The organism is Chitinophaga deserti, assembly GCF_003149455.1.
Classification (GTDB): domain Bacteria; phylum Bacteroidota; class Bacteroidia; order Chitinophagales; family Chitinophagaceae; genus Chitinophaga; species Chitinophaga deserti.
In genome coordinates this window covers 57,672-115,342 of the sequence record NZ_QFFK01000009.1, presented here as the reverse complement: position 1 = coordinate 115,342, position 57,671 = coordinate 57,672, and the positions used below count along the sequence as shown (strand labels likewise).

General features: G+C 50.4%; 56 protein-coding genes (2 of these 56 cut by a window edge). 21 read left to right on the top strand and 35 right to left on the bottom strand.

Annotation, left to right across the window (positions count from 1 at the left end; all coding sequences use genetic code 11):
- Positions 1-431, top strand: the 3' portion of a protein-coding gene (locus DEV76_RS20290) for an endonuclease/exonuclease/phosphatase family protein (RefSeq protein ID WP_198652148.1). The gene continues 421 nt to the left of window position 1, outside the view; 431 of the gene's 852 nt are visible here — the last part of the coding sequence; its start codon lies off the left edge, out of view; it ends in the stop codon at positions 429-431.
- 75 nt (positions 432-506) lie between these two features.
- Here DEV76_RS20290 and DEV76_RS20285 read toward each other — a convergent pair whose 3' ends face one another.
- Positions 507-1,475 (bottom strand): M20/M25/M40 family metallo-hydrolase, encoded by a 969-nt coding sequence (locus tag DEV76_RS20285; RefSeq protein ID WP_109699763.1) that lies wholly within the window; start codon positions 1,473-1,475, stop codon positions 507-509.
- 87 nt (positions 1,476-1,562) lie between these two features.
- Between DEV76_RS20285 and ruvB the strand changes: the two genes are divergently transcribed.
- Positions 1,563-2,591 carry a Holliday junction branch migration DNA helicase RuvB gene (gene ruvB / locus DEV76_RS20280; RefSeq protein WP_109699900.1) on the top strand — a complete coding sequence of 343 codons (1,029 nt, stop codon included), beginning with the start codon at positions 1,563-1,565 and terminating at the stop codon, positions 2,589-2,591.
- An 80-nt stretch (positions 2,592-2,671) separates the two neighbouring features.
- Here ruvB and DEV76_RS20275 read toward each other — a convergent pair whose 3' ends face one another.
- The 3 genes from DEV76_RS20275 to DEV76_RS20265 are packed head-to-tail and all read right to left on the bottom strand — an operon-like array spanning position 2,672 to position 5,201.
- Entirely contained in the window at positions 2,672-3,373 is a 702-nt protein-coding gene (locus DEV76_RS20275) for a response regulator transcription factor (protein ID WP_109699762.1), read from the bottom strand.
- Positions 3,374-3,433: 60 nt separating this feature from the next.
- Entirely contained in the window at positions 3,434-4,225 is a 792-nt protein-coding gene (locus DEV76_RS20270; protein ID WP_109699761.1) for a DUF3108 domain-containing protein, read from the bottom strand.
- A gap of 10 nt (positions 4,226-4,235) precedes the next feature.
- Entirely contained in the window at positions 4,236-5,201 is a 966-nt protein-coding gene (locus tag DEV76_RS20265) for a lysylphosphatidylglycerol synthase transmembrane domain-containing protein (protein ID WP_262509833.1), read from the bottom strand.
- Between the two features lie 53 nt (positions 5,202-5,254).
- Here DEV76_RS20265 and ruvC point away from each other — a divergent pair, with 53 nt between their 5' ends.
- Positions 5,255-5,824: a crossover junction endodeoxyribonuclease RuvC gene (gene ruvC / locus DEV76_RS20260; protein WP_109699759.1), complete on the top strand. Its 570-nt coding sequence runs from the start codon at positions 5,255-5,257 to the stop codon at positions 5,822-5,824.
- A 160-nt stretch (positions 5,825-5,984) separates the two neighbouring features.
- Positions 5,985-6,686, top strand: coding sequence for a response regulator transcription factor (locus tag DEV76_RS20255; protein ID WP_109699758.1), 702 nt, complete (start codon positions 5,985-5,987; stop codon positions 6,684-6,686).
- On the opposite strand, the gene DEV76_RS20250 is transcribed toward DEV76_RS20255, so the two are convergent.
- The 4 genes from DEV76_RS20250 to rsmA all read right to left on the bottom strand — a co-directional run bounded on the left by DEV76_RS20250 (position 6,683) and on the right by rsmA (position 9,483).
- Positions 6,683-7,084, bottom strand: a complete 402-nt coding sequence (locus DEV76_RS20250) for an HIT family protein (RefSeq protein ID WP_109699757.1) — start codon at positions 7,082-7,084, stop codon at positions 6,683-6,685. The genes DEV76_RS20255 and DEV76_RS20250 overlap by 4 nt on opposite strands.
- Before the next feature lie 94 nt (positions 7,085-7,178).
- A complete protein-coding gene (gene greA, locus DEV76_RS20245) occupies positions 7,179-7,652 on the bottom strand; it encodes a transcription elongation factor GreA (RefSeq protein WP_109699756.1) in 474 nt (157 codons plus the stop codon).
- Between the two features lie 155 nt (positions 7,653-7,807).
- Positions 7,808-8,734: an NAD(P)-dependent oxidoreductase gene (locus DEV76_RS20240; RefSeq protein ID WP_109699755.1), complete on the bottom strand. Its 927-nt coding sequence runs from the start codon at positions 8,732-8,734 to the stop codon at positions 7,808-7,810.
- The gene (gene rsmA, locus DEV76_RS20235; RefSeq protein WP_109699754.1) at positions 8,731-9,483 is read right to left on the bottom strand and encodes a 16S rRNA (adenine(1518)-N(6)/adenine(1519)-N(6))-dimethyltransferase RsmA; all 753 of its coding nucleotides are present in this window, start codon (positions 9,481-9,483) and stop codon (positions 8,731-8,733) included. Before rsmA ends, DEV76_RS20240 begins: the two co-directional genes overlap by 4 nt.
- 103 nt (positions 9,484-9,586) lie before the next feature.
- On the opposite strand from rsmA, the gene pdxA reads away from it, so the two are divergent.
- Positions 9,587-10,666, top strand: coding sequence for a 4-hydroxythreonine-4-phosphate dehydrogenase PdxA (gene pdxA, locus DEV76_RS20230; protein WP_109699753.1), 1,080 nt, complete (start codon positions 9,587-9,589; stop codon positions 10,664-10,666).
- 2 nt (positions 10,667-10,668) lie between these two features.
- On the opposite strand, the gene DEV76_RS20225 is transcribed toward pdxA, so the two are convergent.
- The 11 genes from DEV76_RS20225 to DEV76_RS20175 form a co-directional block, all read right to left on the bottom strand.
- The gene (locus tag DEV76_RS20225) at positions 10,669-11,520 is read right to left on the bottom strand and encodes a class I SAM-dependent methyltransferase (RefSeq protein ID WP_157963011.1); all 852 of its coding nucleotides are present in this window, start codon (positions 11,518-11,520) and stop codon (positions 10,669-10,671) included.
- 96 nt (positions 11,521-11,616) lie between these two features.
- Positions 11,617-11,916, bottom strand: a complete 300-nt coding sequence (locus DEV76_RS20220; protein WP_197737232.1) for a winged helix-turn-helix domain-containing protein — start codon at positions 11,914-11,916, stop codon at positions 11,617-11,619.
- A 67-nt stretch (positions 11,917-11,983) separates the two neighbouring features.
- Entirely contained in the window at positions 11,984-12,628 is a 645-nt protein-coding gene (locus DEV76_RS20215; RefSeq protein WP_109699751.1) for a tetratricopeptide repeat protein, read from the bottom strand.
- Between the two features lie 34 nt (positions 12,629-12,662).
- Complete coding sequence (locus tag DEV76_RS20210) at positions 12,663-14,819, bottom strand: TonB-dependent receptor (protein WP_232827001.1); 2,157 nt, start codon at positions 14,817-14,819, stop codon at positions 12,663-12,665.
- 391 nt (positions 14,820-15,210) lie between these two features.
- Positions 15,211-16,788 (bottom strand): F0F1 ATP synthase subunit alpha, encoded by a 1,578-nt coding sequence (gene atpA, locus DEV76_RS20205; RefSeq protein ID WP_109699750.1) that lies wholly within the window; start codon positions 16,786-16,788, stop codon positions 15,211-15,213.
- A gap of 91 nt (positions 16,789-16,879) precedes the next feature.
- On the bottom strand, positions 16,880-17,440 hold the full coding sequence (gene atpH, locus DEV76_RS20200; RefSeq protein WP_109699749.1) for an ATP synthase F1 subunit delta: 561 nt from the start codon (positions 17,438-17,440) through the stop codon (positions 16,880-16,882).
- 23 nt (positions 17,441-17,463) lie between these two features.
- Positions 17,464-17,958, bottom strand: a complete 495-nt coding sequence (gene atpF, locus DEV76_RS20195) for a F0F1 ATP synthase subunit B (RefSeq protein WP_109699748.1) — start codon at positions 17,956-17,958, stop codon at positions 17,464-17,466.
- Between the two features lie 92 nt (positions 17,959-18,050).
- Positions 18,051-18,311, bottom strand: coding sequence for an ATP synthase F0 subunit C (atpE, locus tag DEV76_RS20190; RefSeq protein ID WP_198652147.1), 261 nt, complete (start codon positions 18,309-18,311; stop codon positions 18,051-18,053).
- 38 nt (positions 18,312-18,349) lie between these two features.
- Positions 18,350-19,468, bottom strand: a complete 1,119-nt coding sequence (atpB, locus tag DEV76_RS20185) for a F0F1 ATP synthase subunit A (protein WP_394336956.1) — start codon at positions 19,466-19,468, stop codon at positions 18,350-18,352.
- 266 nt (positions 19,469-19,734) lie between these two features.
- Complete coding sequence (locus tag DEV76_RS20180) at positions 19,735-21,501, bottom strand: ABC transporter ATP-binding protein (RefSeq protein WP_109699746.1); 1,767 nt, start codon at positions 21,499-21,501, stop codon at positions 19,735-19,737.
- Positions 21,502-21,883: 382 nt separating this feature from the next.
- Positions 21,884-24,070 (bottom strand): hypothetical protein, encoded by a 2,187-nt coding sequence (locus DEV76_RS20175; protein ID WP_109699745.1) that lies wholly within the window; start codon positions 24,068-24,070, stop codon positions 21,884-21,886.
- A 350-nt stretch (positions 24,071-24,420) separates the two neighbouring features.
- On the opposite strand from DEV76_RS20175, the gene DEV76_RS20170 reads away from it, so the two are divergent.
- The 5 genes from DEV76_RS20170 (at position 24,421) to DEV76_RS20150 (ending at position 27,648) form a co-directional block, all read left to right on the top strand.
- Complete coding sequence (locus tag DEV76_RS20170; RefSeq protein ID WP_109699744.1) at positions 24,421-25,110, top strand: response regulator transcription factor; 690 nt, start codon at positions 24,421-24,423, stop codon at positions 25,108-25,110.
- 132 nt (positions 25,111-25,242) lie between these two features.
- A complete protein-coding gene (locus tag DEV76_RS20165) occupies positions 25,243-26,295 on the top strand; it encodes a sensor histidine kinase (RefSeq protein WP_109699743.1) in 1,053 nt (350 codons plus the stop codon).
- Between the two features lie 59 nt (positions 26,296-26,354).
- Positions 26,355-26,759, top strand: coding sequence for a hypothetical protein (locus DEV76_RS20160; RefSeq protein WP_109699742.1), 405 nt, complete (start codon positions 26,355-26,357; stop codon positions 26,757-26,759).
- A 68-nt stretch (positions 26,760-26,827) separates the two neighbouring features.
- Positions 26,828-27,226, top strand: coding sequence for a hypothetical protein (locus tag DEV76_RS20155; RefSeq protein ID WP_109699741.1), 399 nt, complete (start codon positions 26,828-26,830; stop codon positions 27,224-27,226).
- A 26-nt stretch (positions 27,227-27,252) separates the two neighbouring features.
- Complete coding sequence (locus DEV76_RS20150; RefSeq protein WP_109699740.1) at positions 27,253-27,648, top strand: hypothetical protein; 396 nt, start codon at positions 27,253-27,255, stop codon at positions 27,646-27,648.
- A gap of 17 nt (positions 27,649-27,665) precedes the next feature.
- Here the strand turns inward: DEV76_RS20150 and DEV76_RS20145 are convergent, their stop codons facing one another.
- The 5 genes from DEV76_RS20145 to DEV76_RS20125 form a co-directional block, all read right to left on the bottom strand.
- A complete protein-coding gene (locus tag DEV76_RS20145; RefSeq protein ID WP_232826999.1) occupies positions 27,666-29,003 on the bottom strand; it encodes a porin in 1,338 nt (445 codons plus the stop codon).
- 91 nt (positions 29,004-29,094) lie between these two features.
- A complete protein-coding gene (locus DEV76_RS20140; RefSeq protein ID WP_109699739.1) occupies positions 29,095-30,498 on the bottom strand; it encodes a hypothetical protein in 1,404 nt (467 codons plus the stop codon).
- A 98-nt stretch (positions 30,499-30,596) separates the two neighbouring features.
- Positions 30,597-33,419, bottom strand: coding sequence for a TonB-dependent receptor (locus DEV76_RS20135; RefSeq protein WP_109699738.1), 2,823 nt, complete (start codon positions 33,417-33,419; stop codon positions 30,597-30,599).
- Positions 33,420-33,577: 158 nt separating this feature from the next.
- Positions 33,578-33,961 carry a hypothetical protein gene (locus DEV76_RS20130; protein WP_198652146.1) on the bottom strand — a complete coding sequence of 128 codons (384 nt, stop codon included), beginning with the start codon at positions 33,959-33,961 and terminating at the stop codon, positions 33,578-33,580.
- 78 nt (positions 33,962-34,039) lie between these two features.
- Positions 34,040-34,867: a UDP-2,3-diacylglucosamine diphosphatase gene (locus DEV76_RS20125; protein WP_109699895.1), complete on the bottom strand. Its 828-nt coding sequence runs from the start codon at positions 34,865-34,867 to the stop codon at positions 34,040-34,042.
- A 249-nt stretch (positions 34,868-35,116) separates the two neighbouring features.
- Between DEV76_RS20125 and DEV76_RS20120 the strand changes: the two genes are divergently transcribed.
- The 8 genes from DEV76_RS20120 (at position 35,117) to DEV76_RS20085 (ending at position 41,882) form a co-directional block, all read left to right on the top strand.
- Positions 35,117-35,734, top strand: coding sequence for a DUF47 domain-containing protein (locus DEV76_RS20120; RefSeq protein WP_232826998.1), 618 nt, complete (start codon positions 35,117-35,119; stop codon positions 35,732-35,734).
- Positions 35,735-35,752: 18 nt separating this feature from the next.
- Complete coding sequence (locus DEV76_RS20115) at positions 35,753-36,760, top strand: inorganic phosphate transporter (RefSeq protein ID WP_109699735.1); 1,008 nt, start codon at positions 35,753-35,755, stop codon at positions 36,758-36,760.
- Between the two features lie 344 nt (positions 36,761-37,104).
- Complete coding sequence (rfbA, locus tag DEV76_RS20110; RefSeq protein WP_109699734.1) at positions 37,105-37,965, top strand: glucose-1-phosphate thymidylyltransferase RfbA; 861 nt, start codon at positions 37,105-37,107, stop codon at positions 37,963-37,965.
- Between the two features lie 9 nt (positions 37,966-37,974).
- The gene (gene galE, locus DEV76_RS20105; RefSeq protein WP_109699733.1) at positions 37,975-39,006 is read left to right on the top strand and encodes a UDP-glucose 4-epimerase GalE; all 1,032 of its coding nucleotides are present in this window, start codon (positions 37,975-37,977) and stop codon (positions 39,004-39,006) included.
- A 42-nt stretch (positions 39,007-39,048) separates the two neighbouring features.
- Complete coding sequence (locus DEV76_RS20100; RefSeq protein ID WP_172621706.1) at positions 39,049-40,011, top strand: transketolase family protein; 963 nt, start codon at positions 39,049-39,051, stop codon at positions 40,009-40,011.
- 157 nt (positions 40,012-40,168) lie between these two features.
- A complete protein-coding gene (locus DEV76_RS20095; RefSeq protein ID WP_109699731.1) occupies positions 40,169-40,720 on the top strand; it encodes an RNA polymerase sigma factor in 552 nt (183 codons plus the stop codon).
- A 37-nt stretch (positions 40,721-40,757) separates the two neighbouring features.
- Complete coding sequence (locus DEV76_RS20090) at positions 40,758-41,372, top strand: hypothetical protein (RefSeq protein ID WP_109699730.1); 615 nt, start codon at positions 40,758-40,760, stop codon at positions 41,370-41,372.
- A 6-nt stretch (positions 41,373-41,378) separates the two neighbouring features.
- The gene (locus tag DEV76_RS20085; RefSeq protein ID WP_157963009.1) at positions 41,379-41,882 is read left to right on the top strand and encodes a hypothetical protein; all 504 of its coding nucleotides are present in this window, start codon (positions 41,379-41,381) and stop codon (positions 41,880-41,882) included.
- 37 nt (positions 41,883-41,919) lie between these two features.
- On the opposite strand, the gene DEV76_RS20080 is transcribed toward DEV76_RS20085, so the two are convergent.
- The 8 genes from DEV76_RS20080 to purD all read right to left on the bottom strand — a co-directional run bounded on the left by DEV76_RS20080 (position 41,920) and on the right by purD (position 50,279).
- Positions 41,920-42,264, bottom strand: coding sequence for a nuclear transport factor 2 family protein (locus tag DEV76_RS20080; RefSeq protein WP_109699728.1), 345 nt, complete (start codon positions 42,262-42,264; stop codon positions 41,920-41,922).
- Complete coding sequence (locus tag DEV76_RS20075; RefSeq protein ID WP_198652144.1) at positions 42,261-43,013, bottom strand: MBL fold metallo-hydrolase; 753 nt, start codon at positions 43,011-43,013, stop codon at positions 42,261-42,263. Before DEV76_RS20075 ends, DEV76_RS20080 begins: the two co-directional genes overlap by 4 nt.
- Positions 43,014-43,037: 24 nt before the next feature.
- Complete coding sequence (rodA, locus tag DEV76_RS20070; RefSeq protein WP_109699727.1) at positions 43,038-44,324, bottom strand: rod shape-determining protein RodA; 1,287 nt, start codon at positions 44,322-44,324, stop codon at positions 43,038-43,040.
- A 25-nt stretch (positions 44,325-44,349) separates the two neighbouring features.
- Complete coding sequence (gene mrdA / locus DEV76_RS20065) at positions 44,350-46,314, bottom strand: penicillin-binding protein 2 (RefSeq protein WP_109699726.1); 1,965 nt, start codon at positions 46,312-46,314, stop codon at positions 44,350-44,352.
- 32 nt (positions 46,315-46,346) lie between these two features.
- Positions 46,347-46,856, bottom strand: a complete 510-nt coding sequence (locus tag DEV76_RS20060; protein WP_109699725.1) for a rod shape-determining protein MreD — start codon at positions 46,854-46,856, stop codon at positions 46,347-46,349.
- Positions 46,853-47,752, bottom strand: a complete 900-nt coding sequence (mreC, locus tag DEV76_RS20055; RefSeq protein WP_157963008.1) for a rod shape-determining protein MreC — start codon at positions 47,750-47,752, stop codon at positions 46,853-46,855. Before mreC ends, DEV76_RS20060 begins: the two co-directional genes overlap by 4 nt.
- Positions 47,753-47,822: 70 nt before the next feature.
- Entirely contained in the window at positions 47,823-48,845 is a 1,023-nt protein-coding gene (locus DEV76_RS20050; protein ID WP_109699723.1) for a rod shape-determining protein, read from the bottom strand.
- A 156-nt stretch (positions 48,846-49,001) separates the two neighbouring features.
- Positions 49,002-50,279, bottom strand: coding sequence for a phosphoribosylamine--glycine ligase (gene purD / locus DEV76_RS20045; RefSeq protein ID WP_109699722.1), 1,278 nt, complete (start codon positions 50,277-50,279; stop codon positions 49,002-49,004).
- A gap of 203 nt (positions 50,280-50,482) precedes the next feature.
- Between purD and DEV76_RS20040 the strand changes: the two genes are divergently transcribed.
- From DEV76_RS20040 to DEV76_RS20030, 3 genes are all read left to right on the top strand, one after another.
- The gene (locus DEV76_RS20040; protein WP_109699721.1) at positions 50,483-52,186 is read left to right on the top strand and encodes a peptide MFS transporter; all 1,704 of its coding nucleotides are present in this window, start codon (positions 50,483-50,485) and stop codon (positions 52,184-52,186) included.
- 119 nt (positions 52,187-52,305) lie between these two features.
- Entirely contained in the window at positions 52,306-54,372 is a 2,067-nt protein-coding gene (locus DEV76_RS20035) for an OPT family oligopeptide transporter (RefSeq protein WP_109699720.1), read from the top strand.
- A gap of 13 nt (positions 54,373-54,385) precedes the next feature.
- The gene (locus tag DEV76_RS20030) at positions 54,386-54,889 is read left to right on the top strand and encodes a hypothetical protein (RefSeq protein ID WP_109699719.1); all 504 of its coding nucleotides are present in this window, start codon (positions 54,386-54,388) and stop codon (positions 54,887-54,889) included.
- A 503-nt stretch (positions 54,890-55,392) separates the two neighbouring features.
- Here DEV76_RS20030 and DEV76_RS20025 read toward each other — a convergent pair.
- The 3 genes in view from DEV76_RS20025 to DEV76_RS20015 are tightly spaced (at most 28 nt apart) and all read right to left on the bottom strand, a layout consistent with a single transcriptional unit that may run on beyond the window.
- Positions 55,393-55,728, bottom strand: a complete 336-nt coding sequence (locus DEV76_RS20025; RefSeq protein ID WP_109699718.1) for an L-rhamnose mutarotase — start codon at positions 55,726-55,728, stop codon at positions 55,393-55,395.
- Between the two features lie 8 nt (positions 55,729-55,736).
- Complete coding sequence (locus DEV76_RS20020; RefSeq protein ID WP_109699717.1) at positions 55,737-56,759, bottom strand: aldo/keto reductase; 1,023 nt, start codon at positions 56,757-56,759, stop codon at positions 55,737-55,739.
- 28 nt (positions 56,760-56,787) lie between these two features.
- A protein-coding gene (locus DEV76_RS20015; protein ID WP_109699716.1) for a zinc-binding alcohol dehydrogenase family protein crosses the window boundary here: on the bottom strand, positions 56,788-57,671 show its 3' portion. Its footprint extends 130 nt past the window's final position; only the last 884 of its 1,014 coding nucleotides appear in the window; its start codon lies off the right edge, out of view; it ends in the stop codon at positions 56,788-56,790.

Here is a 57,671-nt window from a genome sequence, read left to right as displayed (position 1 = left end):
GCAAGTTCCGCGACAAAACCACCGGTAAGATCTTCTACCACTTCAACACTCACTTCGACCATATGGGCAAAATTGCCCGCCGCGAAAGCGCGAAGCTCCTGCTCGAAAAAGTGGCTGCTATTTCCGGTAAACTCCCCGCAGTAGTAACCGGCGATTTCAATGCCACTCCCGATGATGAACCCATCCAGGTAATCCTTGATAAACAGAACAAGCTTCGCCTCACCGATGCCAAAGCCATCAGCCAGACACCGCATTATGGGCCCACCGGTACCTTCAACGGCTTCCGCTCACATGAAACCGGCAACGAACCTATCGATTACATTTTCCTGAAAGGCCCATGGAAAGTGCTGCAACATGCCACTATTTCCCAGACCTGGAAAGGCCTCTTCGCCTCCGACCACTTTGCCGTGGTTGCGAAGCTCCGGCTTTGATTTTCTTAAATACCCATTATAAACAAGGGCGGACCGTTATGGCCCGCCCTTGCGTTTTATATCTCCTCAGTTTTACTATTCTTTCGTTACACGGGTTGGTGTATCCTTACCACCAACGATAGTGCCCGAGCTAACAGCGATCGCATTGATGATATCGGCGATGTTCTGCATATCCAGCGATTCGATCTCATCATCTACACTATGGTACAGTTTGTCTTTATCGATCTGTGTAGTGGAAATGGTATGAGCAGGCACGCCCAGTTTTGCCAGCATGGCATTATCCGACCGGTAGAATAATTGTTGTTCGGGATATGGATCCGGATGGAACTGGAACTTGGAGCCTTCGAGGTTACGCTGCAGGATAGGTCCGAAATCGGAACGCTCAAAACCTGTAATAAACGCACTGTTACGCCCGAATTTTGATTCCTTACCGATCATTTCGATGTTGAACATCGCCACAACCTGGTCTGGATTCACTTCGCGGGAAAAATACCGGGAGCCGAAACCGCCGATCTCTTCGGCAGTAAATGCGGCGAAGATAACTGTACGCTCAGGCGGGTGCTGTTTGAAGTAACGGCTGAGCAGGATCACGGCCGTAATACCAGAAGCATCATCGTCAGCCCCGTTAGCGATACTGTCTTCCGCAACGGATTTCAGTACACCAATATGATCGTAGTGACCGGAGAAGATCACATATTCATCCGGTTTGCTGCGGCCACGGATAAGCCCTACCACATTGTGCAGCGATTTCGCACCGGGCACCAGCGTCAGGGAATCTGCAGGGTAAATGGTGCGGCCTTTCATGGCAAAAGGCTGGCGGTAGCTGGATGCTCCCGGCAACTTCTCCAGTCCGCTGGCGGCAAATTCCGCTTCAATAAAAACGGATGCTTTTTCAATACCGGGAGAAAAGGTCATGCGGCCCATCATACTGTCGGCGGCAAGCGCCGAGATAATGCGGCTCACCTCTTTTACGTCGGCCTGCTGTGCGCTGGCACCCAGGCTGGCAGAGAGCATCAGGGCGGCGGCGATAATTTTTCTGGTCATATGCAGATGTCAAGATTTGCTTAAAAATAAACGATATTCATATCCTCGCCAATTTCTCATTACTTTTGACGCTGAATGGCTACAGACATGTCCAATCCGAACCTTAGACCAGAGGAGAACAGGTTGAGCGCTGCGGAGAAAGAATTCGAGAACAGCATCCGGCCCAGGGAGATCATCGATTTTTCCGGGCAGGATCAGATCATCGAAAACCTCAAAGTGTTCATCAAAGCGGCGAAAATGCGCGATGAGGCGCTCGATCATATTCTTTTCCATGGTCCTCCGGGCCTGGGTAAAACCACGCTTTCACGCATCGTGGCTAACGAGCTGGGTGTAAATATCCGGGAAACATCGGGCCCCGTAATCGAAAAACCCGGCGACCTTGCCGGCCTGCTCACCAATCTGGAAACACGTGATGTTTTGTTTGTAGACGAAATTCACCGCCTCAGCACTGTTGTGGAAGAATACCTGTATTCTGCCATGGAAGATTACCGGATCGATATTATGATTGATTCCGGCCCTAACGCCCGTACGGTACAGATTAACCTGCATCCTTTCACACTGGTAGGTGCCACTACACGTTCCGGCCTCCTTACCGCCCCGCTGCTCAGCCGTTTCGGCATCAAAAGCCGCCTGGAATATTACAATACCGACACGCTGCAGCGCATCCTCTGGCGCGCCGCAGGCCTGCTGGGTACCAAGATCACTTCAGACGCTGCTTCGGAAATAGCCCGCCGCAGCAGGGGTACCCCGCGTATTGCCAATGGCCTCCTGCGCCGGGTACGCGACTTCGCCCAGGTAATGGGCAACGGCGTCATCGACCTAGGCATCGCACAGTTCAGCCTAAAAGCACTGAGCGTGGATGAATACGGCCTCGATGAAATGGATAACCGCATCCTCTCCACTATTATCGACAATTTTAAGGGTGGTCCCGTAGGTATCACTACCATCGCAACTGCCGTAGGCGAAGAGTCCGGTACACTGGAGGAAGTGTATGAACCTTTCCTTATCCAGGAAGGCTTCATCAAACGCACACCGCGTGGCCGCGAAGTAACCGAAAAGGCCTACATCCACCTGGGAAGGAACCCTAATAGCAGAGGCTCACAACTCCTGTTCTAATACATTATAAGTCAATATATTAAACAGAAAGGCCGGTTGAGTGTATCAACCGGCCTTTCTTTATTGTAAAACATTCAGCATCAGTCTTTCACCACAAGGCGGAAGCCATTACCGTGAATGTTCACGATTTCGATATTGGAATCGTCTTTGAGGTACTTCCGGAGTTTGGCGATATACACGTCCATACTACGGCCATTGAAGTAAGTATCGCTACCCCAGATCTTCTTCAGCGCTACTTCGCGTGGGAGCAGATCGTTCTTATGCTCACAAAGCATATGCAGCAGCTCATTTTCTTTGGGCGACAACGTATGCGCATCCGTACCCTTGGTGAGGGTGCGCAGGCGGGAGTTGAAATGATATTGCCCGATATTGAACTCAAATTGTTCTTCTTCTTTATTATTCAGCTCCTGATTGCGTTTCAGGATGGCTTTGATCTTCAGCAGCAGCAGTTCCGAGTCGAAAGGCTTGGAGATATAATCATCGGCCCCCAGTTTATAACCCTGAATAATGTCTTCCTTCATTGTTTTGGCGGAGAGGAAAAACAGGGGAATATCGGGGTCTACGTCGCGGATTTCTTCAGCCAGCTTGAAACCGTCCATATTCGGCATCATAATGTCGAGCAGGCAAATGTCGAACTTGTCCCTGCGGAAGGCTGCCAGCGCCAGAATACCATCCCTGCTAAGCTCCACATCGTAATCGTTGAGTTCCAGGTAGTTCTTTAATACCATACCGAGGTTGGTATCATCTTCGGCCAGCAGGATCTTGGGTTTGCGTTCTTCCATATTTAAAATTGATTGTGTCTGAAACAAATATAACAGATAAAGATGAATCCGGTTCGGGGTTTAACGCTTCTTTATGAGAGAGGAAAGCGCCCAGCGGAGGTTGGAGAAGCTGATCATGTCAACTTTAATGCTGCCCACGGAAATAGGACTATCTACCCGAAGGGGGATTTTATTGGCATCGTCGCTCACCCAAACCGTCATTTTCTCACCTCCTTCGAAGATGGTGCCTTTGATGAGCAGGGGTTTGAACTTGATAGCACGGAACTTGCCATAGCGGGTATCCACTTCTTCTTTGCCGATATAACGGATGTATATATCGAACACCTCATCGTCCAGGAACATGGAGAAGGGGATTTTATCGCCGGGTTTGTATTTATTGAAATCGATGTTACGGGCGTAATAGATGGAAGAGATCACGTCCTGTATGCAGGCCGGCACCTTAAATGTGCCGGTGGTGCTTACTGCGGTGGAGTTTTCCCGGTTAAAGCCCACGTTATTGTATTTCTTGTAGCCGCCTTCGTTGATATTGCGGATAAAGCGCATGGGGAGCAGGGTGGCGGTATCGATATAACTTTCGTAGCGGTCGCGCACTTTGAAGAACCAGTCGTAAGAGCGGTAGGTTTTACCATCGCCCACCACGTGGTATGCATCCCGGTTGTTGTATTTAACAAGAGAGCAGTTAAAGGTAGCTTCGCCGGCGCCAACGAACACGTTACCGAGATTGTAAAAGACTTTCAGGGTGATGGATTCGCCTGCCCTGAAGCTGGTGTTGACGATCCCGCAGAAGTTATTCTGCGCATCAGATGCGGTGGAAATCGCCAGGCCACAAAGCAACAGTAAAAAATACTTCATCGATCGATCGCTATTTATCTCTGAAAATCTTCACGCCAAGGAGCAACACGGAGCCGATGGCGGCGGGCAGCACCAGGTTAATAAGCCAAATGGCCACAGTGGCAGCCAGAATGCCTGCGGCATTGGCACTGAGGAGGCCCAGGAAATGGAGGCTTACGCTTCCCCGGAGGCCAATCTCCGCAATGGCCACAGTGGGGATCACTGCCATGACGAGGTATATTACGCTGATCATGAAAAAGCCCTGCCACCACACAAATGCAACTCCCAACGCATATAATAAAATCAAATATTGTGCCGTAAACACCATGTAACGGATTGCACTGAGATATAGCAGGGTCCGCAATTCAGCTGGGGAATACCGCACGATCACCATGATGAAAACCTTCACTTTCCGTAACCACTTCACCCGGTCTACCAATGATATGATGATCCTTAGCCGAAAATAAAGGAATAAAACGGTGGCGCAAACGAGTATAAGTAAAGCAAGCGTTAATTTTTCCCTAAAACCGGGAGAGGAGGAAGCCAGCCCCGTAACATCGAACCGGGAGATGTAATATATCCCACCCACGAGGCCGAAAAGAAGCGTGGCGATGATCTGTGAAAAGCTCCCCACAATCGTGGCCGCGATAGATTTAAGCTTGCTGCTGTTGCTGAGATACAGCATCCGGCCCCCATATTCCCCAATCCGGTTGGGCGTACTCACAGATACCGACACCCCGGTAAAGATGGCCGAAAAGGCCCTCCTGAAAGGAACTTCTTCCAGCGGACGAACCAGTATCTGCCATTTCCGTGCTTCAATCCCCCAGTTCACCAGCATCATGAAAATCACCATCAGCAAAAGCATCCATCCCCTGTCTGCCACGATCTCCTGAATATGCGCCCAGGCTGCCGGAAGGTTGTCCTGATGCCGGATCTGCCTAACAATCGCGAAGGTTAACCAGGTGAAGAGGGCGCCGCCGAGGACGTAATTGAGGATTATTTTGGTACTTTTGTTCAGACTTCACACATTTTGGCAAAAATACTCTCCGCTTGGCAAACAATACGAAAATAATTCTTGGGATAGACCCCGGCACCATTATCATGGGCTATGGCCTCATCGCTGTAAAAGGCCAGCAGGTGGATATTATCAAGATGGATGTACTCAAACTCAATCCCAAAAAAGATCATTACGAAAGGCTTCAGGCTATCCATGAAAGGATGAATAAGATCATTCTGGAGCACAAACCCGTTTGCTGTGCCATTGAAGCACCCTTCTTCGGGAAGAACGTACAGTCGATGCTCAAACTTGGCAGAGCCCAGGGGGTGGCCATTGCCGCCGCCATGCAGGCAGGACTTACCGTAGCGGAATACTCCCCTAAAAAAGTAAAACAGTCCATCACCGGCAACGGTAACGCCAATAAGGAGCAGGTGTGGCAAATGCTGCAACGCATCCTCAAATTCGCGGAAGTACCGGAATATCTTGATGCCACCGATGCACTGGCTGTGGCCGTATGCCATCATTTCCAGGACAGCAGCCCGCTCTTAACTGCCGGTAAATCAAAAGGCTGGGATAAATTTCTGCAGCAAAACCCTGAAAGACTGGCAAAGGCAAAGGGCTAATTGAACATAAACCGCCCGGCCGATGTTTGTTAATTGAGAAATTGTACTTATTTTGAACTGAATTCTGATGGAGGCGCCCTGAATTAGTACCGCTTGGCGCACACTACAATGTGTTACTCATGAAATTTTTACCTTTTATCACCCCTAATTTTTTTCGTAGATGGATACGAAGGCTAGAATTTTACTAGTGGAGGATGATTACAACCTGGGTGCTATTACCAAAAAACGTTTGGAAGAATCCGGATACGAGGTTACCCATTGCTCTGATGGGGAAATAGCCTGGAAAACGTTTCAAAAAAGCCTGTACGATATATGCCTGCTGGATGTTGTGATGCCTAAGAAGAACGGCTTTGAGCTGGCAAGGCAGATACGGCAAAAGAACGACCTGATCCCTATTCTCTTCCTTACCTCTAAATCGCAGGACGAAGATAAGATCAGCGGTTTCAAGCACGGTGCTGACGATTACGTTACCAAGCCCTTTTCCATGCAGGAATTGCTGCTTCGTATTGAAGTATTCCTGAAGCGCACCCGGCCACTGAATGCAGACAAGCGTACTACCTATACCGTAGGCAAAACCACCTTCGATTATGGCGAGTTGAAACTGATGGACAGTGCGGGCAAATTAAAAGCCAGCCTTACCCAGAAGGAAGCCGACCTGTTGAAGTTTTTCTGCGAGAATGCCAATAAAACCCTGAAAAGAGAAGAAATCCTGTACCACGTTTGGGGGAAAGACGATTATTTTCTCGGCAGAAGCATGGATGTTTTCATAACCAAAATCCGTAAACACTTCCTGGACGATAAAGACGTGAAGCTCGAAACGCTCCACGGCATAGGGTTCAAGTTCTATGTTCCCACGCTTTAAGCGTTACGTGCCAGTTCCGCTACAATTTTTTCCTGGATCGCCTTCAGTTCATCCGGCTGCAGCTTCAGCTTATGACGGGTGAAATTGAGATCGTCTGCCGAATTAATCGGTACCAGATGCATATGTGCATGCGGTACCTCAAGCCCCATTACGCTGATGCCTACACGGTTGCATGGAATAACGGCTTCAATGGCCCGGGCGATGGGGCGCGCGAAAAGCAGCCATTCTGCCAGGTAAACATCATCCACATCAAAGAACCTGTCTACTTCCGTTTTAGGGATTACGAGCGTATGCCCTTCCATCATGGGGAAGATATCCAGGAAAGCGTAGAAGCGGTCGTTCTCCGCGATTTTGTAACTGGGAATTTCGCCGTTGATGATTTTTGAGAAGATGGTCATAGGAAGTGTTTTAAGCCGTGATAAAACTACAATATTTGACATAAAAAAAGGCCCCCGTTTCGGCGGGGGCCTTTTCTATATACTTGCCGCCGCTTTACACGGTGATATGATCGATTTTGAAACGGAACTTGCCATTGGGGGCTACCACATCTGCTTCCTCCCCTACTTTCTTTCCCAGCAGGCCTTTGCCGATGGGAGAAGTAACGGAGATTTTGCCCAGCTTCAGATCAGCTTCCTTTTCGGAAACAAGCTGGTAAGTGATGGTTTTCTTATTGGCCACATTGGTTATCGTCACTTTACAGAGGATGGATACTTTGGAAGTATCAATTTCGTCAGCTTCAACGACGCGTGCTGTGGCGATGGCGTTTTCCAGCACGGCGATCTTTGCTTCATGAAGGCCCTGCGCTTCCTTTGCCGCGTCATACTCTGCATTCTCTTTCAAATCACCTTTCTCACGCGCTTCAGAAATCGCACGCGCAATCTCAGCCCTTCCTTTGGTCTTGAGTTGCGTCAGCTCATCCTTCATTAGTTCAAGGGTCGCTTTGGTAACATAATTTACGCCAGACATACCTGAATGTTTTTATTAGACAGAAAAAAAAATTAACGTCCTCACTTGCGCAAAGACGTCAATCAGTATCAGTATTGCAAATATAACTTTTTTTCGTTCCGGACCAGTCCCTCCATCAAATATTAAAATGCTTAATATGGAGGGTTTCCCCTATGCTAAAGATGCAGTTTTTCCAGCACTACTTTCGCCATTTTAATGCTCGCTTCATGGCTGTAGCCCGCTATATGAGGGGTAACTACCGCCCGGGGCGAGGCCAGCAGATATTGAAACTCCGCCTGTTCGGTTTCACTGTATGTCTCCAGCTTTTCGTTCTCCAGCACATCAAGCGCCGCACCTTCCAGGGTACCGTTTTCAAGCGCTTTCACCACATCGGCCGTTTTCACCACTTTACCTCTCGAAGTGTTGAGCAGGTACACCGGTTTGTGGAAGGAACTGAAGAAATCCATGTTCCCCAGATGCCGGGTTTCCTCCGTCAGCGGCAGGTGCAGGCTCACAATATCCGCTTCGCGGTAAAGGTCTTCGAGGGTGGCTTCCTGTACATATTCGTCTCCGAAGCCGGTTTTATACTTGTCGTAAGCGAGGATTTTCATGCCGAACCCGCGCAGCCGCTGTGCAAATGCACCACCGGTATGCCCGTAGCCTATGATGCCCACCGTACGCCCTCCCAGTTCCCAGGCCCGGTTGCCATCACGCTCCCAGATGCCCTGGCGCAGCTCCAGGCTGCTTTTCAGGAGGTTATGCATGAGCATAATGAGCATACCCACTGCCTGCTCCCCTACGGTATCGCGGTTACCCTCCGGACTGCTTGCCAGCCGTATGCCTTTAGATGTGGCATACGCCGTATCTATCAGCTCCATTCCCGATCCCAGCCGCCCGATCCATTCCAGCTGTGTGGCGCGGTCCAGCATAGGGGCATCTACTTTAATGCGGGTGGTTACGATAAGCCCGGAAGCCGTATGGATGGAATCTGACAGTTCGTTGTAGGTGATGGAAGGCCGGTAATCAACCGTAAAGCCCTTTGCCTGTAATTCGTTGATCAGATATTCGTGTACTTTGGCCGTGATGATTACTAGCTTGCTCATAACATATGTTCGGTAAGGGCAACGAAATCAGCCACTGTCAGCTCTTCTGCCCGTTTCGTAAATATTGGTTCCTGTAAAAATTCTTTCTTAAAATGCCCTTTCAGGGGGTTCCTTAATTGCTTGCGGCGCTGCCCGAAAGCGGTTTTCACCAGCAGCATGAACTTCTTCCAGTTCTTCACTTCATACGGCTGTTCGAGCCGGGTGAGGCGGATCACCCCTGATTTAACCTTAGGGGGCGGGTTAAAGCAATTCTCATGCACGTCGAAGAGATATTCAATCTTATACTCCGATTGCAGCAAAACGCTGAGGATGCCGTACTCCTTGTTACCATGCCCGGCGGCAATGCGCTGCGCCACTTCTTTCTGGAACATCCCTACAACCAGGGGCACCTGTTCTTTCCATTCCAGTACACGGAACATGATCTGGGTGGAAATGTTATAAGGAAAATTACCGATAACCGAGAAGGAGCCGGTAAACGGCGGCGGCGTTTCCAGGAAGTTTTCGTTGATCAGCTTCCCCTGAATGGCGGGGTACGTTTTCTCCAGGTACTGGACTTTTTCAGTGTCCAGCTCTACGGCTTTGAAGCTGACGTCCGGGATTTCCAGGAGATATTTGGTGATAGCTCCGGCACCGGGGCCTACCTCCAGCAGCTGCATTCCCGGGGTAACGGGCAATGCATCCACAATCTGACGGCACATGTTCTCATCCCGGAGGAAATGCTGGCCTAATGACTTCTTTAGCGTGTACATGGAACAGAATAAGCCGCAAATTTAAGGAATCCCCGGCAGTTTGTTCCCCGGGGCCCATCTCTCAACTATAACTCCTATATTTGTAGGATATTTCGGAATACTCATGAGCTCAGCAAACGCACATACGCACCGCCCCGTGATCGGGATCTCCGCAGGGGATTTGAACAGCATCGGCCTGGAGATCATCATCAAGACTTTCGCGGACAACCGTATGCTTGAATTGTGCACCCCGGTTGTATTTGCCTCTAACAAGGCCATCAACTTTTACCGCAAACTGCTCAACGAGAACAATTTCAATTACCAGAGCATCAAGGATTTCACGAAACTGAACCCCAAGCAGGTGAGCGTTTTCAACTGCTGGGAGGAAGAAGTGCAGATCACACCCGGCGTACTTAACGAGATCGGTGGTAAATATGCCGCCCGCTCTCTCGCCGTAGCCGTTGAAAGCCTGAAGAACCGGGATATCGAAGGGCTTATTACCGCCCCCATTCACAAAAAGAACATCCAGTCGAAAGATTTCGACTTTACCGGCCATACCCCCTACCTCCGCAATGCATTTGCCAGTAAAGACGTACTCATGTTCATGACGGCCGACAATATGCGTGTAGGCCTCCTCACCGAGCATGTTCCCGTTTCGGAAGTAGCGAAATATGTAACCAAAGAAAACATCCTCTCCAAGATCGCCATGATGAAAGACAGCCTCATCCGCGATTTCGGTATCGATAATCCCCGTATCGCCGTACTGGGCCTCAACCCCCATGCGGGAGACGAAGGGCTGATCGGCAACGAGGAAATACAGCAGATCACCCCTGCTATCCGCGAAGCTAAACAGCGTGGCACACTGGCCTTTGGCCCCTACAGCGCAGACGCCTTCTTTGCCCGCGAAATGTACACGCAATTCGACGGCGTACTGGCCATGTATCACGACCAGGGCCTCATCCCCTTCAAATCCCTCGCCAGCGGCGAAGGCATCAATTACACCGCCGGCCTCCCCATCGTACGCACTTCACCCGATCACGGTACCGCCTTCGACATCGCAGGTAAGAACGTGGCAGATGAAGCCTCTTTCCGGCAGGCTGTATTTTCCTGCCTCGACATCATTGCCCAGCGGAAGGAATATGCGGAAAACACCCGCAATCCCCTCAAGAAAACGGAACTTACCTCCGAAAGAGGCGCCGTGTAAGATCAGAGGTAAAACGCAATCATCTCCAGGAATCCATCCCCTTCTTCGTAGAACAGCTCATTACGGCCGTTCAGCTTAAACTCTATGTCCTGCAGGGAATCTATCCCAGCCACCTCTCCATGCAATAGTCCGATCAGCCGGAACATCTGCTGCCGGTCGTACCGGTAAGTGGGCCCGCCGATAAACTGCTCCAGGTATCCTACGAGCGCACGGTAAACCGGACGGGAAGCAGCAGGAATCTTATCTTCCGGCAACTTATAATCCATCAGCACCACATTCGTTTTATTAGGCGTGCGGAAAATCTGCATGGTATTGAGGAACAACTCATCCGTTACATAATGCACCACACCTTCGTAAATGACGAGGGTGGGCTTTTCGGGAGAATACCCCGCATCCCGGAGCCGCTCCAGCAGATGCAGGGTATCTGTGATATCCGCCTGAATAAAATGTATAGGTTCACCCGTTGGCAGCAGCCGGTTGTAAATCGCTGATTTAACGGGCATATGTGCCGCGTCTATCTCATAAACTCCACTCACGGCAGAACGGTGATGTTCCAGGATGTAAAGGGAAAGCGGGTCTAACCCCGCACCCGGAATACACACCTGGATGGGATTCCCCTCCTGCAGGTATTGCTCCAGCAGGTAACGCACGAACAGTTTGCGGTAGCGCAGTACCGTTCCGTAATGTTGCCAGGTTTGGTTCAGCTTCGCAGAAATATCCTGTACATCGCCGAAATCGAGCAGGGAAAAATAATCGCCGGCGAGGCCTGTCTGGTACAATGGCTGTGCCTGCAGTAGTACCATGGCGGAAGTGGGCGCCACTTTCAGTTTGGAATCGAGCAGTTCTTCTTCCATCGCGTGTCCTTTAAGGGTTATCAACACCGCTCCGGGCGGACGATAAAGATAACACGCAACGCTGCACCGGCCCTTCAGTTGCAAACGCAGCAGGGGTCAGGGTTTGCGGCCGGTATGAAAGTAAGTCTGGATGGATTTGACGTAGTCCTGGAATGCCGTTTCTCCTTTTGCGGTGATGTGGCAGATGGTGAGGGGGTAATTATCCTTGAATTGCTTCGTGACTTCTATATATTCCGCTTCTTTCAGCTTATTGATCTGCACACTGAGGTTGCCCGCCGTAGCGTTCGTCTTCTCCTTCAACACGGTAAATTCCGCTTCTTTCTCACGCATCAGCACAGACATTACGGCCAGCCGCAACTGGGAGTGCAACACCGGATCCAGTTCTTTAAACACCATCACGATCGTTTGAATTACAAAAATAACTACGGGCGGAAAGCATGTTCCGCCCGTAAAATATAAAAAATTAAGGAACCATTTTCAGCAACTCCTTCGTATAGGCTTCTCCCCAGCGCGGAGCAATATTGCTCTCCGGTTTAAAGGATGCATACTTCTGCAATGCCAGGTTAAACATTTCCTTTGCCTTCACCTTGCTGCCGCCAAAAGCCTCGGGCGTAAACAGCAGGTTCTGCCCCTGCAGCATATACACACGGGGGTTCTCCGGGTTCAGCGTACGCGCTTTCTCCAGCAGCTCGGCAGACTCCGTTCCGTAACGCATACCGCGCGACATAGGATCCACAGCAATACGGGAAGAAGCGATCAGCGACAGCAGGCATGAAAGTTCGGAATCCTGCCCTTTTAAAGCCACTGCTTTTTCTGCCAGCAATGATGCTTTGTCGGAAATGGGGTCCACTTTTGTTTTGTCTTCTGTCATGAATGCTTCGTTCACGAGGCAATAAGCAGCGTAATAATAAGGGAGCCATTGTGTTTTCTCCGCTTCGGCAATACGTTCGAAGGTATTTGCCAGCGTGTGCAGGTTTGCGGGCTTAAAGGTGCTGAAACTGTCCAGCAGCGAAACCTGTTGCTGCATGGCGGTTTCATAACGGTCCTGCGCGGAAGCGTTGCTCGTTACAACGGCCAGCAGTAAAAGATAGGCAAGAATAGATTTCATATTGTCGGATTAAAGGGTTGATGATAAGATGTTGTTACTGGCGGTCAATCATTTCCTGGCGGCGGTCCATACCAAAGCTCATGAACATGCCCACGTAAAAGAACCTGGGTGCCATTGGTTCCACTACCCTGCTGCGCAGCTTGTCTGTCGAATACCGGAAACCATACTGCTGCTCATTGCCCAGTACATTCGTCATGGTAAATACAAATACCGTAAATGCCTTGCCCACAGTGGTGAGGTAGTTGACATTAATGCTGAGTGTATTGAGATTGCGCGTTCTGTCTGTCATAAACTCACGCTCAGGGCGGTTCGGATTAAAGTAAGGCCGGCCAGTTGCGAAAGTATATGTACCTCCAAGGTTGAGCTGCCAGGCAGGAATGTAATGCTTGTATACCAGGGTAGCAGTATGCTCCGCTGCAAAATCAGGCTGCACTTCGTAAGGGTAATTCAGATGATCGCGTTTTGTATCGAGCCAGGAATAAGAGATCCAGTAGTCGGCGTTTTTGATGAGCTTTTTATCGCGCCAGAAAAGCTCAGCGCCTTTCGCATACCCGGTACCCTTGTTGTTAAATGAAGGTACTGTTTTGATAAGGTCGTGGTATTGTTTGTAGAAAAACTCCGTGCGAAATACCCGGAATTGTGAGATGTGCTGATAGCTGGCGATGTAATGCGTGGCACGCATATACCCGAGGTTATGATCGAAGCGGAGATATTGCTGCTCCGGTTTCTGATAGAATTCTCCATATGCCAATGCCACCTGGCTTTTTGCATCCAGCTTATACGCGATAGACGCCCGCGGTGCGATGTTGGGAGAACGGAGCAGTGAAGAATATTCATACCGTGTACCCAAACGGCCAACAAAGCGTGGCGTAAAATAGATATCCGCTTCTGCGAATGATGCAGTGTAACTATCCACATATTCGGCCTGAAATTCATTGAACTTCGAGTTCTCCGTACCGTATTGATATTCGCTCCCAAGGCGGAGCACGGAGAACTTCCCGAGGTTCTTTGAAAGCACCGCACGGAACTGCGACAGATCCTGCCGGCTCCGGATACGAGTAGGGCTCAGCTGCACACCAATAGTGTCCATGGAAATACGGTCGCGGTTGGTGCTGTAAGATGTTCCCAGCTGGATCTTCCAGCCTTTACCCAAACTTTCCTTCCACGACACATTCGTATAAAGATATTGGTTGGTAAGCCTGAACTCTTCATCTTTTCCCGGGTACTCAAGACTTTCGCCCCTGAATCCGAAACGGCCCCAGGAGCCCATCACAAATATTTTCAGCATACCATTGCGCGATGTTTTGAGGCGGTAATTGGCAGAAGAGTTAACAAATTCCGGAGACACTACAGGGTCCTGCTTTTGCTTCATCAGTTTAAAATACGGCCAGAGGTTAGCATAATCCAACTCTAAGCCATAGCCTTTCTTTTTGTCTTTCGACAATTTATCCACCCCTATTGCAGGCCCTACAGAACCAATGCCCAATGTATAGGACGATCGTTCCGGCAGGTCTACAGATTCCAGGACCAGCGCCGAGCTGAGGCCCTGGCCGTATTGGGCGGAGTAGCCACCACTGCTGAAAGTGGTGCCTTTAAACAGGAAGGGAGAAAAGCGGCCGCGTGCTGCAAAGTCGGGCATGCCACTGCTGAAAGGGTTACGCACAAGCATACCATCAATGAAGGTTTGTGTTTCGTACCCGGTGCCCCCACGAACAAAGAGCCCTTCCTTCTCCCCCACCTGCTGTGCGCCGGGCAGGGTTTTAAGTGCGCTTACGATATCTGCATTAGCTCCGGCGGTGGTCACAATATCCAGTGGTTTAAGCACGGTATTCTTTTTCTCGTCGCTGGCTTCGAAGCTCCCGGCAGAGATGGTCACCATCTTCAGCTCGTTCACCGTTTCCTTCAGAATAAGCAATAAGGGCGCTGAAGACGAAAGGTCGGCCTTCACTTCAATGGAGCCATATCCGGTAAGGGAGGCAGTGATGAGGCGTTCCCCTTTTTCGGAGGTGGTAAAGGTAAATGTTCCGTCTTTCGCGGTGGTAGCCCCGTCGTAGGAACCCACAAGCGATATATTTACGCCTGCAAGGGGCCTTTTACGGGCATCTGTCACTTTTCCGGACACAACCGTCTGCGCATGCAGCAACACCGGAAATAACAGGCAAATCAGGGTTATAAATGGCTTATACATCATATAGTCAGGTAGAAATGATAGATCAAAGATAATTCAGTTTACTATATAAACCAAACTACACTCTAAATTATATTATAAGTTAAAACATCGATCTTACGCAAGGGGCGCCTCCTGTTACAATCGTTCCAACCAAAGTTATAGCAGGGTTTTCACATACTTAAATTCTTTAGTTAAGGGGTTCCCCAATAGAGAAGGCGCGGCCGGTAATTCCAGCCGCGCCTTCTCTATTTGAACAACTATCTCAGCAACTTCTTTTGACTGGTACACCAGGTTGCCCCAGCGGTTATATACCGTTAATGCCGAACCGGGGAATCTGCCGCAAAGTGTTGCGTATCAATAAAAAAAGGCCCCCTGCATGCAGGGGGCCTTTTCAGAATATATGAGCAATGGCTTATGCGAAGCGGGGCTTCAGTTCATCGGCCAGGGCAACCATTTTCTTGATACCGTCTTCAGGCAGATTGCCTTTCTTGAACTCTCCGAGTACTTCGGGCAGGCGCACTTCCATTTCGTTGAGGAAAGCGTCTTCGAAAGCACGGATGTTCTTAACGGGAACCTCACGCAGCAGACCGTTGGTACCGAGGTAGATGATAGCTACCTGTTTTTCCACGGAGAACGGGCTGAACTGGGGTTGTTTCAGGATTTCCACGTTACGGGCACCTTTATCCAGTACGGATTTGGTAGCAGCATCGAGGTCACCGCCGAATTTGGAGAAGGCTTCCATCTCACGGTACATCGCCTGGTCAAGCTTCAGGGTACCGGATACTTTCTTCATGGATTTGATCTGCGCGTTACCACCTACACGGGATACGGAGATACCCACGTTGATCGCAGGACGGATACCGGCGTTGAACAGGTTGTTCTCGAGGAAGATCTGTCCGTCGGTGATGGAGATTACGTTCGTAGGAATGTAAGCAGATACGTCACCCGCCTGTGTTTCGATGATAGGCAGAGCGGTCAGGGAACCACCACCTTTCACGAGGTGTTTGATAGAATCCGGGAGGTCGTTCATTTGCTGAGCGATGTCGTCTTTCGCGATCACCTTAGCGGCGCGCTCGAGCAGACGGCTGTGCAGGTAGAATACGTCACCAGGATATGCTTCACGTCCGGGAGGACGGCGGAGCAGCAGGGACACCTCACGGTAAGCTACGGCTTGTTTAGACAGGTCATCATAGATGATCAGTGCGGGGCGGCCGGTATCACGGAAGAACTCACCGATTGCCGCACCGGCGAACGGAGCGTAGAACTGGAGAGGAGCCGGATCAGCTGCGGAAGCCGCAACGATGGTAGTGTAGGCCATAGCGCCGCTTTCCTGCAGGGTTTTCATAACACCTGCAACGGTGGAAGCTTTCTGGCCGATCGCTACGTATATGCAATAAACGGGCTTGCCCGCATCGTAAAATTCTTTCTGATTGATGATGGCATCGATACAGATGGCGGTTTTACCGGTCTGACGGTCACCAATTACCAGCTCACGCTGGCCACGGCCGATGGGGATCATGGCATCGATCGCCTTGATACCTGTCTGCAGCGGTTCTTTAACGGGTTCACGGTAGATTACACCGGGAGCTTTACGTTCCAGGGGCATTTCATACAGTTCACCGGTGATGGGGCCTTTACCGTCGATTGCTTCACCGAGGGTGTTTACCACACGGCCTACCAGGCCTTCACCTACCTTAATGGAGGCGATTTTACCTGTACGGCGAACGGTGTCACCTTCTTTGATGTTTCTGTACTCACCCATCAATACCACACCCACGTTGTCCTCTTCCAGGTTCAAAGCGATTGCTTTAACACCGCTTTCGAACTCTACGAGTTCACCGGAACGAACATTGTTCAGTCCATATACACGGGCGATACCGTCACCCACCTGCAGTACCGTGCCTACTTCTTCCAGTTCCGCGGAAGCGTTGAAGTTGCTCAGTTGCTGGCGTAATATCGCCGAAATTTCATCTGGTTTAATGTCAACCATCGTTATGATTTTTTAAAGAGTCGTTAAGGTTTATTGTTATAACGACAACAGCTTTGCGGTTACGCAGCGGCTGCTGTATCAATTGCTTTAATTAGCGGATGTTGGAAACGTAAATATTCTCGAGGAACTGTTTCTTGATATCCTTCAGGTCGCGCAGTACGGAAGCGTCGAACAGATCGTTGCCGGTTTCCAGCACGAAGCCGCCGATAAGCTCCGGATTTACATGTGCTTCCAGTTCTATTTTGCGGCCGGCGGAAGTTTCCACCTTTTCGCGGATCAGGTTCAGCAGGGATGCATCCAGGGGAGCGGCCGAAGTCAGTTTCACACGGGAAATACCTTTCAGTGTGTTATACTGCTTTTCGAACTCACCGGCGATCTGAGCCAGCACGCTTTCGCGGCCTTTGAGCGTTACAAGACGGATGAACGCGGAAGTGATACCGCTGATCTTTCCGTCCAGGATGGCGCCCATGATCTTGATCTTCTTATCGGCCTTAATGATGGGGCTTTTCAGCAGCGCTACCACATCGGCATTGCTGCGGGTGATGGACTGCAGCAGCAGCATGTCGCCATGCACCGCTTCCAGCTCATTCTGTGCCACCGCCAGGTCGATCAGCGATTTCGCATACCTGTTTGCTAAACGGGGATTCTGCATATTGTTTTATTCAGCCGTGTTAATTAGTTCATTTTGATTTCTCCGGCCAGCTGCTTGATGTAAGCTTCCTGGTTTGCCTTGTCAGACAGTTCTTTACGGAGTACTTTCTCGGATACTTCGATCACGAGGGCGCCCACCTGGTTTTTCACGTCGGTGAGTGCAGCCATCTTCTGGTTCTCGATTGCAACAGCCGCTTCAGCGATGATCTTCTTGGCCTGCGCCTGCGCCTGTTCTTTCGCTTCACGGATGATCTGCTCCTTCGCGTCTTTCGCTTCTTTGAGGATAGCACTGCGTTCTGCTTTCGCTTCTGCCAGTACATGCTCATGCTCAGCTTTCATCTGCGCCATTTCTTCTTTCACGCGCTCAGCGGTGGCGATAGACTCGGAGATGGAATCTTCCCTTTCTTTCAGGGTGGAGAGGATGGGCTTCCAGGCAAATTTCTTCAGAATCAGGAAAACGATAATGAAGATCACAAAAGAGATGGTGAATAAGCCTAAGCCAGGCATCAACAAATCCATATATCTAGTTATTTATGAGTTGTGATTGTGCGTAAAATAGAGATTACTGCATCCTTTGCCCTTTGCGCGGGATGCAGTAAAAAGTTCTGCGATTACAGTACTACTGCGAGCAGGCCAGCGATAACGCCGAACAGGGCAACACCCTCTACCAGCGCCGCAGCCAGGATCATGTTAGCACGGATCTCGTTAGCAGCTTCAGGCTGACGAGCGATGGACTCCAGAGCGCTCTTACCGATGTTACCTACACCGATACCAGCTGCGATAGCAGCAATACCAGCACCAACAGCACCACCAGCTTTAGCCAGGCCAGAAGCTTGTTCAGCAGCCTGCATCATTACAGTTAAAAGTTCCATGATGAATTGTGTATTTGAATTTTAGATTAAACGTTTGATTAGTGATGATCGCCCTGATGCTCCATGGCCTGACCAATGAATACAGCGGTAAGGTTGGCAAAAATGAACGCCTGAATGAAAGCTACCAGCAATTCCAGCAGCATCATCACGATGTTGAACGCGATGGTGATGGGAAGGAAGCCGTAACCCGCAACTTTACTCAGGGATCCGAATATAAACACAAGGGAAATAATGCTCAGGATGATGATGTGGCCCGCCAGGATGTTGGCGAAAAGTCGAATCATCAGGGAAATCGGTTTGGTAAACACACCGATCAGCTCCACCGGCGCCAAAATGATCTTCACACCGCCGGGTACCGGAGGATTGAAGATGTGCGCCCAGAAGTGACGGTTGGTGGCAGCCATCATGGCAATGAAAGAAATCAGTGCCAGCGCAGCAGTTACCGCTATATTACCCGTTACGTTAGCCGAACCGGGTACCAGACCCAGCAGGTTGTTGATCAGGATAAAGAAGAAAATAGTCAGAATGAAAGGAGTGTACTTCTCACCTTTAGCACCGGGGATGTTCGGGCGAACAACCTCATCACGCATAAAGATGATAACCGGCTCCACCAGGCTCTGGAAGCCTTTAGGCGCCTGACGGTGACCGCGGAGGCGGTACGCCTTGGCTACCTGCAGCATCAGGAACACCAGCAATGCCGAACCAAACAGCAGGAATGCAATGTTCTTGGTGATAGACCAGTCGTAGATCTTCTCCCCGGTAGGGTTATCCTGCCCATCCACCGCAATCACACTACCCTCAGGGTACTGCGCAGCAGTCAGATGTTTGGACGCCAGGTAATGCGCATCCACCAGACGGTAACCATCAAATGATGAATGACCATGATGGAAGTTAGAGGAAGAAAACATGGAAAGCCCCCGCGCCGGATTATAAATAATCACAGGCAAAGGAACTGTTACATGAACATCTCCCACATCCAGGATATGCCAGTCATGTGCATCCTTCACGTGGCCAAGAATTACTTCTTTGGCGTTAAAACCTTTCTTTTCTTCATGACCTTCTGATGCATAGGCAGTGGTAAATGTACCGCAAACGGTCATAAAAAATACCGTTATCAGGGCTACCAGCTTATATTTGAACCGATTCAAGGAAACCACGTTTTTCTGAAATTTTGTGCAAAGGTAACCGATTTTACATTAAATAGTATGGGACGATAAAAAAACTGACGAGGATCATGTCGCCACCCCTTCATTCCCTCAACATATTCATTATCAGCGCCTAAAATGACAAAGACCCGCCTAAACGGCAGGTCCTACCACTTCTTTTCAACACTCCCGATGGCATTTTTTATCACCATCCCACCCTTAGCGTATTTTCAACAATAAGTGTTTTTACTGTTCTTATTAAGAAATTAAATAATGCCTCATGCCGTACTTCCCGTTGCCTGAAACTGCATCATATACAGTTTGTGGTAATACCCCTCCAGCTTCAGCAACTCATCATGCGTTCCGGCCTCCCGCACCTCTCCCTTATCCAGCACTATAATCTGATCCGCCTTACTGATCGTACTCAGCCGGTGCGCAATAACAATAGCGGTACGCCCCGCAATCAACTTCCCGATCGCATGCTGTATCAGCTGCTCCGATTCCGTATCTACCGACGAGGTAGCCTCGTCCAGTATAAGCACCGCCGGATCGTACAGCAGCGCCCTGATAAAGGATATCAATTGCCGTTGCCCCAGCGACAGCGTGCTTCCGCGCTCCATCACCGGGTAATCGTACCCGCCGGGCAGTTGCAGGATGAAATCATGCATCCCTATCAGCTTTGCCGCCCCTTCCACCTGCTCCCGCGTAATGGCAGGGTTCCGCAGGGTAATATTGTCGTATATAGACCCGGAGAACAGGAACACATCCTGGAGTACTACCCCTATCCTGCTCCGCAGTTCCCCCAGCCGGTAATCTTCCAGCTTCACCCCGTCGATGGTAATCGCCCCTTTCTGGATCTCATACAGCCGGTTGAGAATGCTGATGATGGTGGTTTTACCACTTCCCGTATGCCCCACCAGCGCAATGGTTTGCCCCGGCTTAGCGTGGAAACTAACGTCTTTCAGCACATACCGGTCATCTTTATAGGCAAACCACACCCGGTCGAACCGGATATCGCCCTTCATCCCTTCCGCGGTATGGGTACCATGGTCGGGCATAAACTCTTCGCTGTCCAGCAGCTTGAACACTCTTTCGCTGGCCACCATCCCCATCTGCAGGGTATTAAACTTATCGGCGAGTATACGGAGCGGGCGGAACAGCATGTTGAGATACATGATAAACGCGATCATCACCCCCTGCGTCACTTCATAGTTCAGCACCATGTTAGCGCCCCACCATACCATCAGCCCCAGCGAGATGGCCAGGATAATTTCCACAATAGGGAAAAAGACGGAATAGGCGAAGATGGCATCGATATTGGCTTTGCGATGGTCTTTGTTGATGCTCCGGAATTTCCCGAACTCCCGGTTCTCCGCAGAAAAGGCCTGCACCACCGTCATCCCCGTGATATGCTCCTGCACAAAGGCATTCAGCGCCGCCACGGCATTGCGCACCCGGTGAAACGATTTGTTTACCGCCTCTTTGAACCAGTAGGTGGCCAGTATCAGTACCGGGAACGGACTGAGGCTCACCAGCGTCAGCCGCCAGTCTTCCGCAAACATCACCCCAAGTATAGCCATGATCATCAGCACATCCGCCACAATGGAGATGATCCCTTCCGAGAATATATCGTTGATGGCTTCAATATCATTGATGGTCCGGGTGGTAAGGGTGCCTATGGGCGTACGGTCGAAGAAGCCCAGGTTAAGGCGTACCACTTTCCGGTATACCGCCACCCGCAGATCCTTGATCACCGATTGCCCGAGCCAGTTGGTAATGTAGGAGAAGAAGAACCGCACGGCAGTTTCCACCAGCAGCAAACCTATTTGCACAATGGTGATCACCACCAGCATCTGCGCCCACTGGTTGGTGATGTACTTATCCACCGTTTGCTGGATCAGCCAGGGCCTCACCGGGGAGATGAGTGCCAGCAGCACCGTCAGGAACATGGACACGTAAAAATAGCGCCGGTAGGGCGCCGCAAATGAGAATACGCGCTTCAGTAAGCTGAAGTCAAAAACCCGCCTGGACTTGTCTTTATTCATCCCTGTAAAAGTAAACGCTAATTCCCAGAAAGCAAAAAGCCCCCTCCCGGCAACATACTTCTGCTTCCTCCCGGTTTGCTGTGTTAAAAACCATCAGCTGCACCAGTAACCCGAAGGTCGGTTAAAGGGTACTTAAAGCAGGTTTAAAGAAGGTTTAAAGCATACTTAATGTATATCGAATGTATATAGAAGGGTCCTTTACACCCTCTTTAACCATTAATTATCAATACATTAACCCATAACTTCACTACTGTCAAGTACTGAAATACCCTAAGTATTGTCTCAAATCGGGGTGAAAGGTGGTGAAAGTGCAATACCAGGGGGCACATAAAAAAGGCCGCCTCAAACGAATGAGACGGCCGCTGTAAATATCTAAAACATGTTAGTTCTCGTCTTTCATCACCTGGCGGTAAGCCTTGATGAAGATGGCTCCGAGGTTTTTATGCGGGGGTACATAGTCATCGAAAAGGGCTTTGTTGGCAGTGTCTGCAGCAAATTTGCGGCTGAGGCCTGCCCACATCTGCACCCAGTCTACATTCTTACCGGCGCGGATCAGGTCTTCGAGGCTGCGGATGATAGGCTCGTTTACCCAGCGGGTACCCACCTGCTTGGAAGAAATGATGTGCGCTTCAGGCGCCTTTTCCAACACGGTTGCCAGGTTGTGGTAACCACCGCAGGAACCCAATACCACGATGCGGGCGGTGCTCTGCAGGTTATCCAGCGTAGTATTCACGTGGTAGCTGTGACCACGGTGAATGAAGATAGTAGGATGAATATCTTTCTCATCGAGGTACTGCCCCAGTTTCTCGATGGCAGTTTTATCTTCCGGCTCTTTCAGCGGGTTATTGGCAAAAATAGTAGTGGGCTTGCCTTTGGCGGATGTGATGGTTGTCCAGTGGGCATTCTTGCTCACGTTCCACTCCCCTTTCGGGAAGTTACCCATGAAGCTGGCATACGAACTGATACCGTCTTCATCGCCATAGAAAAACACCTGCTGGTAAATACGCCCGCTGTCGCTGGGAAGCATGGCAAACTCCACGTAGTTAATGGGAGGCAGCTGCAGCTTGGAGCTCATGTCAGACGCCCAGGAGCTGTCGTTACCATGCCCTTCTTCCATGAAAATACTGTTGAGCAGCGAATAGATGGTAACGCCGCGCTTGTCGTTTTTAGACTGAACGAAGCTGAGGTTCTTCCGTACTTCTTCCCGGAGGAACTCCAGCAGTTTGGGATCGCGGATAGAGCCAAACGAGTTGGCAACGTCCACGGCATCTTCCAGATCTTCCGTCTTTTCCAGACTGCGAACGAACTTCACCATGAGGTAATTGGCGTTCTCCCCTTCCATCGACTTCAGGAAGTGATCGAGGGTATTGAAACCGGCCGCCATGGCGATGAATTTCTTAAACCGGTCGAAGCTGACGAGCAGCAACAGGCTGTCGCCCCGGGGAGGTTTCATACGCAGCATCATCTGGTCATACAAACCCTGCTTGGCGGCATTGGTGTAGCTGGAAGTATATAGTTCTTCCTGACCGTTGATGATCAGGTAATACAGTTCTTCGGGGGTAAAATCTTTCACGATGCGGAAGCGGATGGCATGGCTTTCATCGTGGAGATCGTTGATTTCGCGGATGTACCGGAGGGATTTGGCCCGCATGTTTTCATGCATGGCTTTCAGGCCCATGATGTTGGCACCTTCGGCCCTCTTCCGCTGGAGTACGATGGAGGTGTGTACCATGAGGCGGAAATACGCATCATCGTTTTCCACAGCCCTTTCCAGTTCGGGGATGGTGGCAGAGCCATCGAGCAGCTGGTCGATGAAAGGCATGAGCTTGGTAGACTGGCTGCTTTTGCCGATTGCCACGATCTGCTGCACCAGGGGGTCCTGATTGCGGCGGATGGCGGAAGCGGTGGGGGTGTAAGACGTGGCGTAGGTAAGCACCTGGTTGGGGTACTTCTTAGCTACGGCGGCCACTATGGAGTCGGTTACGGGGTACTCGAGGTAGGGGCCCAGCTTGGGCATGATCTCTTCCAGGTTCTTGAAAGCGAACTTGGAGAACATTTCCGCCCGCGACTCTTTATAGCCGGGGTTATCATGGAAAGCATCGATCACCTTTTCGCCCGCCTCAAAGCTGAGGGTTTTGGCAATGGGGTAAATGCTTTTCCCTTTGATGTCGGCCTTCATCATCTGGTGGTATGCCTGCAGCATGGCCGGCGCCTCTTCAGCATCGATCCTGTTGTATGCACGTTTAACGTTGTAATCGCGGAGGGTTTGGTGGAGGCCGGAAAGGTATTTCACTTTCAGCCGGTGATCCAGTGAGGTATCGGTCTCAATTTCCAGCTGCATATTATCCACCAGTTTGGTGAGAGCGCTGGTTACCTGGAGGTTCATGTTCTCGTCGTCGCCGACTTTCACGTAATTATCCTGCTTACCGTCCAGCTTATCGGCATTGAGCTGCTCCTTGTCAATATTGTCATGGAAGCCCTGCCGGTTAATGGGGATCTGTACTTTCTGACCATAACTCCAACCACTGTAGATAATGCCTAAAGATATGATTAGTAATGCTTTTTTCATATATGTGTGTTACGCCTATGCTATACTGCAAATTTACTACCAATTCTACCGAATAAGCAATGCTGTCGCAGGCATATAGAACAAATTATATGTGTTTTGTGTTAGATATCCGTCCGCATAGGCACCACACCGGCATGTTTGCGCATTTTAGGCGGGAGGTAAGAATTTTTAAGGAGGAAAAGACCTGCCGGAATGTCTTGCCTGCGGCGCCCCGTAAAGGGCCAAAATGCGTACCTTGCGGGCGTATAGGCGATTTGAGGGACGGACTGAATTAACAATTACATAATGTTATCTTTTCATGAAACGGGAATGAGCTGATTAATTTTGTGCCGTCTTTAAACACCCAAATTATGTTGATGGAACCAGCAGTAGCAGTAGGTAAAATTCTGGTAGTAGATGACGAAGCGGATATCCTCGAGATCATCAGCTACAACCTCAAGAGCGCGGGGTATGAGACAGTGACGGCGAAAGATGGTCTTGAGGCCATCCAGAAGGCTAAAATCTTCCGTCCCGACCTGATCATGCTGGATATCATGATGCCCAACAAGAACGGTATAGATACCTGCCGTGAGTTGCGCCGCCTCCCCGAGTTCAAGGAAACCATGGTACTGTTCCTCACCGCTCTCAATGATGAGAAGAGTGAAATAGAAGGACTGAATATGGGTGCCGATGATTACATCGCCAAACCCATTAAACCCCGGCTCCTCGTTTCCCGCATCAACGCCCTGTTCCGCAGGCTTAATAAAACCGAAGAGCAGCAACTCCACCTCGGCGATCTGATCATCGACCGGGAAAAATTCACCGTTACCTACAAAGGCACCGAGATCATCCTTGCTAAAAAAGAGTTCGAACTGCTGCAGTTACTGGCTTCCAAGCCCGGCCGCGTGTTCCTCCGCAACGAGATCCTGAACCAGGTATGGGGTACCGAAGTAATCGTGGGCGACCGTACTATCGACGTGCACATCCGCAAGATCCGTCAGAAGCTGGGGGTAGACCTGATTACCACCGTAAAAGGCGTAGGCTACAAATTCGAACTGTAAACACTTTTTTTTATTCTTTTCCCAACTCCTGTATCCGCACCAGTGTGGCAACCGGCCCTGTGAATTATGGCAAGCACAAGTAAAAAAAATAATCTAACTTCCAGCTATTACAACCTACACGCTCTCTGGAGTATGCTGAAAGCCAAAAACCTGTCGCCACAAAAGCTCGCCGCATTTACTGCGACCATCCTGTCCATCGTAATGGCCTTTGGATGTTTCGTCATCGGCGCCACCCTAAAGGAAACCCTCATCGCCCTCGGCCTCACTTTCCTCGTGGCTTATTTCCTTTACCTCTATACCCTGCAGAACTTCATCTACAGGAAGATCAAGCTCATCTACAAATTCATTTACCAGACCAAAGCCTCCAAGCGGGAAGATTTTTTCAATAAAAACATCCTCCCTCTTAAAACCATCGAGGAAGTAAGTGAAGACGTGGAGAAATGGGCTTCGCAGAAGAAGGAAGAACTGGAGAACCTCCGCCGCAACGAGGCCTTCCGCAAAGAGTTCCTCCTCAATCTATCCCACGAACTCAAAACCCCCATCTTCGCAGTACAGGGTTATATCCATACTCTGCTGGACGGGGCCATAGACGATCCCAACGTCAACAAGGTATTCCTTAAAAACGCCACCAAGAATATCGACCGCCTTTGCCGACTGATCGATGACCTCGACGAAATCTCCAAGCTCGAAAGCGGGGAAATGACCATCACGAAGGAACAGTTTGTGATTCAGGATCTTATACGCGATGTATTCGATACCCTCTCCATTAAGGCTAAACAGAAAGAAATCAAGTTCGGCATCAAGAAAGGATGCGAAGCCCCCATCCAGGTATATGCTGACAAGGAGAAGATACGTCAGGTGCTGATTAACCTCATCGAAAACTCCGTTAAGTACGGTAAGCCCGACGGACAAACCATTGCCAGCATTTACAATATGGACGGCAAGCGCGTACTGGTAGAAATCTCCGACACCGGCATCGGCATGGCTGAAGAACACCTGCCCCGGGTATTCGAACGCTTCTACCGGACAGACCGTGCCCGTAGCCGCGATATTGGCGGTACCGGCCTTGGCCTTGCCATTGTAAAGCACATTGTGGAAGCACATGAACAGACCATCAATGTGCGCAGTAAGGTAGAAGTAGGCTCCACCTTCGGCTTTACCCTCGAGCTCGGCCGCGAAAGTTAGCCTGTAACTTTTACCGCCATCTGCCGTTTAACAGGGAAACAACCAAAATATTTTCCCTTATGAAACGCATGCTCCTGTTCGCATTCCTTGCAATCAGCTTCATTACTGTCTCCAGTTGTAAAAAAAGTAAAGCCCCCGCCTTCGATGGCCCATCCAATCTTGTGAGTGGTAAATGGCACCCCAACCTTTCCAATGTATCTGTGGCAGCCGGTGTTATAATCCCCGTTTTCAAATTCGGAACAGATTACAATTATGAAAAGGTTTACGGCAATACAAATGATCCACATATTGAAAGGGGCACCTATACCACAATTACACTTGAAAACCCTGATGCTCACTCAATTATCCTGAAGCCCAGGGGCGGTGCTGAGTATACCATTCAATTAAAGGAGTATAAGGACAGCTCCGCCATCTTCAGGTATGGCGAGTACCAGGTACACCCTTTCCGCTATAACAGGAAGTAAAGCATTAGAATCCGGGTGCTATATCTGCCTCCGGTAGCGTATCTTTAATAAGGACTTAAATTCCCCTTATGAAGTCATTATTCCTGTTCCTGACCATTGCAGCATGTGCCTGCCTTTTTTCCTGCAGTAAAGATAAAAGCCCTGACTTTGGAGGTACCCCCACTCCCATCAGCGGGATCTGGACATTAGACCAGACTGCTGCAGGTGCATTCCTCGGTGCTGCGCTGGCGCCCCGTTACGGATTCGGTACCGATAACAAGTATGAGATCGTATCAGGTACTGTAGAAGAGCCCGACATCAGGCGCGGTACTTATACCTTTGAGCAAACAGGCGGAACCAATGGCGGATATACGCTTACCATGACACCCCGCAATGGCAGTCCCGCTACCATACACTTTACAAAAATTACCGACAAAGTCATCTATACAGGCACGGAACCTAACCTGCGGCGCTACTTCTACAGATGATAGCCTCCCGCATAAATCAATTTCGAATGAAACACATGCTTATCGCCTGCGCGCTTATCGCAGGAGCGTTTTTATCCGGGTGCAAAAAAGAAGGAAACGATCCGGAGATAATTGTTTGTCCGCCACCAGGCAGCAGCCCTATAAACGGGAAATGGATCATGTCCACCGCCAATGTGAATATGCTGCAGGGAGCCATTGTACCGGAATACACGTTTACAAACGAAGTATTCACCTACCTGGATGGCATGCAACATGCGCCCAAAACGGAGTCGGGCACATTCACGATGAAGTGGCACGGGAATAATGAACCGCGTTACACTGTAACGCTGAAACCTAAGGGTGGTGCAGAACGCACTATTGAAGTAAACTTTGTGTCTGATAAACAGTTCAGCTCAGGCATGCTTACCTGGATCCGGAAGTAAATCGACCTGCCCGGTGATCAGAAGCGGTATTGCAGCCGTGCGGTAAATACGTTGTCTGCAATATCGTCTTCAAAACCTTCCAGCGAAGTGCCTTCGTTCCAGACACGGTCGTACCAGAAGGTGGCTTTCATATTTTCATTGAAATATAATACATACCCAAAGCCGAAAGTATCGAAACGGATATCTGCAGGCGTCAGGTATTTGGCCGCTGCATCTCCGATCTGGCGGCCTTTTACCTGCCGGTTAGGATCGTACCAGTCGTATTTCATTACCAGCTGGTGCCTGGGGTTTCCCAGGTGCTGGAGGAAGGAAAAATATGCGCCGTCGAACGGGCGGATGTATAATGGTGCGAAAGCACCGTTCTTATCTACCGGAATAGTACCGGGCGTTTCCGTATCTGTTTGCGTGGAAGTCTGATGCCCGCGGATATATTCCGCACGGAACTGCGTGATACCGCGCTTACCCCCGTTAGGGATTACCAGCTGGGCGTCTCCCCCGTAATACTTTCGCGGGGCTATGGCGCCTACGTTTGTAGCAGCAGAGTCAACGGTAAAGTCTGTCTTGCCACCTTCCATCTTATAAATCTTCTTTGTAAACTGTTCCATCCCCCCATATAGTATGCTGCCTCCGAAAGAGAGCAGCCAGCCGCTGGCATTGATGGCTTTGGGCTTCATGGCTACCCGTGCAATGAGGTCTTTATGGCTGTCGAAGTCCGAAGGGCCTGAAAGCCCCTGGCCGTTGAACAGGCCTACATCTACTTTCAGGTAATGGAGGGGGTGCGATTTCGAACGTGGTTCAAAAGTGAGCATTCCGCCCATATCGCGCTCGCTGCGCATGAGGATCTGGCTCATACGGCCACGCTCCGGCGCTTCACGGTCGCCGGAAGAGAGGTTTACCTCGTAGCCGAACGGCCGGGCAAACATCCCCATGGTAAGGGCCATAACATCCCACTTCCCATCAAATACACGGCCCCAGAAGTCACGGATATTCACCCCGCGCTCGGTACCATCGAACTGGAATACGAACTGTACGGTGGGGAGGTTACGTTTGTTGAAGTGGGCATAATCGAACCGCACGCGGCCGCGGCGGAGCATAAAGCGGTTATCGGTCTGTTTATTAAAGTCTCCCCCGGAATAGCTTTCAATGCCTTTATGGGATGCGTACTGGAACTGGGGCTGCATATACCCGCTGATACGGAGGTGGTCGTACCGTTTATAGATGGAGATCATCCCCTTACCCAGACTGGTAGTGGTATCGATCATATCCATCAGGAACTGGGCTTTTACGGAAAAAGCCGCCAAACTGAGAAATAATGCCAGAAACCCTGTCCGAACCGTTGTACGCAATGCCTTCATCGCGCAAAAATACGGAACGCATCCCGGCAAACAAAACGCCCGGGCTTATGGCCCGGGCGCTGTAGTTTATAACGATTCGACAGATGCGTTATTAGTAAGCCTGCTGATTGGGGTTGAAAACTGCCCAGCCTGCCATCCAGTTCTCGGTACCGAAAGCACCACGGAAATTCTCCGTTTTGATGCCGGTAGCGGTCTGGAAAGTACCTGTAAGGGCCGGAGTACCGGCTTTAGGCAGGAAGTTGGGAGTGGTCAGGTTGAAGGGATCGTTCAGGCCCACAGCATCTGCATTGGCGGCTACCAGGTTAAACTGGCCGGCAGCTTCTGCTTTAGCTTTAATGAGGAGGGCTGCGGCTGCGATCATCTGGCCCTGTACGTCTTTAGTGATCGGGTCAGCAGGGAACTGAGCACCGGTGAGGATGCGGGCAGTAGCAGAGTCTGTAGTGAAAGGCTTGGTTACTGCAAACACGATGTTGTTCCTGAAAGAAGAAGTACCTGCGTTGAAGGCGTCGTAAGAGGATTTAGACTCTACAGACAGGCCGCCTTTCTGAGAACCCAGGATAATGGAGTTCAGGAAAGTGAAACGGGTAGATCTTCTCCAACGGTTACCATAGTTGTGGTTAGAAGCAGTACCCGCAGCGTTATTGGGCCCGATGATAGTCATATTGGAAATCACCGGATGGGTGAAAGGCTCGGCCTGGGTGCTGGAACCATCGTTATCGCACTCGATGCCATTACCGGCATCTCCCGGATCAACGAAAGTAGGGATACGGAGCGCTACTGCGTACTGTACGGTTCCACGGTATCCGAAGTCAAAATCGAAATCATCGTCTGCAGTGCCGTAAGCTACCAGGTGGGTAGGACTTACAGTGCCGCCAAAGAATTCGAAAGCATCGTCGTTAGCGTATGAAGTCATTACATGATCGATCACCGTACCGCGGCCAACTGCACCCAGTGTGAGGGCATTGATCTCAGAGTTAGGCTGGGCAGCGATACCTGCGTATTCGATACGAACATATTTCAGGATACCGGAGTTATCATCGTCGTCGTTACCACCATAAGGACGGCCTACACCGCCTTCGATCTGGGGTTCGGTGCTACGGTTGGTTTTGGCACGGCCAAGGATGATGATACCACCCCAGTCGCCGGGGTTACGCTGGCCGGCAGCTTTACCGGAAGTAAATACGATAGGCTTGGCGGCAGTACCGGTGGCAAATATTTTGGCGCCACGCTCAATAATCAGCGCGCCTTTCTCAGTGATATCACTTTTAATGATGGTACCTTCCTGGATAGTGAGGGTAGTGCCTTCTTTAAAGTACACATAACCTTTCAGGGTCCATACTTTATCGTTCGTAAGCGTCTTGCTCGTTGTCTGTTCTCCGCTCAGCGTGGTTGGCTGGTCCGGCGTCAGATCTTCGTCGTCAGTATCATTGTTACGGCAGGAAGAGAGCGCTACCGCAGCACCTAAAGTAAAAGCAAAGAATTTTACAAGTTTCATTCGAACAGATTTTCAGTGATTGAATTGCAGTGCAAAAGTGCTGAGTGTATGTTATGCATACTTTAACGCAGCGTTATGAAATTGTTACTGTACCTCGTTTATTTGTTCTTTCCCAAACCAAACTGGTAAGTGAAATTCAACGAAATGTTTGTACCCGGGCGGAGGGAGTTGATGATCTGATCAACGCCTTCTTTATAAGCCTTTTTACCGTCGTTGTTTTGATAGAAGAGCACCTTCTGATTCAGCAGGTCGCTCACATTGAGCCTCAGCTCTCCTTTCTTCTTCAGTATCTTCTTACCAACCTGTAAATCGATCAGGTCGCGGCCTTTCTCATAAATGTGCTCATATCCTTCGAAGCCTACGAGGTATACACGTTGCCCCATTTTGTTATACAGCATCCCGAAGGTGAGATCGGTTTCAGGCTGCACATACTGGATACCGGCATTGATGAGGTAAGGGCTCTGCCCCTGCAGGCCACGCTGTGCCAGCTGGTCTGAAGTAAGCCCCTGCAGGTCTACAGAAGAATGGATGTAGGAGAAGTTTGCGAATGCAGTTGTATTATCGAAGAAAGGCTCGCTGGAAAGGAAGTCAAGCTTCTTGCGGAACTCCAGTTCAAAACCGTAAGACTGTGCTTTGGGTACGTTCTGGAACAGGATCTGACGACGGTTAGGGGTAGATCCCGGATCTACTACCTGCTCAATCGCATCCTGGAAATGCTTGAAGAAAACGGAAGCCGTGATCGCCTCCCCTACACCCGGGTACAGTTCATATCGCAGATCGGCATTGGTGATCAGTGCGCGCTTCAGGTTCGGGTTACCGATCATGCTGCTGTAGGTTACGAAGTCGTAGAAAGAGAAATAGCTCAGCTCACGCAGCTCCGGACGGGATACCGTTCTGCTGCCACTCAGGCGGAGGTTCGACTTATCGTTCAATGCATAGGAAATATTGGCACTGGGCAGCAGGTCAAAGAAAGTAACGTCCTGCTTAACTCGTTTACCGGAGAAATCGGCCGTGCGGATAAACTGATAGTAAGACTCACCACGTGCACCCCAAACTACACGTACCTTTTCACCGATCTTATTATCGAACTGTACATATCCTGCAACGAGGTCAGAGGTAGCGCTGTATTTGTCGGAGTTGTTGGTGATCTCATCCATACGCAGGCCGTTTGCACGGATATTGTTCTGCGCGAAGATTTCGCCGGGAGACAATTTCAGTATCTCCTGATCGTAGCCGGTATTAACACCCACATATCCGAGGATGCGTGCGCTGAAATCGCGTTGGCGGTAAAGTTTCTGTCCACCTAATTTCACGCTTTGCTTCACACCGGAGATATTGAACGGAACCGTCAGTGAACCCGTTCCGCCAATGCCATACTCTTCGAGAGAAGACCAGAAGCGGGAAACGTTCCGGGCTGCAGTATTAACAGGGATCATAGCCTTGAAAGTGTCTGCAGGGTTAAAGCTGCGCTTATAAGTGAGCACTTTCATATCGGGCTGGTCGCGGTTTGTGAGAGAGTAGTTCACGTTCCAGTCCAGCTTCCAGTCGCGGGAATTCAGTTTGTGGCTGCCTTCCAGCTGGGAGTTGAGCATGGTCTTGATGGTCATATCCTGGCCATAACTCAGCTGCTCACCGTTGATATCGTTGTTGCTGCCTGAGCGGAAGATGTAGTTGTTATCGAGGATACGGTTAAAGATGTTCTTGAACGAGATCTTATTGTTACGCTTCACATAAGTGAAGTTGGCAATAGCACCGAGACTGGTATTGTACTTATACAATTCTTCCCCGAAGTTAAAGCTGCGTACTTTGCCGGATTCATAATCGGAACGCTCGCCTTTCTGAATGTTTTCAGAATTGCGGTAGGTAACGCTGATGATGCTTCCGAAAGATCCGTCTTTCTTCAGACGGATACGGTTGCCCCAGGTAACCTGGTAGCTTTGCGCAGGCAATGCCTTACCCTGGTTGCTTATTCCCCAGTTGTTCTTGAAGTCGCGGGAGAGCGACAGTTGATTGTCGAGGCTCAGGGCTGCATACTTGCCGCGGGTAGACGGGAAGGAAGAAGGCAGTTTGCGTGCACCGTCATCAAATGTGAGCCAGTCGGTTTTACCACGCTCCATGCTCTGGGTTTCCTTGAAAGTGGTCTGGCTGTTATAGCCCAGGCCAATGTTGAAGGAAAGGAAGTTTTCGGTGGGAATGTCTTTGGTATATACCTGAACAAGGCCGCCTGCGAAGTCTGCGGGCATTTCGGGAGAGGCCGTTTTGTTGATAACGATGTTATCGATCAGGTTAGAAGGAATGAGGTCGAATGAGAATGCTTTACGGTCAGGCTCAGTGCTGGGCAGCATGGCATTGTTGATCGTAGCGGTATTGTAACGGTCGTTGAGGCCGCGTACAATGATGTATTTATTATCCTGAATGCTGGCGCCGCTTACGCGTTTGAGCACTTCAGAAGTGTTACGGTCCGGGCTGCGGCGGATGCTTTCGCCGGAAATACCGCTGGAGATGCTGGGGTTATTCTTTTGCGCAACATAGAGGGCGTTGATGGTTTCCTGTTTGTAGGAACCGCGTATCACCACTTCCTGCAGGTCTTTGGACTTAGGTTCGTCCAGCGCAATATCAAGATTGGTAACCTGACCGGTTTTCACCACCACATCGGAGATGGATTTGGTCTGGTAGCCCATATATTTAAAATCGAGGGTGTAGGTACCCGGCGCCAGCTGGAGGATATAACGGCCTTCTACGTCCGTTACGGCGCCTTTGGCAGTGTTTTGAACCATCACGGTCACACCGATCAGGAGTTCGCCTGTTTTTTTGTCTGACAGTTTGCCGGTCACTTTCCCGGATCCATCCTGCGCGAAGACCGGCAGGCAGGCGACACATAAAATCCCGATAATTTGTACAGCAGTAATAATGCGTTTCACGATTTGTGTATTGATTACGGCCGCAAAACTACCATGGTGTCATTACGCCAATGTTAAGCCAATATTACCAGAATGTTAATTGTTAAGAAATCATTAAAGAATTATTAACAACGCAGGGAAACCTGCTGCTGCAGAAGCTTTTAGAGGGGATGCAAAAACTACATCGCCGGGTTACCACCCTGGCGCAGCATCCATTCTACAGGGAGATCTACGCCCCATGAGGGCGGTGGGCTATCAGAAATGGGCGGTAACTGGAACAGGCGGAGACTTTTGTTCATAAAGGGTTTCTGGTTCATGTTGCACAGTTCGAGGGAGAAATGGAACTTCTCTTCCAGCTCTTCTTCGAATTCGCGCAGACTGAGGGTTTCATCGATATGGAATTCCACCATTTCGTCTTCTTCCAGTCCTGCTTCGCGGAGGGTGTTGAAACCATTTGCCAGGGTATGACGGATATATACGGCCGCATTACAGTGGAGTAGCCGCTGTATCTGCATCTGAAAAAGGGATATCGTCATGAGTGGGTGTAGCTTGAGCGTCTTCATCTATGATCGGATCGGTTACTCAAACTTACAGCCGCAGGGTTATGTAAATATTAAGCAAACGTTATAAATGTGTGAAAATTAACGGGTGAAGGAAACTGAGCGGGCTACGGCGCTCCATTCAAGTAACAGGGATTCGTCTTCTTCTTCCGCTACCGGGGCTTTCTTTTCCGCGTGCTGGTAAAGGACCCATTCGCCATTGGCGTACTCCAGGGCAGTGAGGCTTTCTACCCAGTCGCCCGAATTGAGGTATGTTACCTTCCGGCCGTTAACGGTTTCTTCCCTGATCACCGGCTGGTGGATATGCCCGCAGCATACTACATCTATTTCCTTATCGGCGGCAATCTCTACCACCGTTTGTTCAAAATCAGAGATGAATTTTACCGCCTGTTTAACCCCGGCCTTTATTTTCCGGGAAAACGACATCTTCTCCCTCCCCATTTTTTCCAGGAGGTGATTTACGAGGCGGTTCAGTATAATGAGGAGATCGTAGCCTTTTCCACCCAGTTTAGCCAGCCATTTGGAGTTTTTCATGGTTACATCATATACATCCCCATGAAAAAACCAGTGCTTTTTACCATCCACATCCAGCATCAGCTTATTATCGATGAGGAAATTGCCCAGTCCGAACCCGGCATATTTACGGAGGGCCTCGTCGTGGTTACCTGTGAGGTAATATACATCGGTGCCTTTGCCCATCATTTTGAGGATGCGGCGGATTACTTTGGTGTGAGACTTGGGGAAGTACCGCTTACTGAACTGCCAGATGTCGATAATATCGCCGTTGAGGATGAGAATCCTGGGCTGGATGGAGTCCAGGTATTGGGCGAGCTCTTTAGCGTGACAGCCGTAGATTCCGAGGTGGACGTCGGAAATTACTACTATATCCAGTGGTCGTTTGTCTGACATTTGATCGTTTAAGAGGGCTTTCTGCAACTTTTTAACATCATAATTGTTACATATATGATGCGGCGGTAAGGCCCTTAATTCCACTACAAAGGAAAAAATGCTATATTACTCTTATATTAATTCAATGTTACCAAAACATTAATTCTCATTTTTTCCAGGTACTATTTCTTTCAGATAGCTAATTTTGCGGCAAATTTTCAACTAACACAAACTTTTATGGGAGGCTTTAATTCTATTGTGAAATTGTTCATGCCGAAAGACAGAGTGTTCTATTCTCTTTTCGAGGATGTGGCGGCAAACCTGACTGAGATGGGTAAAGTGCTGGTAGAATTGGTGGAAACGAAGGATCCGGCAATCCGGAAAGATAAAGTGCACCTGATTGAGCGGCTGGAGCATAAAAACGATGACCTTACGCATCGTATTTTCGTAGAATTAGGTCAAAACTTCATTACTCCCTTTGACCGGGAGGACATTCACTATCTCGCCTCTACGCTGGATGACGTGGCAGATTACATCCATGGTTCTGCCAAGCGTATCGATATGTACAAGGTAGTGGAGATCAATGACAGCATCCGTAAACTGGCGGATCTGATTAACCAGGGCGTGCTGGAACTGGCGAAAGCCATTCCTGAGCTGCGTACCATGAGCAACATGCGGGCTATCACTGATGCCTGTGTGAAAATCAACAGTCTGGAGAACCATGCGGACGATATTTATGACCGCGCCATCGCTGACCTGTTTGACCAGGAAAGCAATGCCGTGGAGCTGATCAAGATGCGCGAGATCTATCAGGCGCTGGAAATCGCTACTGACAAGTGCGAAGATTCCGCCAACGTGATAGAAACCATCATCATTAAATATGCGTAGCCGCTAATCCGACAACTCATGACATTTCTGGTAGTCATCATTATACTGGCATTTATTTTCGATTATATAAACGGATTCCACGATGCGGCCAACTCTATCGCCACCATCGTGTCCACCAAAGTGCTGACGCCTTTTCAGGCGGTATTGTGGGCCGCGCTATTCAACTTTGCGGCGTTTTTCGTTTCCAAATACTTTTACGGGGAGTTCAAGGTGGGTAATACCATCGCCAAATCGGTGTTTGAAGAGTTCATTACACTGAAAGTGATCTTTTCCGGGCTGGTGGCAGCCATCATCTGGAACCTCCTTACCTGGTGGTACGGCATCCCTTCCAGCTCCTCCCACACCCTGATAGGTGGCTTTATCGGAGCGGCGGTTGCCAACTCACATGGCGCCTTCAGCGTTATCAACTTCGCAAAAGTATTACCAACAGTGTACTTCATTGTGCTGGCTCCGCTTATTGGTATGGTGGTCGCCTTTATTATCACGGTGATCATCGTTAACATCTCCCGCAAGGCTAATCCTTACAAGGCGGAGAACTGGTTTAAGCGCCTGCAGCTGGTTTCATCAGCAGCATTCAGCCTTGGCCACGGTGGTAACGATGCGCAGAAGGTAATGGGTATTATCGCGGCCGCCATGGTGGCCCACGGTAGTATCGCCACCCTCAAGGATGTGCCCGACTGGGTACCATTCTCCTGCTTCGCGGCTATTGCGCTGGGAACACTCAGCGGTGGCTGGAAGATCATTAAAACAATGGGTACCCGTATCACGAAGGTGACACCTCTCGAAGGCGTAAGTGCCGAAACTGCGGGTGCTATTACCCTGTATATGACCGAAAGCCTCGGTATCCCCGTGAGTACTACCCACACCATCGTGGGTTCCATCATCGGTGTAGGTGCCACCAAGCGCCTGTCGGCCGTACGCTGGGGGGTAACGGTGAACCTGCTCTGGGCATGGATACTCACGATTCCGATCAGTGCGGCGCTTGCTGCGGTGGTCTTCTTTATCGTGAACCTTTTCGTTAAATAGCTGATTTTCAATTGAAATATCTAAAAGCCGCCTCTTCAGGGCGGCTTTTTTGTTAACCAGTTCAAAGTACCTCTACATCATCCGGAACTAAAATACCCTTATGCTTTACAGAAGATTGCCATAGTACGAATACAGCGCAGTTAGCGTATTAAACAGCATCCTCCTTAAGAAGTGTGTTTTTATGCCCAAAATCCCTCATGCCCATGACAAATCACCGACCGGGAGGGGTAAAAATGGACCTAAACGGAGAAGATGGGGTTATAAAATTGCATTATATCACAAAATAATAGGGGAAATAGGATGGTTCGACTATTTTTGTGCCTCCAAAAATTTGATAATTAGCCATGAAAGGTATTATTCTGGCAGGAGGCTCCGGAACCCGGCTCCACCCCATCACCTACGCGATCAGCAAACAGATCATGCCCGTGTACGACAAACCAATGATCTATTACCCGCTTTCCACCCTAATGCTGGCTGGAATCCGGGAAATTCTCATTATCAGCACCCCGCATGACCTGCCTGCTTTCCAGCGCCTGTTTGGAGACGGCAGCCAGTTTGGCCTGAGCCTTTCTTATGCCGAACAGCCCGAGCCTAATGGCCTTGCACAGGCTTTCGTGATCGGGAAAGACTTTATCGGTAAAGATCCTGTGGCCCTGGTACTGGGAGACAATATCTTTTATGGCGCGGGCCTTGGCAGCCAGCTGGCTAATAATACCCATCCGGAAGGCGGCATCGTATACGCCTACCAGGTATCTGACCCGGAACGCTATGGCGTTGTGGAGTTCGATGCTAATATGAAAGCCATTTCCATTGAAGAAAAACCGGCAAAACCCAAATCCAACTACGCAGTGCCGGGCCTTTATTTCTATGACAACGAAGTGGTAGATATAGCGGCTAACCTTAAACCCAGCCCCCGCGGAGAATATGAGATCACGGATGTGAACAAGGCCTACCTCGAAATGGGAAAGCTCCAGGTTTCCATCCTCCCCCGCGGCACCGCCTGGCTCGATACCGGTACTTTCGATTCCCTCATGCAGGCTTCCCAGTTTGTTCAGGTGATAGAACAGCGCCAGGGCATTAAAATCGCCTGTATCGAAGAGATAGCCTGGCGGAAAGGGTTCCTGAACAACGAACAGCTCCATAAACTCGCCCAGCCGCTCGTTAAAAGCGGTTATGGCGCCTATTTGATGAATCTGATAAAATAACTTCACAGTATGCAAAAAGTCCTTGTTACGGGCGGTTGCGGATACATAGGATCCCACACCATCGTAGATCTCATCAACAATGGTTTTGATGTAGTGTCGGTAGACAGCAATATCCGATCCTCCACTAAGCTCCTCGAAGGGGTGGAAAAAATCACCGGGCGTAAGATCCGGAATTATAAGGTGGACCTTTGCAACCTGGAAGACACGCATGCCGTGTTCCACGAAAACCGCGACATCGTGGGGGTAATCCATTTTGCTGCCCTCAAAAGCGTAGGTGAGTCTGTAAACGAACCCCTTTTTTACTTTCAGAATAACCTCACTTCACTCATCAATGTGCTGAAGTGCATCAAGGAATTCAACGTACCTAATTTCGTATTTTCTTCTTCCTGCTCCGTATACGGCAACGCCACGGAACTGCCTGTGGTAGAAAGCACTCCCCTTGGCGAAGCCCAGAGCCCTTACGCCCGTACCAAACAAATGGGTGAGCAGATGATCGAGGATTTTGCACGGGTTAATACCGCCAACAGCATCCTCCTCCGTTATTTCAATCCCGTAGGCGCACACCCTTCCGCCCTCATTGGCGAGCTGCCTATCGGTAAGCCCGACAACCTGGTGCCGGTTATCACACAAACCGCCATTGGCAAAATCCCGAAACTCACTGTTTTCGGCGCTAAATACAACACCCGCGACGGTTCCTGCATCCGCGACTATATCCATGTAATGGACATCGCAAATGCCCACACCAAAGCACTGCAATACCTCATCGAAAAACGTAACAGCAGCAATCTCGATGTTTTCAATCTGGGCACTGGTAACGGGGTAACCGTACTGGAAGCTATCCAGGCATTTGAAAAAGTATCCGGTTTGAAACTGAATTACGAAATGGGCCCCGAGCGCCCTGGTGATGTGATCGCTATCTACGCAAACAATAGCAAAGCGAAAACGGAGCTGGGTTGGGACCCGCAGCTGACCATCGAAGATTCGATGCGTACAGCCTGGCAGTGGGAAGTAGCCCTGCGCGACCGTGTTTTACAGAATTAATCTATTTTATTTTCTAGTTTTGCGACACAAATTTCTGGCATTATGGTAAAAGACATACAAGTACTGAACGAAAAGGAGACCCGTGGCGGATTCGGCGAGGGCATCCTGGAAGCAGGCAGAAGGAACCCGAACGTGTTAGCCCTTACGGCTGACCTGCTTGGCTCCATGAAACTGCAGGCGTTTATCAAGGAATTCCCCGACCGCTTCGTTCAATGCGGCATCGCGGAAGCCAATATGATCGGTGTGGCTGCCGGCCTTACCATCGGCGGCAAAATCCCCTACACCACCACTTTTGCCAACTTCTCCACCGGCCGTGTTTATGATCAGATCCGCCAGTCGGTTGCCTATTCCGGCAAAAACGTGAAGATCTGCGCTTCCCACGCAGGCCTTACCCTCGGGGAAGATGGTGCCACCCACCAGATCCTCGAAGATATCGGGATGATGAAAATGCTCCCCGGTATGACCGTGATCGTACCCTGCGACTTTAACCAGACCAAAGCGGCTACCATTGCACTGGCAGACCATGAAGGACCTGCATATCTCCGTTTCGGCCGTCCGAAATGGCCTAACTTCACCGCTGAAGACCAGGATTTCCAGATCGGAAAGGCCCAGATCCTCAACGAAGGCACTGATATCACCCTCTTCGCATGCGGGCACCTCGTATGGAAATGCGTGGAAGCAGGCCGCATCCTTGAAGAAAAAGGCTATAGCGTGGAACTCATCAACATCCACACCATCAAGCCCCTCGATGAGGAAGCCGTGATCAAATCCATCAAAAAAACCGGCTGCGCCGTTACCGCAGAAGAGCATAATGTTCTCGGCGGCCTGGGAGACAGCATCGCACAGGTAGCTTCCCGCCACAACCCCATCCCCATCGAATACATCGGTACCAACGATACTTTCGGGGAAAGCGGTACTCCCATGGAGCTCCTGAAGAAATACGGCCTGGATACACCCCAGATCGTTGCAGCAGCAGAAAAAGCCATCGCCCGTAAAAAAGGCTAAAATCTTATAGCGCAGATTAAACCTTCGCCGGAAAAAACCATCTTAATGATGGTTTTTTCTGTTTTTACAGCAACCCGGAACCCTGGATATTGGTTATATTGGTGTAAAAACCAGCCCGTGCTCCACCGGTTTCCGTTCATTTACTGTACAACCGCTTATGGCTGTAACGCAAGAAGATAAAGAATTACTGGCGCTATTCGGAAATCCGGACTCCCGGGAGAAAGGTTTTACCCTCATTGTCAGAAAATATCAGGAAAGGCTATACTGGCACATCCGCCGCCTCGTCATTGATCATGATGATGCGAACGACGTACTGCAGAATGTATTTATCAAAGTCTGGAAAAGCCTGGATAACTTTCGGGAAGATGCCCAGCTGTATACCTGGCTGTATAAGATCGCTACCAATGAATGCCTGTCCTTTATTGACAGTCTCAAACGCAAGGCCGCTCTTTCCCTGTCAGACGTGGAATCAGGGCTGAGCAACAAGCTCCATGCAGATCCCGGCTATGATGCCTCTAAAATCGAATGGAAGCTCCAGAATGCCATCCTCGCTCTGCCCGAAAAGCAAAGAACCGTGTTCAGTCTCCGGTATTACGACGAAATGCCATACGAAGCCATGAGCAAAGTGCTCGATACTTCGGAAGGTGCCCTGAAAGCATCTTACCATCATGCCGTGAAGAAAGTAGAAGAATATTTAAAAAATAATTGACCTTTAAACCATTGCATGGTTGAAGGGTCTTACTAATATGCCACAAAAAGGAAAAGATATCATTGATGAACTGAAAGCGGTTTCGCCTGACTTTCCCGAACTGGGAGGCATGCCCGGGGTAGAAGTGCCCGACGGGTATTTTGAGCAGTTCCCTTCAGCACTGATCAGCAGGATCCGGAATATGGATGTTACGGACGAGCTGGAAGGCATCGCTCCCATCCTCGCCGCTGCTTCCCGTAAAACCGCTCCTTTCTCAACACCATACAAGTTTTTCGAAAGCCTCGACCGCCATTTGATTGCCGGCAGTGGTAACGAACCTGTTACAAAGGTCATCCCGATAGGTAAAAAGATTCGCCTGTTTAAGCGCTGCCTCGCAGCCGCAGCGATAGCCGGTGTGGTAGTGGTTTCTGCCATCTGGGGAGCCAAACAATGGTCTGGCGCTACCCTCGACCGCAAACTGGCACAGATCAGCGACCAGGAAATTGTCGATTTCCTCCAGTACCGCTCGGATGATTTCGATGATGACAATATCTTTGCCAATGTATCCCTCGAAGAAAGCATGCCCAGCGTGCTGCCGGAGGAATTAAGTAACGAACAGATCGACAACATGCTGGAGGAAAATATCCTCCGGCAGGTACAACTCAATAATTAATAACTGATGAAACGGACCAGATTGATGGGGATAATACTTGCATGCTTCAGCATCGCTCTGCTGCCGGCCTTTATTGAGCCGGTACAGGCGCAGCAGAAGGAAGCACCCGCCAGCGGGGAAGACAAGGTGAAGTCCCTCGAAATCCTCTATATCTCCCGTGAGCTGGACCTCACGCCCGAAGAAGCGCAGAAGTTCTGGCCGGTGTACAAGAAGTATTCGGAAGAAGTAAATACGCTCATCTCCGAACGCCGTAAAAAGGTAAAAGAACTCAAAACCCAGCCCCGTACCGATCAGCTGGCTAATGAAGCGCTGGACCGTGAGCTGGGATATGAAAAGCGCATGCTGGACATCAAGACGCGTTATAAGCAGGAGTTCCTGAAAGTACTCCCCCCTCGCAAAGTTGGCAACCTCTACCGCGCTGAAAGAGAATTCAGGTCCATGATGATACGGCAACTAAAAGAACGCCGCGAAAACCGCGGCTTCAACGGAAAAGGCAATAAGCAACACTAATAAAAAAGCCCCGGCATAGCGCCGGGGCTTTTTGCTTTTATTGCTCTTTATAATGTGCTCTCACTTCTTTCACCTTGCCATCCGGCCCCAGCACCATCATTTCGGCAGACAGGCGGTTGCTGATGCTCTTATAATACAGCACCACGGAATCTACCCCTTCCAGCACATGATACAGATCAAAGTGCAGATCGGGATAGGCCGCCAGCCCCTTTTCAAAATAGGCTCTCAGCGCGGTTTTACCTGATATACGGCCCAGAGGGTCGTTATTCAGTTTCTGAATGATGGGAGAATAAAAAACGATGTCGTCGGCATAGTGTTCCATGATGGCGTCGAGGTCGTGGTTGTTCCACGCCTGCACCCAGGCTTCGGCTAAATGGTTCATTGTTGGAATTTTGCTGTGGGTTGTTTGGTATCGTGATAAAACAAAAACGTCCAGTTATCTGCTATCCCTCTTTCCATATACTGCTGCCGCAATTCACTCGCCCGCTTCCCGTCATAATCATACTTCGCCACAAAGCGGCTCTTCATCTGGGAGATCTGCGGTGCTTCATCTCCCCCGAAAAACACTTTATCCTCCCCGTCATCAATCAGAAATACCTGGTGCTGCGGACAGTGCCCGCCCGACCATTCGTAATGGATATATCCGTCGATGCTGCCTTCCCCTTCGGTAAACAATACATTATCGCGCTGTGCCAGCAGGTCGAAATCTTCTTTATGATAGGATTTGCCATCGTTCGCAAAAGCATAATCCAGCTCCGGCTTTGAAACGTAATAGGTAGCGTGCGGGAAGCTGAGACTGCGTTCGCCGGTTACCGGATCGGTAACGATCACACCGCCGGAATGATCTTTATGCAGATGACTCATCAGTACCTTGGTTACTTCCATGGGGTTGATCCCGTTATCGATCAGGTTCTGATGCAATTGAAGGATGCCGTCTGAATTACGGAAACCGAGGCCGGTATCCAGGAGGATGATATCGCGGTCTGTAATGACAAGGAAAGGTTGAATCTCTACCAGCAGGGAGCCTGCAGGCCTTTCTTTCAGCTTGTCTTTGCGTTCATCGAAGGGTACAAATTGCTTGGTTCCGTCTACAGTAAAGCTTCCTTCCGAAAGCGGGATAATGCGTGCCATTATACAAATGTAACAAATCGGCCCCTATCTCAATACCATCTGCCGGTCCGCATCGAGGCGGAGCATGATGAAAATGAGCATGGTAAACGTCATGAGAGACGATCCGCCGTAAGACACCAAGGGCAGCGGGATCCCGATTACGGGCGCCAGACCGATCGTCATCATGATATTGATGGCCAGATGGAAGAAAATAATGGATGCTACGCCGTATGCGTAGACGCGACTGAAGGTAGACCGCTGTCGCTCCGCTATGAAGATGATCCGTAAGAGCAGGGATACATATATACCGAGGAAAATGAGGCTTCCTACGAAACCAAAGTCTTCACCGATGGTGCAGAAGATAAAGTCCGTGGATTGTTCCGGTACGAAGTCTAACCGGGTTTGCGTGCCTTTCAGATATCCTTTCCCCCAGAATCCACCGGAGCCGATGGCGATCATAGACTGCCGGGTGTTATACGTGGCCTTGGGGTCGTTTTCCTGACCGAGCATTACGTAAATGCGGCGCACCTGGTAATCTTTCAGGACGTTGGTGAACACGAAGGGCACAACATACATTACGAACGAGGAACAGAAAGCCCAGATAGCAATAATCGTTACCAGCCGGGATTTCTTCCGCCGGATCTGGTAGCGGTTGAAGTATATAACAACGGCTGCTACCCCGGTAAAGATATACAGGAGAATAAATTTATCGATCAGCAGGGCGCTCAGTACCAGCACGATCCCGGAGAACGCGATTACCAGCAATACCCCTGGCAGGCCCTCGCGGTACATTACGAGGAAAAAGGCGAGGTATACGAGAGCAAGCCCCGTTTCGTCCTGCAAAATGATAATAGCAAGGGGAAACATGACCATACCCACTGCAATCAGGCGCGACCGCAGTTTCGTGAAATCAGTTTCCATGGCCGACAGGTATTTAGCCAATGCCAGGCAGGTACAGAGCTTGGTGAACTCCGCAGGCTGGAATCGGAAGCCGCCCAGCTCCAGCCAGGAATTAGAACCCTTAACACCGGTGCCTATGGCCAGTACCACCAATAATAACAGGATACCGAAAGCGTAGAACAGGTTGGCCGTTGCGGTGAAGAACTTACTATCCGTTAGCCAGATGCCGGTAGCCAGCACAATAGACACGCCGAACCACAGTACCTGCCGTGCCCAGTTCTTATTCTGGGAAAGGAGGTTCTGGATCACATGGTCACCTTCCCGGTATTCCGCAGCGAATATCGCGAGGAAGCCGATAAATACCAGCGCGAGGTACATCCCGAAGATGGGCCAGTCAATACCTGCTGTTAATTTCGCCTGTGAGCGGTTCATGGTGTCTGTTTGCGCTTTTTATTTTTTAGTGCCCGAGTATTTTTCTCATGATCACGGCCCCTTCAGCACCTGCGTAATTCACACTGTTGAGGGAGTCGAGTTTGGATTTATGTTTGATCTCCGGAGAGAACGTATTAGAGTTAAGCATTTGCTCAAGCACTGGCTTACGTTTGGCAGAGATCGTATCTGTCAGGTATTTTTCCATGAGGATACTGGCGATGGGTACTGCGTATGTGGCACCGAAGCCCGCGTTCTCCACTACAACGGCAATGGCGATCTTAGGATTGTTCTTCGGCGCGAACCCTACGAAAAGTGAGTGGTCTTTCAGCTTTACCATTTTACCATTAACTATGGTCGTATTTTCTGCCGTACCGGTTTTCCCGCACACTTCAAATCCTTCGATCTGGGCCTTTCTTGCTGTACCGCTGGTAACAACATCCGCCATACCGTCTACCACAGACTGGAATGCATCGCTGGAAATATGGGCTACTGAAATCTTCTCTTTATACTTTTTCAGGATATCGGATTTATCCTGGTCGATGGACTCCACGAAGTGCGGTATGTGATACCAGCCACGATTTGCAATGATGCACATGGCATTTGCAAGCTGTATGGGAGTAAGCGACAATTGTCCCTGCCCCATGCCCACATACATTTCGGAGCAGGAGTTCCATACATTCCGGTATACACGGTTCATTCTGGCCGTATCCGGTACGATGCCCATGGCTTCAGAAGGAATATCTACCCCAATTCGGCGGCCAAGCCCCATTGCTTTCAGGTATTCCACCCACTTTGCCTGTCCGTTTTTGGTGCCGCCCCATTTCTTATTATCTACAGACAGGCGGTAAACGTGCATGAAATAGCTGTTGCAGGAGTTGGCCAGCGCCACACGCATATTTGCAGCGTGCCCGGGGTTGCTGTGCGTACAGCGGGAGAACCGGCCGCATAGGCCGTACCCGCCATGGCATGGGAAACCGAAGTCAGGACCGATAACGCCTTCATCCAGTGCAATAAGCCCTGTTATTGGCTTAAAGGTAGAACCCGGCGGATAAATCGCCTGAATAGCCCTGTTAAACATGGGCTTTACAGTATCAGTCAGAAGGATACCAAGGTTCTTGGCGCGGTAAGATCCGGAGAGCAGGTTTGGGTCGAAGGTGGGACCGCTCACCATTGCAAGGATTCCGCCGGTTTGCGGGTCAATGGCTACAATAGAGCCGATCTTTCCTGCCATCATCTTTTCGCCTAATACCTGTAAATCCAGATCAAGCGCCAGGCGAAGGTTCTTACCTGCAATGGCGGCCGTATCGAAAATCCCTCCTTCCAGGGAGCCCTGTGGCCGGTTCAGGTTATCTTTTACCAGGTACTGGATACCACGCTGCCCCATGAGAATATTCTCATAGGTGCGTTCCAGGCCCGTCATACCAATATAATCACCCTGCTGGTACGAGCTGTATTTGCCGCTGGTATCTGCCAGCATGCCGGGAGAAATTTCACTGATATATCCGAGGAAGTTGGCTCCAACGCCGTAAGGGTACGAACGTACCGGCCTTTGCACCAGCTCAAAGCCGGGCTGAAACAGGTACATACTTTCCTGTAAGCGGCCATACATATCGGGAGAAAGGAGGTTGGCAAATACGGATGGCCTTCTTGGACCTTCGCGGTTCTTCGCTACCTGGATGCGCCGAAGGAATTCCGCCTTCTCGATCTCCAGTATCTCGCACATATATGCCGTATCGATATTCTTAACGTTAATAGGGGTTACCATGAGGTCGTACAACGCCTCATTTCGCATCACGGCACGGCCATGACGGTCGTATACGATGCCGCGGCTGGGGTAAATCACTTTACGCAAGTGGGCGTTGGCATCTGCCAGTTTGGAATATTTTGTTTCCACCACCTGCAGGAAAAACAGCCGCGCCACGATCACCAGTACGGTGCCGAGCATGATGAATTGGATGACGCGCTTTCTGGACTGATTAAAAACAGACATGGCAGGTTCCTGGATTTATACTTTTTTGCTCCCTATTTCCTGCTGAAGAACAACAGCTCGTATATCAATATCAAAAATAAACTGGCTGCGGTCGACAACAAAATCTTCATCAGGAGGTACAGGGGATCGGAAAAACTGAAAACGGACAAACAAAAATACGCGATGTGATGCAACAAGACCATTACGGTCGCATAAATCGCGAACTGGGAAACGCCCATGGTAGTAACGGAGGGCGTACGCTGAGGGCCTTCGAAGCCGCCCTGCGGACTAAGGATATTGAGCACAAATGGCCGCAGGTATGCGATGAATACGCAGGCAGCGGCATGAACGCCCATGGAATCCGAAAACATATCGAGCGTAAGCCCCAGCATCAGACCCAGCAACTGAAGAGCAGGGCGCGGCAGGTTAAAGGGCAGCAGCAGGATAAAGAGCATGTAAAGATAGGGGTTCACCATCTGGTGCACGAGAATCCGGTCCAGCACCAATACCTGGAACAGGATCAGCAGGATGAATCGGATAATATTTCGTAACAGTATGCTCATTTCAACATTTTGCGTGTCGAATCTTCCAGTCTTACCTGCTCATCGCGCAGCAGGTTCTCGATGACGTACACGTATTGCAGGTTGTAAAAATTAGTGGCCAGTTTAAGGCGGATGGAAAACGAGGTACTCGCTTTCTCGCCGGTGTAAACGGTATCAACGTAACCGATATTAACGTTTTCAGGGAACACGGCAGAGAAGCCGCTGGTTACCACTGTATCGCCTTTATGCAGCTTGGCGCTGCGGGGCACGTCTTTCATGATTACATATCCGGCATCATACCCATCCCAGTACACAGTACCGATCTCCCCGGAGTTTTTCAGGCGGGAGCTGAAGCTGAAAGAGGATGAACTGCCGTTGGATTTGGTGAGCAGGGAAATGATCACCGCATAGTTTTCGCTGGCCGTACGCACTACGCCTACCATACCGTTAGGCCCGATCACGCCCATGTTGGGACGGATACCGTCTTTACTGCCGCGGTTAATGGTAATGGTATTGGTGGCCTGGTTAACGGAGTTGTTGATGACTTTCGCACTCCGGTAAAGGAGTTTCCGCACCTCAGTGCTGAGGAGCTTCCGGGCAGTATCGTTCGTGAATTTCCGGAGGGTATCCATTACGATCCTGGAGGAAGTATCGCGCACATCAAAGCTGGTGGCCAGTTGCTGGCGCAATGCCAGGTTTTCGGATACCAGACTGTCGTTGGTGGATTTGAGATGGAAGTAGTACTGAACGTCGTTATAGCGGGTATACAGTTTACCGGAAACACCGTTGGCAGAATTGAGGTAAACGGTGCGCTGAAAATTGTTGTTCCTGAAAACGAAAATCAAACAAATCACTTCCAGCAGTAAGAACAGAAAGAAGTTAAAATACCGCCGTAAGAAAATGATCAGATTGCGCACTGGATACGAGTCTAAGGATTCCGGAAAGTCTTCCGGCACACCCCGGGGGCATGCCGGAAGGCGTTTGATATTATTGCATCAGGAAAGGATACTTGCCGATGTGTTTCAGGGCAATGCCGGTGCCTCTTACTACGGCGCGCAGCGGATCGTCTGCCACATGAACGGGCAGTTTGATCTTCTGGCTCAGGCGCTTGTCGAGCCCGCGGAGCAGGGCGCCACCACCGGTGAGGTAAAGGCCGCGGCGGTAAATGTCCGATGCCAGCTCAGGAGGGGTGGTTTCCAGCGCCTTCAGGATGGCTTCTTCGATCTTGAAGATCGATTTGTCCAGCGCTTCGGCTATTTCCTGGTACGATACCATGATTTGTTTGGGGATACCGGTCACAAGGTCGCGGCCGTTTACCGGGATGTCATCCGGCGGATTGTCAAGCTCCTTCAGGGCCGAGCCGATCTGGATCTTGATCTGTTCTGCTGTACGCTCACCGATCAGCAGTGAGTGGTAGCGGCGGAGTGCCTCCATGATATCAGCGGTAAACTCGTCTCCCGCAATGCGGATGGACTGGTCGCACACGATACCTGCCAGGGCGATCACGGAGATACCGGTGGTACCACCTCCGATGTCAATGATCATGTTACCCACCGGCTCTTCCACGTCTATACCAATACCGAGGGCCGCAGCCATCGGTTCATGAATGAGATACACTTCCTTGGCGCCTGCCTGCTCGGCAGAGTCGCGCACCGCACGCTTTTCCACCTCCGTAATGCTGGATGGGATACAGATCACCATTTTCCAGCTGGGGGCGAACAACGGCTTCTTGGGATAAACCATCTTGATCAGCTCGCGGAGCATCCCCTCTGCCGCATTAAAGTCTGCGATCACACCGTCTTTCAAAGGACGGATAGTACGCAGGTACTCGTGCGTTTTCTCGTGCATCATCATTGCCTTCTTACCTACGGCTACGATCTTCCCGCTGGCCCTTTCTATGGCCACGATGGAAGGTTCGTCCACCACCACCGAATCATTGTGAATGATCAGTGTATTGGCGGTACCAAGGTCTATTGCAATCTCCTGAGTTAAAAAGTTAAAGAAGCCCATTGTTTGATACGGTCAAAAATATTTGAATGCAAAAATGAATAATTCTAACGAATATACGATGCAATTATTGGATTATTCAAGAGTTTGTGCGGAAATAAATAAAAGAAATGCTATATGCATATTTTCACTATCCGTGAACTCTGTACGACGAATTACTTAGCTGAATTCATACCCAATATCGCGACGATAATACTTGCCCCCGAACGAAATGCTGTCTGCAGTTGCTTTGGAATGCGCCAGTGCCTGCTGCAAATCGCTTGCCAAAGATGTTATAGCCAGCACACGCCCTCCGTTGGTCAGCACCTTTCCCCCATCGGCTTTCGTACCGGCGTGGAAAACGATCTGATCCGCCGTGGGTGCGGGGATGCCTGTAATTTCTTTCCCTTTCTCATACGCCTCGGGATACCCGCCGCTCACCAGCATAATGGTAGATGCAGCACGAGGATCTTCGGTTACTGTGATCTGATCCAGCTGCTGGCCCTTCATGGCAGCGAACAGCTCCAGCAGATCGTTCTGCAGGCGCGGCATCACCACTTCCGTTTCAGGATCGCCCATCCGGCAGTTGTATTCGATCACGAAAGGATCGTTCCCCACCATGATGAGACCGAAGAATATGAAGCCGTGGTATACGATACCCTCAGCAGCCAGGCCCTTCACGGTAGGCCGCACCACCTGCTCCTCCACTTTCGCCATAAAGGCTGCGTCTGCAAAGGGAACGGGGGAAATAGCACCCATACCGCCGGTGTTAAGGCCGGTATCACCTTCGCCGATACGCTTGTAATCCTTGGCGGAAGGCAGCAGCACATAGTTCTTACCATCGCTCAGGGCAAAGGCAGACATTTCGATACCTGTCAGGAACTGCTCTACCACCACTTTCCTGGAGGCTTCTCCAAACTTGGCGGATTTGATCATTTCCCGGTATTCGGTAAGTGCTTCTTCGTGTGTGGCAGCGATCACCACGCCTTTACCCAGCGCCAGGCCATCGGCCTTGAGCACTATAGGGAGGGCATGAGCGCTGATATATGCAAGGCCTTCTTCGAAGTTGGCATCGCTGAATTCGCGGTAAGCTGCAGTGGGAATATTGTGGCGGAGCATGAACTCCTTGGCGAAGGCCTTGCTGCCTTCCAGGCGGGCGCCCGACTGTGAGGGGCCTATCACCGGAATGTGCTGCAGGGCAGGGTCGTTGGCGAAGAAATCAAATACGCCTTTTACCAGCGGTTCTTCAGAACCGGGCAGGAGCAAATCGATCTTATTGCTGATACAAAAGGCTTTGATGCCTTCGAAATCGCTGACGGAAAGATTGACATTCTCGCCATAAGCCGGCGTTCCTGCATTGCCCGGAGCTATGAAAAGCTTCGAACATGAAGGGCTTTGAGCCATTTTCCAGGCCAGGGCATGCTCCCGGCCACCGCTACCTAACAGTAAAATGTTCATAATGGATTGAGACGTAATATATGAGGAGATTTCCGGCGCCGTGCGGTGCACTGTCACACGGAAATTTTTGCAAAGTAAGGTCAAAAAAACCGTTATTTGGACGCGATAGGCTGATTTTCTTTATCTTTCGGCCTATTTTTGAAAAGTAACTGTATTTAGTAACTGTATTATCGCTAAGAAAAGCAAAACTAAACTGACCATTTATGAATCAACGGGCTACTCAGAGTGGGCACCCTAAGGGATTGTATGTGTTGTTTGCAACGGAAATGTGGGAGCGGTTCAACTATTACGGGATGCGCGCCATCCTGGTACTGTTCCTCACCAAAGCGCTGGCATTCGATAAAGCATTCGCTTCCAGCCTTTACGGCAGCTATACAAGCCTTGTGTACCTCACTCCGCTCATCGGCGGCTTTGTTGCCGACCGCTACTGGGGCAACCGTAAATCCATCATCATCGGCGGCCTGCTCATGGCCCTGGGCGAATTCCTTTTGTTTGGATGCGCATCGATCTACGGCACCTCTCCTCAACTTTCCACGTTCCTCTTCTTCTCCGGCCTCGGCTTCATGATCGCTGGTAACGGATTCTTCAAACCGAACATTTCTTCCATGGTAGGACAACTGTATCCCGAAGGCGACCGCCGGATCGATGCAGCCTACACTATCTTCTACATGGGTATCAACGTAGGTGGCGCTCTCGGCCCCGCCATCTGTGGCGCCGTGGGTGATACCGGAGACCCGTCTGACTTTAAATGGTCGTTCCTCGCCGCAGGTATCGCTATGCTCCTGAGCGTAATCGTTTTCCAATGGCTGAAAGATCACTACATCCGCCGCCCGGACGGCTCCCCGCTGGGTGTGCGCCCGGAAGATGCCAAAGAAGGTAAAGCGATCCTGATGTATATCGGCCTGTTCGTAATGTCTGCCGCCATGATCGGCATGCTGTTTACAGACGCACGCATATTCCCGTTCATAACTTATTTGTTGCTGCTGGCTGTACTGGCCATCGGTTACATGATCTTCTCCGATAAAAAACTGACGAAGGGAGAGAAAACCAGGATTCTGGTGATCTTCATCGTAGCCTTCTTCGTGATCTTCTTCTGGTCTGCCTTCGAGCAGGCTGGCGCCTCCCTCACCTTCTTTGCTGATGAGCAAACCAACCGCCAGCTGAACTGGAACATCCCCGTATGGCTCATTTCCGTTCTTTCTGCCGGCCTTATCTACCTGCTGGGTAAAGCTTACATGGGTGCACGCAAGCACCTGCAGCAAGACCCTCCGGGTGTACGGTATATCATTTATATCCTGCTGGCTGCCTGCGTAGGCTACCTGTTGTATGTAAATGTCAACTTCTTCGTAAAAGGACAGTCCACCATCTACCTGAACGAAATACCGGCCTCCACCTTCCAGTCGCTCAACTCTATCTTCGTGGTAGCATTTGCCCCGGTGTTCGCCTTCCTCTGGCTGAAACTGGGTAAATACGAACCTTCCTCCCCCACCAAAATGGCCATCGGCCTGCTGCTGCTCGCCATCGGCTACCTGGTAATAGCCTTCGGTGTGAAAGATGTGGCTCCCGGCGTTAAAGTGACCATGATGTACCTCATCGGCATGTATGCCCTGCATACCTGGGGTGAGCTCTGCCTATCGCCTATCGGCCTCGCACTGGTGAACAAACTGGCCCCTGCCAAATTCGCCTCCCTGCTGATGGCAGTATGGTTCCTGGCAAACGCTATCGCCAATAAACTGGCAGGCGAGCTCAGCGCACTGTACCCCGATGGCAAAACCACCGTTTTCCTCGGTTACCAGATGAGCAACCTGTACGAGTTCTTCATGCTCTTCGTAGGCATGTCGGGCGTGGCAGCACTGATCCTCTTCCTGCTGACCAAAAAACTGCAAAAGATGATGGCTGCAGAGTAGTCCGCTCCATTATTCATGATAAGATAAAGCATGCAGCGCCCCGGCCCTGCATGCTTTATTTATTTACGCAAAACGATAAAACACTATATTTAGGCCTCGCAACATCCTAACCACTGCATATGTCGTCAAAATTTAAACCTTTCGTAGCCCCGGAGATGAAGATGAAGGAGCTGACGCTCAAGTCCATTCTCCTTGGCTGCCTGGCCGGAATCATCTTCGGCGCCGCCACCGTTTACCTGGCGCTCAAAGCCGGCCTCACCGTATCCGCATCCATTCCTATTGCGGTGATTGCCATTACGTTAGGCAGAAGATTCTTCAAAACCACCATCCTGGAGAACAATATCATCCAGACCACAGGTTCTGCCGGCGAGTCCATTGCCGCAGGCGTGGTATTTACCCTCCCCGGGTTCCTGTTTCTTTCCGCCAATGAAGCTGGCGTAAGCAGCGGGGAACAGTACTTCGATTACCTCACCATCCTCGTACTGGCCATTTTCGGCGGGTTACTGGGTACACTGATGATGATACCCCTCCGGCGGTCGCTCATCGTTAAAGAACATGAAACCCTTCCTTATCCGGAGGGAACTGCCTGCGCCTCGGTACTGAAAGCCGGGGAAAAGGGCGGTACATTCGCCAAAACAGCCTTTATCGGCCTCGGCGTAGCGCTGGTTTATGCCATGTTACAGAAAGTACTGCATGTGATCGCCGAAACTCCGGCTTACATGACCAAACAGGCTAACAAGGTTTTCCCTTCCGCTAAAATATCAGGAGAAATCACCCCGGAATACCTGGGTGTAGGCTATATCATCGGCCCCAAGATTGCCGGTGTACTGGTGGCGGGCGGTGTACTGGCATGGCTCTGCCTCATTCCCCTCCTCGCATCCCTCATTCCCGGAGATATTGTGGCTGCCCAGCTCGTAAAGCTCGGTATGCTCGCCAACCTTCAAACACCCGGAGGCCCCGGAGCATGGGACCCTGCCGCACATTCATTCACCGACTGGTCATCCGCCATTTACCAGGCCTATGTGAAACAAATAGGCGCGGGCGCTGTAGCAGCAGGTGGTTTCATCACCCTGCTCAAAACAATCCCCACCATCATTTCTTCCTTTAAAGACAGCCTCGGCTCCCTGAAAGAAAAAGGCGAAACCGGTGAAGTACCCCGTACTGAAAAGGACATCTCTTTTAAATATGTGATCATCGGCAGCATCGCGCTGGTATTGCTCATGGCATTCCTCCCCCAGCTGCCGGGAGAATCAATCCTTAATAAATTACTCGTAGGCCTCCTCGTGGTGATCTTCGGTGCGTTCTTCGTTACCGTTAGCTCCCGCATCGTTGGCCTCATCGGCAGCTCCAACAACCCTATCTCGGGGATGACGATCGCCACCATCATGGGCACCTGCCTGATCTTTATCGCAGTTGGCTGGACGGGCAAAGTATACGAACCCATGGCCCTTGTGGTAGGTGGTATGATCTGTATCGCAGCAGCCAATGCCGGAGCCACCTCGCAAGACCTCAAGTCGGGCTATATCGTTGGCGCCACTCCGCGTAACCAGCAGATCGCGCTTTTCGTTGGCGCCATCGTTTCATCGCTGGTAATCGGCTGGACCGTCCACTTCCTCGACACGCCTACCAAAGCCATGATGGACCAGGGTATTACCCACGCCATTGGCTCTCCTACTTATGCAGCCCCCCAGGCTACCCTCATGGCCACCCTGATTAAAGGTATCCTTGGCGGCGACCTCGACTGGCAGTTTGTACTGGTAGGTGTATTCATCGCCGTAACGCTGGAGCTTTGCGGTGTTAAATCGCTTTCTTTCGCCGTGGGTGCTTACCTCCCCCTCTCTACTACATTGCCCATCTTCGTTGGTGGTGCTATCCGCGGGCTGGTAGACTGGAAGCAGAAGCGTTCCGGCATTTCATTGTCTGCCGAAGAAGAGGAGCTGGGTAAAGGCAACCTGTTTGCCACAGGCCTTGTGGCCGGAGGCGCCGTAGCAGGGGTGATAGTAGCGATCCTGTCGGTTCCCGAGGATATTGCCGCCTTCCTCGCTAAAGTAAGTGCGCATGCAGGGCTTGAGCGTGCGCTGGGAGCAGGTGGCTACCAGTTGCTGGGTGTACTGTTCTTCGCCGCCATGGGCTATATGCTTTACCGCATAGGCCGTCAGAAACAGGTTTCAATTGAAAAACTCTAAATAACCTTATCCTATGTACCAGTCTGCCTCCAAACTCGCGCTGTTTGCCGCCCTGCTCTTTACCGCAGCAGGTTGCAGCAGCGACAAAGATGTGCAGCCCGAGCGCCGCTTTATCTCTTTTCAGATGAACGGTAAAATAATGCTGTCTGAACAACGTAACAAGGCCGCCTACAGGCCCGGGAACCTCTCTGATACCGATCCCACCAATGATCAGGCAAACCTGCTTATTATGGGCTTTACCTATGGTAAAGATGTGATCAGCATCGAGATCACGGGTGCCGGCGAACAGCTGACTCCCGGTGTATACACCAGCGACCAGCCCGGCAATGCTTTCCTCCTGGAAAAGTTCAGCACCATTGAACTGATCAAGGCAGATGAAACTACCGGCTCCTGGAGCGTTACGATTCATCAGGTGAAAGACGGGCTGGCCATCGGGGAATTCACCGGCGTGGCAGTATCGCAGGATATGGGCACCATCCATCCCATTACAGCAGGATACTTCAAACTGAAATACTAACGCATCGCATAGCAAAAGGCCGCTTCATCATATGAGGCGGCCTTTTGCATTTGTATAATTCCTCATCCCTCCTGCCCGGTTATACCCCACCCGAACCGGGTCTTGAACATGAAGGCGATACTTCTCCAAAAGGCGCTTCCATCTGAATATCATTTGAGACAGGCAATTACGTCGTGCCCTTCCGGTTGGGCGTTACGTGAACTGCACAGCTGTAACAACGATTCAAAGGTATTACCGCCCGGTTATTTCAAAAAGTCAAAGGGGCTAAATGTTCCGTTTTGGGTCAGTTTGGGTCGTTTGTTCCGTTATAAAAAACATGCTGAGTGCTTGCTGAGTGCTTGATTTATGCATGCTGAGTGCTTGCTGAGTGCTTGATAAGTGCTTGTTAAGTGCATAAAATCCCGTTATTTACCCGTAGATAATATCTTCACGTTAACTAGATCTTATCTTCATTCTAACTTGTAAGTGCTTAAAACCGGTTTTGCAATTGGGCGCAGGCAAGTTTACAACTGGTAGATGCGAGACATCCCTACCCACTTCTCATCGCCCTCAGCCCAGGGCAGCGGCTGCTGAAATTTCCACATCAGCTGTTCCCATTCCTGAACTTTAGGATTGGCGGCATCGAGGGCGGCCTTGTCTTCACTCCGGAAATCGTCAGTCGTTTCCATGATCATAAACAGCCGGTTGCCGGTCCGGTAGATCTGCATATCCAATACACCGGCATCGAGGATACTTTTACGGATCTCGGGCCAGCCGTTTTCCGCTTTATGCCAGTGCTCGTATTCGGCGATCAGGGCGGGATCATTCTTCAGATCCAGCGCATAACATTGTCTTTTCATAATGATAACTATTCATAAAGAAAGGCTTCTGCAAAACCCGCGTCTATCAGGTTTTCAGTTACAAGGGCTTGCCAGAATGCCAGGGGAATGATTGCTTTTGCCATCTCCGCGTTCTTTGCTATCCGCTGCACACTGGTACTGCTGAGGGCAACGCTCTTTACTCCCGGTGCACGCCTTCCAAAGGCTGCACAGGCAGCATCCGGGCGGATGTTATGCGTTTCGCAAACACGGTACAGCTTCTCCCGCCAGCGGTAAAGCCGCGGATGGGTTTGCGGGGAAACGGGCTGGTAATTGTAGTAATCCAGTCCGGTTAAAAAACCGCCGTTGAATACGGCCGCATTGATGATGGGAATACCACGCGCATGCAGGAGGTTCATAAAATCTATGAGCCCGGCGGGGTGGCTGTGGATGGTCATACTGTTGGCGATCATCACCCAGTCCAGCTCCACGGCCATGCATATTTCCCGTATCACCGTCCAGTCTTTTGCACCGATGCCTATAGCCGTTACTTTCCCTTCCTGTTTCAGTTGCTGCAATGCAGCATAGGCGCCTGTGATATCCCGGAAGCGGCTCGCGCGTTCTGTTTGTGATTTCGCAGCGGCAAGGTATTCATCCGGATCATGGACCGATACCCAGTTGGCACGGTAGTTACCCAGCAGTTCGTTGCCCTGTTCGTAACAGGCTAGGATGCCGTCGTAACTGATCCGCTGTACGGCATCATGTTGCAGCTCTTTCCATACATCCCGTTCAAAAGTTGGTTCGGGTGTTGTGAGTGCCGTGCGGAACCAGCCCAGCTTATTACTGATGATCACATCACCGGGATGTACACCAGCCTGCTGCAGCCCTTTACCGAGCACTTCCAGCGCAAGGCCTGCACCGTATTTACCGGCAGTGTCAAAAACCAGTGGCCCGGGCGCATGCTGCGCACATGCAGCAATAATCTCCATCTTGATGCCCTCAGGCATCGCCACGTACAGATTGCCCAGGCCACTGGTACCATAGATCCATTCGGGTAGTTGTGTCTTATCCATTTTTAACAAACAATAAAAAGTAGCATCATCAGAAATTTATCATGGCTTTGATCACCCCATTGGCCGGGTTTATCCAGGAAGCAAAATGTGCTTTAACCTCATCGAAGTTTACCCGGTGGGTGATATAATTCGTAGGGTCTACGGCTCCGCTCTTCATGGCCTGCATCACATGTTCAAAATCCTGCCGGGTAGCGTTGCGGCTGCTCATAAGAGTAGATTCTCTTTTATGAAATTCTGGATGGCTCACGATGAGTTCTCCTCTTTGCAATCCTACCAGTACATAACGGCCGCCATGCGCGAGGTAGTGAAATCCTTCATTGATAGCCCGCTGGCTGCCGGTAGCATCTATCACCACTGTTGGAAAATCTCCGTTGGTAATCTGCTTCAGCGCCTCCGCCACGTTCTCTTTGGAAGCATTGACGGTGTGTGCGATGTTGAGTTTGTTCTTACAGAAATCAAGACGGCCTTCGTTGATATCTACCGCGATCACCTGTGCCCCGGCTATCCTTGCAAATTCAAGGATGCCCAGTCCTATGGGCCCTGCTCCTATTACCGCCACAAACTCTCCGGGTTGAACATTGGCCCGCCGCACGCCATGGGCACCAATTGCAAGGGGCTCCACTAGCGCCAGCGCATCAAATGAAAGTCCGTTGCCGTGCAGTAACGAAGCAGATGGCACCTGCAGGTATTCCACCATTCCGCCATCCGTATGCACACCGCATACCGCGATGTTTGTACAGCAATTGGGCTTACCGGTACGGCAGGCAATGCATTGCCCGCAGTTGAAATAAGGGATGCATGTTACGGCCTCACCGGCTTCAAATTCCGGCGCACCATCCGCTTCCACCAGTTCTCCGGACAACTCGTGCCCCAGCACCCGGGGATAACTGAAAAACGGTTGCGTACCTTCAA

Excerpts from the sequence above, each read along its gene's own strand:
- DEV76_RS20085 (WP_157963009.1), top strand. The coding sequence starts at position 41,379 with ATGAAACGGACCAGATTGATGGGGATAATACTTGCATGCTTCAGCATC.
- DEV76_RS20250 (WP_109699757.1), bottom strand. The coding sequence starts at position 7,084 with ATGACCATCTTCTCAAAAATCATCAACGGCGAAATTCCCAGTTACAAA.
- DEV76_RS20075 (WP_198652144.1), bottom strand. The coding sequence starts at position 43,013 with ATGGCACGCATTATCCCGCTTTCGGAAGGAAGCTTTACTGTAGACGGA.
- greA (WP_109699756.1), bottom strand. The coding sequence starts at position 7,652 with ATGTCTGGCGTAAATTATGTTACCAAAGCGACCCTTGAACTAATGAAG.
- DEV76_RS20285 (WP_109699763.1), bottom strand. The coding sequence starts at position 1,475 with ATGACCAGAAAAATTATCGCCGCCGCCCTGATGCTCTCTGCCAGCCTG.
- DEV76_RS20225 (WP_157963011.1), bottom strand. The coding sequence starts at position 11,520 with ATGGAAGAAGAACTGCTCGATTCCAAACTGAAAGTGGCGCCCACTTCC.
- DEV76_RS20140 (WP_109699739.1), bottom strand. The coding sequence starts at position 30,498 with ATGAAACTTGTAAAATTCTTTGCTTTTACTTTAGGTGCTGCGGTAGCG.
- DEV76_RS20025 (WP_109699718.1), bottom strand. The coding sequence starts at position 55,728 with ATGAAAAGACAATGTTATGCGCTGGATCTGAAGAATGATCCCGCCCTG.
- pdxA (WP_109699753.1), top strand. The coding sequence starts at position 9,587 with ATGAGCTCAGCAAACGCACATACGCACCGCCCCGTGATCGGGATCTCC.
- ruvB (WP_109699900.1), top strand. The coding sequence starts at position 1,563 with ATGTCCAATCCGAACCTTAGACCAGAGGAGAACAGGTTGAGCGCTGCG.
- rsmA (WP_109699754.1), bottom strand. The coding sequence starts at position 9,483 with ATGTACACGCTAAAGAAGTCATTAGGCCAGCATTTCCTCCGGGATGAG.
- DEV76_RS20270 (WP_109699761.1), bottom strand. The coding sequence starts at position 4,225 with ATGAAGTATTTTTTACTGTTGCTTTGTGGCCTGGCGATTTCCACCGCA.
- DEV76_RS20020 (WP_109699717.1), bottom strand. The coding sequence starts at position 56,759 with ATGGATAAGACACAACTACCCGAATGGATCTATGGTACCAGTGGCCTG.
- DEV76_RS20095 (WP_109699731.1), top strand. The coding sequence starts at position 40,169 with ATGGCTGTAACGCAAGAAGATAAAGAATTACTGGCGCTATTCGGAAAT.
- DEV76_RS20145 (WP_232826999.1), bottom strand. The coding sequence starts at position 29,003 with ATGAAGGCATTGCGTACAACGGTTCGGACAGGGTTTCTGGCATTATTT.
- DEV76_RS20050 (WP_109699723.1), bottom strand. The coding sequence starts at position 48,845 with ATGGGCTTCTTTAACTTTTTAACTCAGGAGATTGCAATAGACCTTGGT.
- DEV76_RS20060 (WP_109699725.1), bottom strand. The coding sequence starts at position 46,856 with ATGAGCATACTGTTACGAAATATTATCCGATTCATCCTGCTGATCCTG.
- DEV76_RS20030 (WP_109699719.1), top strand. The coding sequence starts at position 54,386 with ATGTACCAGTCTGCCTCCAAACTCGCGCTGTTTGCCGCCCTGCTCTTT.
- DEV76_RS20160 (WP_109699742.1), top strand. The coding sequence starts at position 26,355 with ATGAAACGCATGCTCCTGTTCGCATTCCTTGCAATCAGCTTCATTACT.
- DEV76_RS20080 (WP_109699728.1), bottom strand. The coding sequence starts at position 42,264 with ATGAACCATTTAGCCGAAGCCTGGGTGCAGGCGTGGAACAACCACGAC.
- DEV76_RS20210 (WP_232827001.1), bottom strand. The coding sequence starts at position 14,819 with ATGATGTATAAGCCATTTATAACCCTGATTTGCCTGTTATTTCCGGTG.
- mrdA (WP_109699726.1), bottom strand. The coding sequence starts at position 46,314 with ATGTCTGTTTTTAATCAGTCCAGAAAGCGCGTCATCCAATTCATCATG.
- DEV76_RS20120 (WP_232826998.1), top strand. The coding sequence starts at position 35,117 with ATGCCGAAAGACAGAGTGTTCTATTCTCTTTTCGAGGATGTGGCGGCA.
- purD (WP_109699722.1), bottom strand. The coding sequence starts at position 50,279 with ATGAACATTTTACTGTTAGGTAGCGGTGGCCGGGAGCATGCCCTGGCC.
- DEV76_RS20255 (WP_109699758.1), top strand. The coding sequence starts at position 5,985 with ATGGATACGAAGGCTAGAATTTTACTAGTGGAGGATGATTACAACCTG.
- DEV76_RS20220 (WP_197737232.1), bottom strand. The coding sequence starts at position 11,916 with ATGGTGTTTAAAGAACTGGATCCGGTGTTGCACTCCCAGTTGCGGCTG.
- rfbA (WP_109699734.1), top strand. The coding sequence starts at position 37,105 with ATGAAAGGTATTATTCTGGCAGGAGGCTCCGGAACCCGGCTCCACCCC.
- DEV76_RS20100 (WP_172621706.1), top strand. The coding sequence starts at position 39,049 with ATGGTAAAAGACATACAAGTACTGAACGAAAAGGAGACCCGTGGCGGA.
- DEV76_RS20035 (WP_109699720.1), top strand. The coding sequence starts at position 52,306 with ATGTCGTCAAAATTTAAACCTTTCGTAGCCCCGGAGATGAAGATGAAG.
- atpE (WP_198652147.1), bottom strand. The coding sequence starts at position 18,311 with ATGGAACTTTTAACTGTAATGATGCAGGCTGCTGAACAAGCTTCTGGC.
- DEV76_RS20175 (WP_109699745.1), bottom strand. The coding sequence starts at position 24,070 with ATGAAAAAAGCATTACTAATCATATCTTTAGGCATTATCTACAGTGGT.
- DEV76_RS20240 (WP_109699755.1), bottom strand. The coding sequence starts at position 8,734 with ATGAGCAAGCTAGTAATCATCACGGCCAAAGTACACGAATATCTGATC.
- DEV76_RS20130 (WP_198652146.1), bottom strand. The coding sequence starts at position 33,961 with ATGAAGACGCTCAAGCTACACCCACTCATGACGATATCCCTTTTTCAG.
- atpH (WP_109699749.1), bottom strand. The coding sequence starts at position 17,440 with ATGCAGAATCCCCGTTTAGCAAACAGGTATGCGAAATCGCTGATCGAC.
- DEV76_RS20165 (WP_109699743.1), top strand. The coding sequence starts at position 25,243 with ATGCTGAAAGCCAAAAACCTGTCGCCACAAAAGCTCGCCGCATTTACT.
- DEV76_RS20040 (WP_109699721.1), top strand. The coding sequence starts at position 50,483 with ATGAATCAACGGGCTACTCAGAGTGGGCACCCTAAGGGATTGTATGTG.
- DEV76_RS20125 (WP_109699895.1), bottom strand. The coding sequence starts at position 34,867 with ATGTCAGACAAACGACCACTGGATATAGTAGTAATTTCCGACGTCCAC.
- atpF (WP_109699748.1), bottom strand. The coding sequence starts at position 17,958 with ATGGATTTGTTGATGCCTGGCTTAGGCTTATTCACCATCTCTTTTGTG.
- DEV76_RS20155 (WP_109699741.1), top strand. The coding sequence starts at position 26,828 with ATGAAGTCATTATTCCTGTTCCTGACCATTGCAGCATGTGCCTGCCTT.
- DEV76_RS20180 (WP_109699746.1), bottom strand. The coding sequence starts at position 21,501 with ATGAATAAAGACAAGTCCAGGCGGGTTTTTGACTTCAGCTTACTGAAG.
- galE (WP_109699733.1), top strand. The coding sequence starts at position 37,975 with ATGCAAAAAGTCCTTGTTACGGGCGGTTGCGGATACATAGGATCCCAC.
- rodA (WP_109699727.1), bottom strand. The coding sequence starts at position 44,324 with ATGAACCGCTCACAGGCGAAATTAACAGCAGGTATTGACTGGCCCATC.
- DEV76_RS20115 (WP_109699735.1), top strand. The coding sequence starts at position 35,753 with ATGACATTTCTGGTAGTCATCATTATACTGGCATTTATTTTCGATTAT.
- DEV76_RS20090 (WP_109699730.1), top strand. The coding sequence starts at position 40,758 with ATGCCACAAAAAGGAAAAGATATCATTGATGAACTGAAAGCGGTTTCG.
- DEV76_RS20170 (WP_109699744.1), top strand. The coding sequence starts at position 24,421 with ATGTTGATGGAACCAGCAGTAGCAGTAGGTAAAATTCTGGTAGTAGAT.
- DEV76_RS20215 (WP_109699751.1), bottom strand. The coding sequence starts at position 12,628 with ATGAAATCTATTCTTGCCTATCTTTTACTGCTGGCCGTTGTAACGAGC.
- DEV76_RS20275 (WP_109699762.1), bottom strand. The coding sequence starts at position 3,373 with ATGGAAGAACGCAAACCCAAGATCCTGCTGGCCGAAGATGATACCAAC.
- DEV76_RS20150 (WP_109699740.1), top strand. The coding sequence starts at position 27,253 with ATGAAACACATGCTTATCGCCTGCGCGCTTATCGCAGGAGCGTTTTTA.
- atpA (WP_109699750.1), bottom strand. The coding sequence starts at position 16,788 with ATGGTTGACATTAAACCAGATGAAATTTCGGCGATATTACGCCAGCAA.